This is a genomic window from Massilia sp. MP_M2, from assembly GCF_039123635.1.
GTDB lineage: Bacteria > Pseudomonadota > Gammaproteobacteria > Burkholderiales > Burkholderiaceae_D > Telluria.
The window spans coordinates 229,019-286,689 of sequence record NZ_JBCHJF010000007.1 but is presented as its reverse complement, the minus strand read 5'-3'; the positions used below and the strand labels follow the sequence as shown (position 1 = coordinate 286,689).

Annotated in this window: 45 protein-coding genes (2 of these 45 running past the window's edge); 19 read left to right on the top strand and 26 right to left on the bottom strand. The window is 65.4% G+C overall.

Annotation, left to right across the window (positions count from 1 at the left end; translation table 11 throughout):
* From RCH14_RS16595 to RCH14_RS16565, 7 genes are all read right to left on the bottom strand, one after another.
* Positions 1 to 375: the 5' portion of a hypothetical protein gene (locus RCH14_RS16595; protein WP_343027205.1), read on the bottom strand. It extends 33 nt beyond the left edge of the window; 375 of the gene's 408 nt are visible here — the first part of the coding sequence; it begins with the start codon at positions 373 to 375; the stop codon falls past the left edge of the window.
* A 265-nt stretch (positions 376 to 640) separates the two neighbouring features.
* Entirely contained in the window at positions 641 to 1,483 is an 843-nt protein-coding gene (locus RCH14_RS16590; RefSeq protein ID WP_343027204.1) for a universal stress protein, read from the bottom strand.
* Between the two features lie 62 nt (positions 1,484 to 1,545).
* Positions 1,546 to 2,601 carry an NAD(P)-dependent alcohol dehydrogenase gene (locus tag RCH14_RS16585; protein ID WP_343027203.1) on the bottom strand — a complete coding sequence of 352 codons (1,056 nt, stop codon included), beginning with the start codon at positions 2,599 to 2,601 and terminating at the stop codon, positions 1,546 to 1,548.
* A gap of 157 nt (positions 2,602 to 2,758) precedes the next feature.
* Entirely contained in the window at positions 2,759 to 3,523 is a 765-nt protein-coding gene (locus tag RCH14_RS16580) for a helix-turn-helix domain-containing protein (RefSeq protein WP_343027202.1), read from the bottom strand.
* Positions 3,520 to 4,488 (bottom strand): diguanylate cyclase domain-containing protein, encoded by a 969-nt coding sequence (locus tag RCH14_RS16575; RefSeq protein ID WP_343027201.1) that lies wholly within the window; start codon positions 4,486 to 4,488, stop codon positions 3,520 to 3,522. Before RCH14_RS16575 ends, RCH14_RS16580 begins: the two co-directional genes overlap by 4 nt.
* 170 nt (positions 4,489 to 4,658) lie before the next feature.
* Positions 4,659 to 7,133: a cation-translocating P-type ATPase gene (locus RCH14_RS16570; RefSeq protein ID WP_343027200.1), complete on the bottom strand. Its 2,475-nt coding sequence runs from the start codon at positions 7,131 to 7,133 to the stop codon at positions 4,659 to 4,661.
* Positions 7,133 to 7,948 (bottom strand): universal stress protein, encoded by an 816-nt coding sequence (locus tag RCH14_RS16565; protein WP_343027199.1) that lies wholly within the window; start codon positions 7,946 to 7,948, stop codon positions 7,133 to 7,135. The genes RCH14_RS16570 and RCH14_RS16565 overlap by 1 nt, the downstream gene beginning before the upstream one ends.
* A 372-nt stretch (positions 7,949 to 8,320) precedes the next feature.
* Between RCH14_RS16565 and RCH14_RS16560 the strand changes: the two genes are divergently transcribed.
* Positions 8,321 to 8,743, top strand: a complete 423-nt coding sequence (locus tag RCH14_RS16560; RefSeq protein WP_343027198.1) for a universal stress protein — start codon at positions 8,321 to 8,323, stop codon at positions 8,741 to 8,743.
* Positions 8,744 to 8,752: 9 nt separating this feature from the next.
* Positions 8,753 to 10,567 carry an alpha/beta fold hydrolase gene (locus tag RCH14_RS16555; RefSeq protein WP_343027197.1) on the top strand — a complete coding sequence of 605 codons (1,815 nt, stop codon included), beginning with the start codon at positions 8,753 to 8,755 and terminating at the stop codon, positions 10,565 to 10,567.
* A gap of 39 nt (positions 10,568 to 10,606) precedes the next feature.
* On the opposite strand, the gene RCH14_RS16550 is transcribed toward RCH14_RS16555, so the two are convergent.
* Complete coding sequence (locus RCH14_RS16550; RefSeq protein ID WP_343027196.1) at positions 10,607 to 12,256, bottom strand: L,D-transpeptidase family protein; 1,650 nt, start codon at positions 12,254 to 12,256, stop codon at positions 10,607 to 10,609.
* 315 nt (positions 12,257 to 12,571) lie between these two features.
* Between RCH14_RS16550 and RCH14_RS16545 the strand changes: the two genes are divergently transcribed.
* The 5 genes from RCH14_RS16545 (at position 12,572) to RCH14_RS16525 (ending at position 17,777) form a co-directional block, all read left to right on the top strand.
* A complete protein-coding gene (locus RCH14_RS16545) occupies positions 12,572 to 13,234 on the top strand; it encodes a LysR substrate-binding domain-containing protein (protein WP_343027195.1) in 663 nt (220 codons plus the stop codon).
* 90 nt (positions 13,235 to 13,324) lie between these two features.
* Positions 13,325 to 14,536 (top strand): CoA transferase, encoded by a 1,212-nt coding sequence (locus RCH14_RS16540; protein ID WP_343027194.1) that lies wholly within the window; start codon positions 13,325 to 13,327, stop codon positions 14,534 to 14,536.
* The gene (locus tag RCH14_RS16535) at positions 14,533 to 15,510 is read left to right on the top strand and encodes a hydroxymethylglutaryl-CoA lyase (RefSeq protein ID WP_343027193.1); all 978 of its coding nucleotides are present in this window, start codon (positions 14,533 to 14,535) and stop codon (positions 15,508 to 15,510) included. Before RCH14_RS16540 ends, RCH14_RS16535 begins: the two co-directional genes overlap by 4 nt.
* 53 nt (positions 15,511 to 15,563) lie before the next feature.
* A complete protein-coding gene (locus RCH14_RS16530) occupies positions 15,564 to 16,550 on the top strand; it encodes a tripartite tricarboxylate transporter substrate binding protein (protein ID WP_343027192.1) in 987 nt (328 codons plus the stop codon).
* 423 nt (positions 16,551 to 16,973) lie between these two features.
* Positions 16,974 to 17,777, top strand: a complete 804-nt coding sequence (locus tag RCH14_RS16525) for a hypothetical protein (protein WP_343027191.1) — start codon at positions 16,974 to 16,976, stop codon at positions 17,775 to 17,777.
* A gap of 173 nt (positions 17,778 to 17,950) precedes the next feature.
* On the opposite strand, the gene RCH14_RS16520 is transcribed toward RCH14_RS16525, so the two are convergent.
* Complete coding sequence (locus RCH14_RS16520) at positions 17,951 to 20,155, bottom strand: putative bifunctional diguanylate cyclase/phosphodiesterase (protein WP_407070087.1); 2,205 nt, start codon at positions 20,153 to 20,155, stop codon at positions 17,951 to 17,953.
* Between the two features lie 329 nt (positions 20,156 to 20,484).
* On the opposite strand from RCH14_RS16520, the gene RCH14_RS16515 reads away from it, so the two are divergent.
* Entirely contained in the window at positions 20,485 to 20,871 is a 387-nt protein-coding gene (locus tag RCH14_RS16515; RefSeq protein WP_343027189.1) for a hypothetical protein, read from the top strand.
* 32 nt (positions 20,872 to 20,903) lie between these two features.
* Here the strand turns inward: RCH14_RS16515 and RCH14_RS16510 are convergent, their stop codons facing one another.
* The 3 genes from RCH14_RS16510 to RCH14_RS16500 form a co-directional block, all read right to left on the bottom strand.
* Positions 20,904 to 21,500: a PEP-CTERM sorting domain-containing protein gene (locus RCH14_RS16510; RefSeq protein WP_343027188.1), complete on the bottom strand. Its 597-nt coding sequence runs from the start codon at positions 21,498 to 21,500 to the stop codon at positions 20,904 to 20,906.
* 157 nt (positions 21,501 to 21,657) lie between these two features.
* Entirely contained in the window at positions 21,658 to 24,399 is a 2,742-nt protein-coding gene (locus RCH14_RS16505; protein ID WP_343027187.1) for a TonB-dependent receptor, read from the bottom strand.
* A 169-nt stretch (positions 24,400 to 24,568) separates the two neighbouring features.
* Complete coding sequence (locus tag RCH14_RS16500) at positions 24,569 to 24,985, bottom strand: RcnB family protein (RefSeq protein ID WP_343027186.1); 417 nt, start codon at positions 24,983 to 24,985, stop codon at positions 24,569 to 24,571.
* A gap of 195 nt (positions 24,986 to 25,180) precedes the next feature.
* On the opposite strand from RCH14_RS16500, the gene RCH14_RS16495 reads away from it, so the two are divergent.
* Complete coding sequence (locus tag RCH14_RS16495) at positions 25,181 to 26,104, top strand: hypothetical protein (protein WP_343027185.1); 924 nt, start codon at positions 25,181 to 25,183, stop codon at positions 26,102 to 26,104.
* 19 nt (positions 26,105 to 26,123) lie between these two features.
* Here RCH14_RS16495 and RCH14_RS16490 read toward each other — a convergent pair whose 3' ends face one another.
* Positions 26,124 to 27,344 carry a sugar diacid recognition domain-containing protein gene (locus tag RCH14_RS16490; protein ID WP_343027184.1) on the bottom strand — a complete coding sequence of 407 codons (1,221 nt, stop codon included), beginning with the start codon at positions 27,342 to 27,344 and terminating at the stop codon, positions 26,124 to 26,126.
* 258 nt (positions 27,345 to 27,602) lie between these two features.
* Between RCH14_RS16490 and RCH14_RS16485 the strand changes: the two genes are divergently transcribed.
* The 5 genes from RCH14_RS16485 to RCH14_RS16465 all read left to right on the top strand — a co-directional run bounded on the left by RCH14_RS16485 (position 27,603) and on the right by RCH14_RS16465 (position 35,717).
* The gene (locus RCH14_RS16485; RefSeq protein ID WP_343027183.1) at positions 27,603 to 28,916 is read left to right on the top strand and encodes an MFS transporter; all 1,314 of its coding nucleotides are present in this window, start codon (positions 27,603 to 27,605) and stop codon (positions 28,914 to 28,916) included.
* A 12-nt stretch (positions 28,917 to 28,928) separates the two neighbouring features.
* The gene (locus tag RCH14_RS16480; protein ID WP_343027182.1) at positions 28,929 to 30,074 is read left to right on the top strand and encodes a glycerate kinase; all 1,146 of its coding nucleotides are present in this window, start codon (positions 28,929 to 28,931) and stop codon (positions 30,072 to 30,074) included.
* 298 nt (positions 30,075 to 30,372) lie between these two features.
* Positions 30,373 to 32,490: a TonB-dependent siderophore receptor gene (locus RCH14_RS16475; protein ID WP_343027181.1), complete on the top strand. Its 2,118-nt coding sequence runs from the start codon at positions 30,373 to 30,375 to the stop codon at positions 32,488 to 32,490.
* Positions 32,487 to 35,057, top strand: a complete 2,571-nt coding sequence (locus tag RCH14_RS16470) for a sulfite reductase flavoprotein subunit alpha (RefSeq protein WP_343027180.1) — start codon at positions 32,487 to 32,489, stop codon at positions 35,055 to 35,057. Before RCH14_RS16475 ends, RCH14_RS16470 begins: the two co-directional genes overlap by 4 nt.
* 72 nt (positions 35,058 to 35,129) lie before the next feature.
* Complete coding sequence (locus tag RCH14_RS16465; RefSeq protein WP_343027179.1) at positions 35,130 to 35,717, top strand: nitroreductase family protein; 588 nt, start codon at positions 35,130 to 35,132, stop codon at positions 35,715 to 35,717.
* 201 nt (positions 35,718 to 35,918) lie between these two features.
* Here RCH14_RS16465 and RCH14_RS16460 read toward each other — a convergent pair whose 3' ends face one another.
* Together RCH14_RS16460 and sugE are read right to left on the bottom strand one after the other, a co-directional pair.
* Positions 35,919 to 36,128 (bottom strand): cold-shock protein, encoded by a 210-nt coding sequence (locus RCH14_RS16460; protein WP_343027178.1) that lies wholly within the window; start codon positions 36,126 to 36,128, stop codon positions 35,919 to 35,921.
* A 215-nt stretch (positions 36,129 to 36,343) separates the two neighbouring features.
* On the bottom strand, positions 36,344 to 36,664 hold the full coding sequence (gene sugE, locus RCH14_RS16455; protein WP_343027177.1) for a quaternary ammonium compound efflux SMR transporter SugE: 321 nt from the start codon (positions 36,662 to 36,664) through the stop codon (positions 36,344 to 36,346).
* 81 nt (positions 36,665 to 36,745) lie between these two features.
* On the opposite strand from sugE, the gene RCH14_RS16450 reads away from it, so the two are divergent.
* Positions 36,746 to 37,639 (top strand): LysR family transcriptional regulator, encoded by an 894-nt coding sequence (locus tag RCH14_RS16450; protein ID WP_343027176.1) that lies wholly within the window; start codon positions 36,746 to 36,748, stop codon positions 37,637 to 37,639.
* A gap of 142 nt (positions 37,640 to 37,781) precedes the next feature.
* Complete coding sequence (locus tag RCH14_RS16445) at positions 37,782 to 39,983, top strand: NADP-dependent malic enzyme (RefSeq protein WP_343027175.1); 2,202 nt, start codon at positions 37,782 to 37,784, stop codon at positions 39,981 to 39,983.
* Positions 39,984 to 40,177: 194 nt separating this feature from the next.
* On the opposite strand, the gene RCH14_RS16440 is transcribed toward RCH14_RS16445, so the two are convergent.
* Positions 40,178 to 41,071 carry a LysR substrate-binding domain-containing protein gene (locus RCH14_RS16440; RefSeq protein ID WP_343027174.1) on the bottom strand — a complete coding sequence of 298 codons (894 nt, stop codon included), beginning with the start codon at positions 41,069 to 41,071 and terminating at the stop codon, positions 40,178 to 40,180.
* Between the two features lie 96 nt (positions 41,072 to 41,167).
* Between RCH14_RS16440 and RCH14_RS16435 the strand changes: the two genes are divergently transcribed.
* A complete protein-coding gene (locus tag RCH14_RS16435) occupies positions 41,168 to 42,334 on the top strand; it encodes a mandelate racemase/muconate lactonizing enzyme family protein (protein ID WP_343027173.1) in 1,167 nt (388 codons plus the stop codon).
* Here RCH14_RS16435 and RCH14_RS16430 read toward each other — a convergent pair whose 3' ends face one another.
* Together RCH14_RS16430 and RCH14_RS16425 are read right to left on the bottom strand one after the other, a co-directional pair.
* Complete coding sequence (locus RCH14_RS16430; RefSeq protein WP_343027172.1) at positions 42,335 to 42,817, bottom strand: RDD family protein; 483 nt, start codon at positions 42,815 to 42,817, stop codon at positions 42,335 to 42,337.
* A 63-nt stretch (positions 42,818 to 42,880) separates the two neighbouring features.
* Complete coding sequence (locus RCH14_RS16425) at positions 42,881 to 43,963, bottom strand: tartrate dehydrogenase (RefSeq protein ID WP_343027171.1); 1,083 nt, start codon at positions 43,961 to 43,963, stop codon at positions 42,881 to 42,883.
* Positions 43,964 to 44,057: 94 nt separating this feature from the next.
* Here RCH14_RS16425 and RCH14_RS16420 point away from each other — a divergent pair, with 94 nt between their 5' ends.
* Together RCH14_RS16420 and RCH14_RS16415 are read left to right on the top strand one after the other, a co-directional pair.
* Complete coding sequence (locus tag RCH14_RS16420; RefSeq protein ID WP_343027170.1) at positions 44,058 to 44,975, top strand: LysR substrate-binding domain-containing protein; 918 nt, start codon at positions 44,058 to 44,060, stop codon at positions 44,973 to 44,975.
* Between the two features lie 371 nt (positions 44,976 to 45,346).
* Positions 45,347 to 45,985, top strand: a complete 639-nt coding sequence (locus RCH14_RS16415; RefSeq protein ID WP_343027169.1) for a YitT family protein — start codon at positions 45,347 to 45,349, stop codon at positions 45,983 to 45,985.
* Between the two features lie 448 nt (positions 45,986 to 46,433).
* Here RCH14_RS16415 and tssA read toward each other — a convergent pair whose 3' ends face one another.
* The 8 genes from tssA to RCH14_RS16375 form a co-directional block, all read right to left on the bottom strand.
* Positions 46,434 to 47,516: a type VI secretion system protein TssA gene (tssA, locus tag RCH14_RS16410; protein WP_343027168.1), complete on the bottom strand. Its 1,083-nt coding sequence runs from the start codon at positions 47,514 to 47,516 to the stop codon at positions 46,434 to 46,436.
* A 110-nt stretch (positions 47,517 to 47,626) separates the two neighbouring features.
* Complete coding sequence (locus tag RCH14_RS16405) at positions 47,627 to 49,024, bottom strand: ATP-binding protein (protein ID WP_343027167.1); 1,398 nt, start codon at positions 49,022 to 49,024, stop codon at positions 47,627 to 47,629.
* Positions 49,021 to 49,701, bottom strand: a complete 681-nt coding sequence (locus RCH14_RS16400; protein WP_343027166.1) for a response regulator transcription factor — start codon at positions 49,699 to 49,701, stop codon at positions 49,021 to 49,023. The genes RCH14_RS16405 and RCH14_RS16400 overlap by 4 nt, the downstream gene beginning before the upstream one ends.
* A 7-nt stretch (positions 49,702 to 49,708) precedes the next feature.
* Entirely contained in the window at positions 49,709 to 52,876 is a 3,168-nt protein-coding gene (locus RCH14_RS16395) for an efflux RND transporter permease subunit (protein ID WP_343027165.1), read from the bottom strand.
* Between the two features lie 6 nt (positions 52,877 to 52,882).
* The gene (locus RCH14_RS16390) at positions 52,883 to 54,103 is read right to left on the bottom strand and encodes an efflux RND transporter periplasmic adaptor subunit (RefSeq protein WP_343027164.1); all 1,221 of its coding nucleotides are present in this window, start codon (positions 54,101 to 54,103) and stop codon (positions 52,883 to 52,885) included.
* Positions 54,104 to 54,304: 201 nt separating this feature from the next.
* Positions 54,305 to 55,894 (bottom strand): ATP-binding protein, encoded by a 1,590-nt coding sequence (locus tag RCH14_RS16385; RefSeq protein WP_343027163.1) that lies wholly within the window; start codon positions 55,892 to 55,894, stop codon positions 54,305 to 54,307.
* The gene (locus RCH14_RS16380) at positions 55,891 to 56,118 is read right to left on the bottom strand and encodes a hypothetical protein (RefSeq protein ID WP_343027162.1); all 228 of its coding nucleotides are present in this window, start codon (positions 56,116 to 56,118) and stop codon (positions 55,891 to 55,893) included. The genes RCH14_RS16385 and RCH14_RS16380 overlap by 4 nt, the downstream gene beginning before the upstream one ends.
* A gap of 217 nt (positions 56,119 to 56,335) precedes the next feature.
* Positions 56,336 to 57,671, bottom strand: the 3' portion of a protein-coding gene (locus RCH14_RS16375; RefSeq protein WP_343027161.1) for an ATP-binding protein. The gene runs 287 nt beyond the window's last position; only the last 1,336 of its 1,623 coding nucleotides appear in the window; the start codon falls outside the window, past its right edge; the stop codon is at positions 56,336 to 56,338.

The following is a 57,671-nucleotide window of genomic DNA, read 5'->3' as shown; positions in this document are numbered from 1 at the left end:
TTGCACGGCGGCGAGAGGGCGGATCCTGACCCCGCACCGGTGCGACGAGATGATGGCCGCCAGTGCCGACAAGACCTCGCGCCCGATACCGTGGTCGCCGTCATCGACGCGCGGCGACACATGATGCAGCGCGCTGAGGATGCAGGCGTTCTCGGCCCGGTGCTCTGCGAGCCCGGTGTACCGCACCTGCTCCATCACGCGCTCTTCATCCCTGAATGCCGTCTCGGCCCCGGCCACCAGATCCGTCCAGCCGGCTGCGAAGGACGCTTCCGGCTGCGCCGCCAGCGCATCGATCTGGCGGCACAATTGCGTGTGCGTGCGCCGCAGGGCAGTACCGAGGGCGTGCGCCGTGTCGTCGGCAGTGTGGCTGTACATGATGGCTCCTTGGCCGGGTGGGAACACGAAAAATTTCTGTGTGAGCGAGGATCAGAGCGTGCCTCGCCTGGCGCCGGCGCTGCGGCCGGATGCCCCGTGCGCCTAGAGAAGCACTGATTAATTCATGGAGGCGGACTTGGCGCGGAAAATAGCCGCCCTGCGGCGTTGCCAATTCTCGCAATAGCTCGCTATTGCTGCGATTTGCGCCTTGCATGGCGGCTTTTTCCGCAGCCAATTCCATCCACCAGAATAAATCAGTGCTTCCCTAGTGGCTCGTCAGCACCGGTACGACCGTACCGGCCAGCACGGTTTCGGTCACGCCGCCCAGCACCAGCTCGCGGAAGCGCGAATGCCCGAAATTGCCCATGACGATCAGGTCGTGCGCCCGCGTGGCTACCAGCGCGAGCAATGCATCACCGATGCTGCCGGTCGACGCCGGCGCCTGCGCCAGCACCTCGACGTCAATGCCGTGACTGGCCAGGTAGGTGGCAAGCCGGGTGCCCGCCTGGCCTTCATCGCCACTGTATTTCTGCGGATGAAAACACACCGCCGTCACGCTGCCCGCGCGGCGCAGCAGGGGCAGGGCGGCGCGCACGGCCCGGCTCGCTTCCATGCTGCCGTCCCAGGCGATCAGGGGCCGGCCGGGCACGTTGGTGACAGCCGTCGTGGACGGCACCACCATCACCGGGCAGGGCGCATGGATGAGGATATTGCGCGCCAGCGAGTAAGCGTCGGCCAGGATCGCATCCGGGTGCGTGATCTGGCCGATCAGCAGCAGATCGCAATAGCGCGCCTCCAGCGGCAACGCGTGGATGGCCGATTCATCGCTGAGCATGCTTTTGTACGGCACGACGCCCGCGGCGCGCACGGCGTTCTCGAAGTCCGTCAGATTGCGTTTTGCGTTGTCGGTCAGGAAGTTGTAGTCGTCCGGGCCGATGGGCGCCACGGCGGCGGCGGCGCTGCAACGCACGATGAATTCGATCGCGCCCGAGAGGGCGATGCCGGTCAGGCGGGTGTCTTCGGCCAGCGCGATGGCCGCTGCCAGCCGGTAGCGTGCTTGCGCCAGTTCGGGCTGGCAGGCGTGGACGAGAATGGATTGGTAGGACATGGATTTCCCCTCGGTTGGTAACGTGACGAACATGGGCGGTCAAGCGGCCGGACCCCTGGCTGTCAGGGCGTGATCGCCACCTTCAGCACGCCGTCGCGCTGATTCGCAAACAGGTCGTAGGCTTGTTCGATCTGTTCGAGCCGGAAGCGGTGCGTGATCATGGGTTGCAGGTCGAGGCGGCCGGAGGCGACGATGGCCATCAAGCGGCGCATGCGCTCCTTGCCGCCGGGGCACAGCGTGGTGACCAGCGACTGGTCGGCGAGTCCGGCCGCGAAGGCGTCGATCGGCAGCGACAGCTTGCCGGAATACACGCCCAGGCTCGACAGGGTGCCGCCCGGTTTGAGGGCGCGCAGGCAATGTTCGAACGTCTGCTGGGTGCCGAGCGCCTCGATCGCGACGTCGACGCCCTGGCCACCCGTCAGCCGCATGATCTCCTGGAGCGGATCGGTGGCCCGGTAATCGATGGTGTGATCGGCGCCCAGCTGCCGGGCCATTTTCAGGCGCTCCGGGACGGCGTCGACAGCGATGATGCAACTGGCGCCGCGCAGCCGTGCGCCAGCGGTGGCGCACAGACCGATGGGACCTTGGGCGAAAATGGCGACCGTATCGCCCAGCCGGATGCCGCCATGTTCGGCGCCACCAAAGCCGGTGCTCATGATGTCGGGGCACATCAAGACCTGCTCATCGGTCAGGCCGTCGGGAATCGGCGCCAGATTTGCCATCGCGAATGGCACCCTCAGGTAGTCGGCCTGGCAGCCGTCGATGGTGTTGCCGAAGCGCCAGCCGCCGATGGCGTGGCCGCCGCACTGGGACTGGCGACCGTCCAGGCAGGTATGGCACTGACCGCAGGGCGTAATGGCACCCACGACTACGCGCTGACCAACGTGGTAGCCGGTCACGCCGGCGCCCAGTTCGTGAATCGTTCCGACCGGCTCGTGCCCGATCGTCAGACCCGGCTTGACGGGATACTCGCCTTTCAGGATATGCACGTCGGTGCCACAGATCGTCGTCAGCGTGATCTTGATGACGGCGTCGCCGGGTCCGGCGACGGGAACGGGCTTGCGGTCCAGGATGATGCGGCCGGGGCCGGTGAAGACTGCTGCGTTCATCATGTGCATGAAAATCTCCGGTGTCTTCGTGTTCGCTGTCGCGCGGCCGGCAACGACGTGCCGTTCTGTCGTGTCGTGTCGTATCGTTCTCAAAGGATGACGGGGAGGGTCCGCAAAATCCATGACGTGCATCAAAACCGCCAGCTTGCCCTGGTGGCATGGCCAGTCAGACCATCGGGCTGCAGGGAGAGAAACCGTTTGCCATTGCGGCAATCCGTTGCGGATCGGTCAGCACCACGGCGCGCTTGTTGACCCTGATCAGCCCCAGCTTGGTAAAGCGGGCTAGCAGGCGGCTGATGCTCTCGATGGTCAGGCCGAGATAGCTGCCGATGTCTTCACGCGACATGCGCAGCTGGTATTGCACCGGAGAATAGCCGCGTACCGCATACGCCGCCCCCGTGTCGACCAGGAACGTGGCCATCCGCTGCTCCGCCCGCATGTGGCCAAGCAAGACCATCAGATGCTGCTGCCGGTTGATTTCGCAGCTCATCAAACGGTAGAAGCGGCGATGCAGGCCGGGAATGTCCTCGAACAGGCGTTCGAGCCCCGCGAAGGGCAGCTCGCACACGACGCTGTCTTCGAGCGCGATGGCGTCGGACTGGTGGGTGCCCGTGCCGACCGCTTCCAGGCCCAGCAATTGGCCGGCCATCGGGAAGCCGGTGATCTGGTCCCCCGCCGGACCCCGGCGGCGTGTCTTGAAGAAGCCGCAGCGCAGCGCGTACAGGCTGTGCAGCGGTTGACCCGTCCGGTACAGTGTGTCGCCGGCAGCGATGCGACGATGCTGGCCAGCCAGGCGCTCGAAGCGTGCCTTGCTGCCCGAGTCGAGGCCGGTGGACAGACACATGCCCCCGGTATTGCAGTCGCCGCACTGGCCTTTCACGACCGCCAGAAAACCGGCCGGATCGACGGGCATGTGTAGCGGAGCATTCATGGTGGTGGTACCTCATGGTGGTGACGCTGTCCGCTTGCCGGGCTGGCCGCGGAAATAGTAATGTGGGGTGCGCCGCCGCGCGTTGCGCGTTTGGCGGCATACATGGCGGCGTCGGCATGGGAAATCAGTTGCGCCGGGGTGGTGCCGTCCCGTGGAAACAGGGCGACGCCGATACTGGCTGACAGGCAGATCGCCCGGCCATCGATGACGATCGGCGCGCGGGCGGCATCGGCCACGCGTGCGAGTAGTGAGGCAAGCAGTGCGTCGTCGCACATGTCCGGCAGTACAGCGACGAACTCGTCGCCGCCAAAGCGCGCCAGCGTATCCGACCCGCGCAGTGCAGCGCGCAGGCTCTGGCCAATGCTCGCCAGCAGGCGGTCGCCGGCCGGATGGCCCATGCTGTCATTGACCTGCTTGAAACCATCGAGGTCGATGAAGGCGAGCGCGACGCCAAACGAGGTGTCGCGCGCACATGCCAGCAATTGTTCGAGCCGCTCGCCCAGCAGGACGCGGTTGGGCAGGCCGGTCAGCGCGTCGTAGTTGGCACGTTCTTCGAGACGGCGACGCTGCATGCTGGCGCCGGTGACATCGGCGAACATGGCGATGTAGTGGTGCGGCTTGCCATCGGCGCCCGGGACCCCAACGATCGTCAAGCGCTCGGCGAACAGGGTGCCATCCTTACGCCGGTTCCAGGCTTCGCCCTGCCAGTAGCCCTTGCTGGTAATGGCCTGCCACATGCTTGCATAGAATGCGCGGTCTTGCAGCCCCGACTTGAGGATGCGCGGATTCTTGCCCCGCACTTCGTCTTCGGTGTACCCGGTGATGGTGCAGAATGCGCGGTTGACGGCCAGGATCGCGCCATCGGGCGCCGTGATCATGATGGCGTCGCGGCTGTGATCAAACACGGACGCCGCCAGCTCCCCTGCAGTACTGGCGCAGACCGCTTGCGTGGGAGGCGTGGACATGGTGGCGTTCTGACGTGAAGAAGTGAATGTATTGACAATAGCCGCACCGGGTTGCCGCGTCGAGGTTTGGCGGCTAGGCAGCTCATGTTTTTGCTTGAGTTTTGATTTGCATCAAAAAGAAACTGACGAGCTATTGATACGAATCTGCACGTGCAGCGAACTGGTCGTTATCAACGCCGCCGCAGCAGCAGCGCCGGCAGCAGCGCGCCAGCCAGGCCAGCACTGCCCGCGCCCGCGACCAGTGCTGGCGCCAGCACCGCAAACTGGAACACCGCCGCCAGCCACGGCACGTAGAGCGTCAGGGCCAGCAGTCCCAGGGCCGCCGCCACGACCAGCCAGAGAATCCGGTTGGGCTGGCGTAGCGAACCGAACAGACTGGCGCCGGCTGCGCGGTTGACCAGGATCAGCGACAGGTTGGCAAACACCAGCGTGGTAAATCCAAAGGCGCGTGCCTGTGCCGGTGCCAGCGCGCCCAGTGCCCAGCCATACGCCAGGGCCACGGCCAGCAGCGGGCCGAGGCCCATCGCCAGCGTGCGTGCCAGCGCGCCGGGTGAAAACAGCGGCGCCTGCGCATCGCGGGGCGCTCGCTGCATCGCACCGGGCGCCGCCGGCTCGTTTTCGAACACCAGCGTGCAGGCGGGATCGATGATCAGTTCCATGAACACGATGTGCATCGGATACAGCAGCGGCGGCCAGCCGGCGAGGATCGGCAGGATGGCCATGCCGGCGATCGGTGCGTGCATTGAGATGACGTAGCGGATCGATTTGCGCAGGTTGTCGTGGATCCGGCGGCCAGCGCCGATGGCATCGACGATCGACGCGAAGCGGTCGTCCAGCAGCACCAGCGCCGCCGCCTCGCGCGCCACGTCGGTGCCGCGGCCGCCCATGGCGATGCCCACATGGGCGGCCTTGAGCGCCGGCGCATCGTTGACGCCGTCGCCCGTCATGGCGACCGTGGCGCCGCCCCGTGCGAACGCCTGCACCAGACGCAGTTTCTGCGTCGGCGTAATGCGCGCGCAAATGCCGACTTCACCCATGCGCGCGTCCAGCGCCGCATCGCCCAGCGCATCGAGCGCAGCGCCGGTGAGCACTGGCGTGTCGGCCAGCCCCGCCTGCCGCGCAATGGCGCGCGCCGTGTCCGGATGGTCGCCCGTGATCATCACCACCCGGATGCCGGCTCCGGCGCAGCGGGCGACGCAGGCGGGGATCTCGGGCCGCAGCGGGTCGGCCAGGGCCAGCAGACCCGAAGGCGTGAACGGGATATCGGCCGGCCGGTCCGGCCAGCTGGGGCCGGGCAGGACGGCCTGCGCCACTGCCAGCATGCGCAGGCCGTCCTGCGCCATGGATGACGCCGCAGCCAGCAGTCCGGCGCTCGTCCCGCCAGCGGCATTGTCATCATGATTGCACCACCCCAGCACGGTTTCCGGCGCACCCTTGGCGGCAGCGAGCAGGGTGCCGTCCGCTCGTCGCCATACCTGCACCAGTGCACGCTGCTGCGCGCTGACGCCGTATTCGTGCACCAGCGACCATGCCGCGTGGCACTGCGCCGGCGCCAGGCAGGCGGCGCCAAGACGCTGAACGGCCCGGTCGATCGGGTCCGGCCCCGTCGCGGTGCTGGCCAGCACGGCTGTTTCAATCAGCGGCGCCAGGTCGGCCGGCATGGGCTGCGCCGTCACCGGGTGCCGCGCGCCGTGCGCGTACAGCGCCACGACGTCCATCCGGTTGGCCGTCAGCGTGCCGGTCTTGTCGACGCACAGGACCGAGATGGCGCCCAGCGTTTCGATTGCCGGCAGGCGCCGCACCAGGACCTGCTGCCGTGACAGGCGCCAGGCGCCGATCGCGGGAAACACGGTCATCACGATCGCGAGTTCCTCCGGCAGCATCGACATGGCCAGCGCAATGCCGGCCAGTGTGGCTTGCAGCCAGTCGCCGCGGATCAGGCCGTACGCCAGCACCAGCACGATGCTGCACGCCATCCCCAGCACGGCAAAGGCGCGCGCCAGCGCAGCGCTCTGGCGCTGCAGGGGGGACGGCGCGGGCCGCAGTGACTGCAGTGAGGCCGCAATCCGGCCCAGCTCACTGCGCGCGCCGGTAGCCACCACGCGGGCGATCGCGTGCCCCTGCAGCACCAGGGATCCGGCAAACAGCATCGCCGTTGCATCCTTGTCGACCGGCATCGATTCCCCCGTCAGCAGCGACTCGTCGGCCTGCAGTCCGGCGCTGCTGAGCACGTGGGCATCGGCCGGCACCCGGTCGCCTTCGTTGACGGCGACGAGATCGCCGGCCACGATGCCGGTGCTGTCGATGACGTGCCAGCAGCCGTCACGCAGAACGTGCGCGCGCGGGCTGGCCAGATCGCGCAGCGCGGCCAGCGCGCGCTCGGTCTTGCCTTCCTGGTACAGGGCCAGACCGAGGCTGACACCGACCATCAGGCACAGCAGCAGCCCTTCATCGAGCTGACCCAGCGCCAGGTACAGCAGGGCCGCGCCCACGAGCAGCAGGAACATTGGCTCGCGGGCACTGTCGGCCACGATGCGGCGCCAGGTGCGGCGTTCGGTTTCGGCCAGCGTGTTCGGTCCGTCCGTGGCGATGCGGTGTGCGGCCTCGGCTGCGCTCAAGCCATCGGCGGTCGTGTCGGTGGCCATCAGTGCGCCATCAGCACCGGCACGGTCATCCGGGCGAGAAGGGTTTCCGTGACGCCTCCCAGGACCAGCTCGCGCAGGCGTGGGCGCCCGTAGGCGCCCATTACGATCAGGTCGGCATCCAGGCAATCCGCGCAGGTCAGCAAGGCAGCGCCGTCGCCGATCGCCGACGGTTCGACGTGCACCTCGCAGAGCACATCCTGACGTGCCAGGTACAGTGCGAGATCGGTGCCCGGCTCGCGCCCGGCTGCGTCGAACGGCTGGAACACGACGATCGCCACCAGGCCAGCATCGCGCAGCAGCGGCAGCGCGCCGGCGACGGCGCGCGTGGCTGGCGCGCTGCCGTCCCATGCCAGCATGATGCGTCCGCCGATCGTCTCGTGCCGGCGTGCGTGCGGCAGCACCAGCACCGGGCGCGCGCTGTCCTGGACCACCTGCGCCGGCACTGGCCCGGCCAGGTGCGCCGCCGCCGGATCGTCGAGGTCGGTCTGGCTGACGATGACGAGGTCGGCATAACGGCCTTGCAGCGCCAGTCCACCGGCCGGATCGTCGTCGGCATGGCGCCGTTCATGGCTGACCACGCCCTCGGCAGCGGCGATCGCGTCGAAGCGCGCCAGCGCGGTGTCGCGCTCGCCCCGGCGTTCATGCTGCTGCGCCAGCAGCATGGTGCTGCCTGCCTCGGCATAGCGCGAGATGCCGGAAAAGGCGCTGCCGATGAGGTGCGCGCCGCAGCGCGCGGCCAGTTGCGCCGCGTAGCGCATGCGCGCCTCGGCGTGCAGCGAGTGGTCGACGTGGACGACGATGGTCTTGTAGCACATGATGTACCTCCGGATGGCCGTGACAGCCAGCGTACGGCGCGTCGATGCAGTCAGTCCAGCGCCATGTTTGGGCCTGGCGCAACCCGTTTCACCGAATTTGACTTGCATCAAACTTGGCGGGCGAGACAGGGGACAACGGCCCGTCACGCCTTGCTTCCCCGTGATTTTTGATGCATGTCATATCGGTTTTTGTGTCGGCACGATTAGGATCAACACGATGCCCGATGCCCGATGCCTGACGAACGGTCGACGGCAGGCGCTGACATCCTTTTTTCGGAGAATGACCATGACCCGTTCCGATCCCGTCGCACGCCCCCGGGTGCCAGGCGCATGACGACGTTGCCGACCCGTGCGGCCCCCGGGCACGAACCCATGTTCCAGCGCATTCTGTTGCCGGTGGACGGGTCGTTGTCGATGACGCCGCTGGTGCGCACCTGCCTGACGTTTGCCGCCGGCATTGGTGCGGCCGTGGTCGCCGTGCATGTCGTCCCGTTTCCCGACACCGCTGACGCAGCGTCGGCACTGGGCACGCCGGCGCACGCCGGACGTATCCACGGCGGCCGTATCCTTCAGCAGGTGGCGGATACGGCGCGCATGCTGGGCGTGCCGTGCGAGTGCAAGATCTTGACCGGCGCCGAACCGTGGCAGGAAATCGTGCGCGCCGCGCTCGAGCATCACGCTGACCTGATCTGCATGAGCTCGCATGGCCGCCACGGTGCCAGCGAGCACATTCTGGCGAGCCAGACGGCGCGGGTCATTGAGCATGCGCATTTGCCTGTGCTGCTGTTTCGCTGAGAGGAACCCGTGCATCCCGAACCTGCGATACCTGCGATACCTGCGATACCTGCATGCGCCGCCCCCGCTGACGGACATCCGCACGACATCGACGCTGGCGCCCCCGACCTGGCGCCGGTGCGCGAGCTCGACCGAGCGCTGTATGCCCGGCTCGCCTGGTGGACCGAGGGCCTGTCTCCGGCATCCCTGACGGCCGCCGCCACCGACTGGCTGGTGCATTTGGCGGCTTCCCCCGACAAACAGCGTGAACTGGTCATCAAGGCGCAGCGCAAGATGCTGCGCCTGGCCGCCAGCGCCGCGCCAGGCGCTGGCCAGAACGACGCCCCCTGCATCGCCCCGCTGCCGCAAGACCGCCGCTTCGCCGCGCCCGAGTGGCAGACGTGGCCGTTCAACCTGATCCACCAGGCATTCCTGCTTGAGCAGCAGTGGTGGTACAACGCCACCACCGGCGTGCCCGGCGTGACCCGGCATCACGAGCAACTGTGGACCTTTGCCGTGCGCCAGGTGCTGGACATGTTTTCGCCGTCAAATTTTCTGCTCACGAATCCGGCCGTGCTCAAGGAAACCTGGCGTTCCGGCGGCATGAATCTGGTGAAGGGCTTGCACAATGCCATCGAGGACGCCAGCGGCGCTGCCGCGACGGTGCCAACGGGCTTCGAGCCCGGCCGGGGTGTGGCCCTGACACCGGGCAAGGTGGTGTACCGCAACCGCCTGATCGAGCTGATTGAGTACGAGCCGGCCAGCGCCACCGTCTGCGCCGAGCCAATCCTGATGGTGCCACCGTGGATCATGAAGTACTACATTCTCGATTTGTCTCCGGCCAATTCCCTGGTGCGTTACCTGGTCGGCCAGGGGCACACCGTCTTCATGATCTCCTGGAAAAATCCGGACGCGGCCGATCGCGATCTGGGGATGACTGATTATCTGCAGCTGGGCGTGATGGCGGCCATCGACCAGGTTGCCGCGCGGCGCCCCGGGTACGCGATCCAGGCACTCGGCTATTGCCTGGGCGGCACGCTGCTGGCGATTGCTGCAGCAGCCATGGCGCGCGATGGCGACGAGCGCCTGGCCAGCCTGACGCTGCTGGCGGCGCAGGTTGACTTTACCGAGCCGGGCGAACTTGGCCTGTTCATCGACGAAAGCCAGCTGAATTTCCTCGACAACGTCATGGCCGGCAAAGGCTATCTCGACGGCACGCAGATGGAAGGTGCATTTGCGCTGCTCAATTCGAAGGACATGGTCTGGTCGCGCATGGTGCAGAACTATTTGATGGGCAAGGGCCGGCGCGTGACCAGCGATCTGGCCGCCTGGAACGCCGACGCCACCCGGATGCCGTATCGCCAGCAAAGCGAGTACCTGCGCAGCCTGTATCTCGACAACGATCTGGCGCAGGGCCGCTACCGGGTCGGCGGCAGTCCGGTCGCCTTGTCCGACCTGCAACTGCCGATGTTCGTGCTTGGCACCCGGCGCGACACGGTCGCGCCATGGCTGTCCGTGTACAAGCTGCACCTGTTGGCCGACGCCGAGCTGACGTTCTGCCTGACGGGCGGCGGGCACAATGCCGGTATCGTCAATCCACCGCTGGCAAGCGGCGGGCACGGCTACCAGATCGCCACGCGCGTCCACGACGGCCGTTATCTGGATCCAGAGGCCTGGTGCGCCGCGGCGCCGCTGCAATCGGGCTCGTGGTGGCCGGCCTGGGAGCACTGGCTGCGCAGCCACGCAACCGCGCAGATCGCTGCCACGCCCGTGACGCCGGTCGATCCGGCCAATCCGGACGCTGTGCTGGACGATGCGCCGGGCCGCTACGTGCTGGTGCGGTAGCGCGCGGCACCAGCGCAACAGGCTTTTTCAATCGCTTGTTCATTCCAGCTGCAGCGCGGCGATCAGCGCATCGTCGCGCCGGTAGATGTCGGGTGCGAACAACGCCCGGCCGTCGCGATCGACCAGGGCAGTTGCATAGAACAGCACGACGGGCACTGGTGCAGCCAGCTTGACGAAACGGTTCTTTCCCGCACTCATGGCGGCGGCCACCTGCGCACCGCTCCACTGCTGCGAATCGGCCAGCACGAATTGCGCGAGCTCGGCCGGTTGTTCGACGCGGATGCAGCCATGGCTCAGGTCACGGTGCGTGCGCTTGAACAGTTCTCTGGCCGACGTCGAGTGCAAATAGATATTCATCGGGTTGGGCAGCGCGAACTTGACGTCGCCCAGCACATTGCGTGGGCCAGGACGCTGCCTGACCCTGGCGCTGCCGGTCCGAAGCTGACTTAACGCATCGCCGCCCCCGGCCTGCAGCAGGCGCCCGTCCGGCGCGACCAGTTCCATGTCGTTCTGCTGCAGATAGGCAGGATTGCGCGCCAGCTTCGGGAGAATTTCATTTTTCTGGATGCTCGCAGGAACATTCCAGTAAGGCGCGAATTCCAGGTAGCGCATTTCTCCGATGAACAGCGGCGTGGGCGTGCGGCCGCGCGCGCCGACGATCACGCGCATTTCCAGCGCGGGCGCCGCAAAGTTGTCCCTGGCATCGAAGGCCCACAAGCGGTAGGTGGGCACGTTCACGACGACCACGCGCCCGTGCGCCGGGGGCGGGGGCAACCAGCGCAGGCGTTCGAGCGTCAGCGCCAGCTGGGCGATGCGGTGCGCGGGCGGCACCGACAGGGCCGTGACCGTCGCGGTGCCGAGTACGCCGTCTTCGTCCAGCCCGTGACGCGCCTGGAAACGTCGCACGGCGCCAGCCAGTGCCGGCGTATAGATGCCGTCGCTGCCCATGGGCGCCCGAGCGTCCAGATCACCCAGCAACTGCAGCCGGGCCTGCAGCAGGGCCGCGCCCGCGTAGGGCTTGCCTGGGCGGATGGCGGCCTGCGCGACTGGCGGCAGCGCGGGCCAGGCCGGTGTTGCCAGGGACAGCGCGCGGTACTGTGCCAGCGCCGCCTTGACCCTGCCATACAGTGGAATGGCAGGGACGGCTGCGTCGATGGCCCGTGCCAGCCCTTGCGCGTCGTGCACAGTGGCCAGGCGCTGGCGCGGGTCGAAGCCGGTGTCGGGGGCCGCAGAAACCCGGTTGGCCCAGGCTGCGCGGCCCCCGTGCAGATCACACAGATACTGCACCATCGCGCGCTCCAGATCGCGCGCGAATACCGCCGATGCGCCCTCCGGGCCAGCCAGCCGCCGGCTCAGCTCGTCCACCCCGTAGCGACGGACGTCGAGGCCGTGCTCGGGCGCCGCGCGCAGCAGTTGCAGCGCCTGCGGCGCCAACCCCTGCGCGCCGGATAGCCAGGATGCAGCGGGTGCTGCGGCAGGAAGCACATGCACCGCGGCCGGAGCGCACGAATTGACCGTGGGCGCCGGCGCTGTAACCTCGGCGCCCGCGACTGCATCGCGGGCGAGTGCGCCGGAACCCGTGGCAACATGCAGCAGCAATAGCAATAGCAATAGCAAGAGCGAGTGCAGGAGGCGATGCGCGGCGCCGCCATGTGCTTTGGCGGGCCAGGTCAGGCGGGGAACTACCATGGGGTGTGGTGCATGCGCTGTGATGGAGGGGTAACGTGACAGGCATCAAAATTACACCCTGCGGCGCCTGGTAGTCGTTGATCTGCATCAATCCAGTGGGGCGCCGGTGCAACGACGTCGCCACAGTGGACGCGGTCCCTCCACGATCAGAAGTAGTAACACAGCGACGCCTCTGCCGAGAGGGTGAATGATGTTTCCTGGTTGGGAGGGTAAGCCCCCGACGCTGCAGGCGCTGGCAGAAGGTTCACTCACCCGCGCCGCATCCTGCTCAGTGTCGACAAGATTGGCCAGGAACTGGCCGAGCATGCCCAGGGCTTGCGCGGCTACGTGCGCATGGTGGCGAACCTGTTGGCCATCGTGGAATTCTTGCCGGAGGATCTGCGCGCATTCCTGAACCTGCATGAGCAGATCCGACTCGACCTCGAAGAGCGCCCCAGCGGCGACGTCGTCAAGGGTGTCGAAGATGGCTTCGCCGATATCGGCATCTGCTCGGACGACACCGATCCCCGCGACCTGCACAGCCACCTGTACGGGCGCGACCGCATCGTGCTCGTCATGCGTCATGACCACCCGCTGGCCAGGCGCGGGCGCGTGCCGTTTGCCGACACCCTCGAGTTCGATCATGTCAGGCTGCATGCGGACAGCTCGATCAACAAGCGCACCCACCTGGCCTCACGCGCGTCCGGGCGGCCGTTGAAAACCCGCATCCACGTGCCCGGCTTCGACGCCGTGTGCCGCATGGCGCAGGTGGGCATGGGCCTGGGCATGATTCCCCACCAAGTCTTTACCGCCATCGGCCAGCCGCTGGTCTTGGTCGCCGTCGAGATCGACGAGCCGTGGGCCAAGCGCGCGCTGCGCATCGTCGTGCGCGAAGAGAAGGGGTTGTCGCCGGTGACGCGGGCGCTGCTCGCGCATCTGGGTGCTGCCGAAGAACGCGCCGGCGCCAGTATCAACGTCAACACGAGCGTTCGCGGTTGACGAAGGCTCGTTGAAAAGAAACGGTTGGACGGGCAGGGCCCGTTGTCTTTATGCTGGGTCGACAGATCACAACACTCGACGAGATCCCGCATGAACCTCAACAACAGCATCCCCGACGGCGCCCTGCGCGGCGTACGCGTCATCGAAATGGGCCAACTCATTGCCGGCCCGTTCGCCGGCAAGACCCTGGGCGAATTCGGCGCCGACGTCATCAAGATCGAGGCCCCCGGCAGTGGCGACCCGCTGCGCAACTGGCGCATGATCAAGGAAGGCACGTCGGTCTGGTGGCAGGTGCAGTCGCGTAACAAGCGCTCGATCGCGCTCGACCTGCGCAGCGCCGAAGGCCAGGACATCGCCCGCAAGCTGATCGCCGAAGCCGATGTGCTGATCGAGAACTTCCGCCCCGGCACCCTCGAAGGCTGGGGCCTGGGTTGGGAGGCGTTATCCGCCATCAATCCCGGCCTCGTCATGCTGCGCATCTCGGGTTATGGCCAGACCGGCCCTTACCGCGACCTGCCGGGCTTTGGCGCCATCGGCGAAGCGATGGGTGGCCTGCGCCACCTGACGGGCGAACCGGACTGCGTGCCGGTGCGCTGCGGCGTGTCGATCGGCGATACGCTGGCCGCACTGCATGGCACCATCGGCGTACTCACCGCGCTGTACCATCGCAAGGTCAATGGTGGCAAAGGGCAGGTGATCGACGTCGCCCTGCATGAAGCGGTGTTCAACGTCATGGAAAGCCTGCTGCCCGAATACAGCGCCTTTGGCGCCGTGCGCGAGGCTGCTGGCAGCGCGCTGCCCGGCATCGCGCCATCGAACGCCTACCGCTGCAACGATGGCTACGTGCTCATCGCGGGCAACGGCGACAGCATCTTCAAGCGCCTGATGGTCGTGATCGGGCGCGACGACCTGGCGCACGACCCGGCGCTGGCCGACAATGCCGGCCGCGTCGTGCGCGTGGCCGAGATCGACGCGGCCATCAGCGTCTGGACCGCGACGCGCCCGATCACCGAGGTTCTCGACTTGCTGGGTGGGGCACGCGTCCCGGCCGGCAAGGTCTACACGGCGAAAGACATCGCGGAAGATCCCCATTACCGGGCGCGCGACATGATCCTGGCCCAGTCCACGCGCGACGGTTACGACCTCGAGGTGCCGGGCATCGTGCCCAAATTGCTTGGCACCCCGGGCAGCGTGCGCACCTCCGCCCCGGGCCTCGGCGACGATACCGATGGCGTGCTGCGCGAACTGGGATTGAGCGAACCGGACATCGCCGCCTTGCGCGACAAGGGAGTGGTCGCATGAACCTGTGGCGCGGCGCTGGCCGCCGCATCCACATGCAAGAAGTCGGCACGCGCGACGGCTTGCAGGCCGAATCGGTGTTCGTGCCAACCGCTGACAAGATCGCCCTGGTCAACAGCCTGTCGCAGGCCGGCATGGCCAAGATCGAAGTGACCGCGTTCGTCTCGCCCAAGGCGATTCCGGCGCTGGCCGATGCCCAGCAAGTCATGCTCGGCATCGCGCGCATGCCGGGCGTGATCTACAGCGCGCTGGTGCCGAACGTGCGCGGCGCCGAGCGCGCGATCGAGAGCCGCCTTGATGAACTGAACCTGGTGATGTCGGCCAGCGAAACGCACAACCTTTCCAATCTGCGCATGACGCAGGCGCAATCGTTCCAGGGCTTGTGCGAGGTGGCGGCCCTGGCGCGGCATGCGGCGCTGGCCGTCAATATCTCGTTGTCGTGTTCGTTCGGCTGCCCGATGGAAGGCGACGTGCCGGAGAACACGGTGCTGGCCTGGTGCGCGCGCTTCATCGACGAGGCGGGTGCCGGCGGCATCACCCTGTGCGACACGACCGGCATGGCGTACCCGAGCCAGGTGGCGTCGCTCACGGCGCGTTTTCGTGCAGCCTGGCCGAATACCGAACTGAGCCTGCATTTTCACAATACCCGCGGCATGGGCCTGGCCAATGTGCTGGCCGGTATCGATGCGGGCGCCGACCGCTTCGACGCGTCGCTCGGCGGCATCGGCGGCTGTCCGTATGCGCCCGGCGCCTCGGGCAATGTCTGCACCGAAGAGGTGGTACACGCGCTGCAATTGATGGGTTACGACACGGGCGTGGATCTGGACCGCCTGCTGGACGCATCGGCACGGCTGCCGGCGCTGATCGGGCACGAGACGCCGAGCCAGATCGTCAAGGCCGGCCGGCGACTCGATCTGCATCGGCCGCCCGGTGATTTTGAGGCGATCAGGGAGCGCGCAGAAGCGCGGTCGGCTTGAACCCATGCCATCGCCGGTATGCCAAAAACTATTTTAATAATGCAGGAGACACCATGAACTCGATCCACTCGCTGCGCATGCGCGCCAGTATGCTCGCCGTCGGCGCAGCACTTGTCAGCATCGGCGCGCACGCGCAGGAGAACTATCCTGCGCGCGCCATCACGCTGATGGTCTCGGCGACGCCCGGCGGCACGACCGACCTGGCCACGCGCATGCTTTCCGATCCGCTGTCCAAGGCACTGGGCAAACCGGTGGTTGTCGAGAACCGGCCGGGCGGGGCGGGCGCGATCGCGGCCTCGGCCGTCAAGCGGGCCAGGCCGGACGGCTATACCCTGCTGGTGCAATATTCGGGCTTTCACGTCATCACGCCGCACGTGGTCAAGGCAGGCTTTGACCCGATCAAGGATTTCACACCGGTCGCCAACCTGATCGTGGCGCCGCAAGTGTTCTTCGTGCGGCCCGATCTGCCAATCAAAGTTTTGCCCGAGCTGGTCAGCTATGCCAAAGCACACCCCGGCAAACTCAATTATGCGTCGTCCGGCAATGGCTCCCTGCAGCACGTGACGGGTGAAATGCTGAACCAGATGAGCGGCACCAACATCGCTCACGTGCCGTACAAAGGCACGGGCCCGGCCATCACCGATCTGCTCGGTGACAACGTCGAGATGACCTTCACGACAGCACCGCCGCTACTGGCCCACATCAAGTCCGGCAAGCTGCGCGCGATTGCCGTCACCGGCAACGTCGCGCTGCCGAGCCTGCCAAACGTGCCGACGACCGCGACGATCAAAGGGTACGAGAAGCTGGACGTGAGTTCATGGTTTGCCGTGTACGCCCCCGCCAACACGCCCAAGCCGATCATCGACAAGCTGACCGGCGAAATCAGGAAAATCATGGCGACCGACGCATTCAAGCGCAAGGCGCAGGAGCAGGGTGCGTACGCGGTCTACATGACGCCGCAGGAACTGGCGGCGCATACGAACAAGGAATTTCAGACGTGGGGCAAGTTCGTGAAGGATGCGAAGATCACGGGGGAGTGAGTGCTCGTGTCGTCCAAGGATTGCGTGGTACGGGCTTTGTTGCATGAGTCAGCCCAGTTCGTATTTCCCCACACCGCAGGCGAAATGATGGCATGGTCCCTGCATGGATGCCAGCACATGCTCTTGTCCAACCAGATCAGCAGGGAACCCCGTGCCCCCTATGCGACGAGAAAAACGATGGTAAGAACTGAAAATTTATAACTTGCCTTGCGAAAATTGGTGAGGAATCGTCAGAAATTCTCCGTTAGGATATATCGGTGTCTTTACTCATCTACTTCGGACCGGGTTTGTCCTGGCCAAGAATTGGTCTGGATACGCTTGGGTCGAGCACATGCTCGTGCGCCAAGCGACTGCTGAGCGATTCAGATACTGGTAGGTGCGTAGGTGGAGTCGACAACTAAGAATTCAGGAGGTCTCGTCACGATGAAGAAAAAAAATATGTTGGTACCGACCCAAATTATTGTTGCACTGATTCTATCGAGCATAACGCAGCATGTTTTTGCAAAACCCAACGATAGTGCCGTGGCGCGAACTCTGTTCCAGCAGCGTTGCAATACAGCCGGAGAGAAAATCACGAGGACCGTCGAGGATGTGGATGGTCTAATGCTACTGAAGATCCGTTCTCGCAACATCAACTACGGCCAACAGTTCGTCCTTGATGATCCGTATGGGAAAGACCTTACCGGAGATGGCTATATCGAGAGTTTTCTTGGGGCGCACCATGACTTGCCTGGCCATATTGAGCGCGCAGAAGGGCGGATCGCTCCGCCTCAGAGGCAAGTTGGCTATATGTACGTGGACGCCAGTGACCCTAAGGATGGGAAACGATATCGCTACACAGGTTTCATCGAGCAACCAGGTTTGACAGACCCACGCTATTTGAAGGGTTATTTCAGAGTGGTACTGGTGTCCAGCCCTACCAGTGAGCCAGCACCACGCTATGGCGTTACTTATGAGGATATTTCGACAGCCGATGATCGTCGTTACTGGATTGCGGGTAGCTCGCTCAAAGTCATCGACCTACTCCGCAACGAAGTCATTGCCGAGAGTATCGGATACATGATGGATCCCGGCCAAGGGGCCGACGGGGGCGGCAGGTCGCCTTGGCTGATGGCCGCTGCCCATGCGTGCCCTGCCTTCAAGGGCCGGCGCGCCTTTTCTAGACAGGCAGGTCAAACGGCCCGCTTCGTTGAGAAAGTATTGCGGCCACGGCCTAAAAACCAATAACCAAGCCCGTGAGCCAGTAATAGCTCAAGATTATTTTCGACTGGCTTGCGATGCGCGAACCCATTTCAGCGCCATGCTGTTTGAGACATTTTCTGAAGATCCGGCCGCCGGCGCGAAAGCCGGAGAGCGTGTAATGCTATTTTCGCAGCACCGAATTCATCGACGATGCAGTGCTACGAATTGAGCACGTTGACAAAGCCTCCCAACGGCATCGGCCGGTGGAACAAAAAGCCCTGCATGGTCGAACACCCATGCGCACGCAGATAGCGCGCCTGTGCTTCCGTCTCGACGCCCTCGGCCACCAGATCCAGATTCAGGCCGCGTGAAATCGAGATAATCGCCAGCACCACCGGGTAATGGCCATACTCGTCGCTGATCTGCTGCACGAACGACTGGTCGATCTTGATGGTCTGGATCGGAAACCGGTGCAGATACGCGAGCGACGAATAGCCGGTGCCGAAATCGTCGATGGCCACCGAGACACCCAGCTGCCCGAGTTTCCTGAGTTGCTCGATCGCATACTGCGGATTGCGGATGCAGATGTTTTCGGTGATCTCGACGGCAATCCGCCCGGGCCCGATGTCGTAGCGCTGCAAGGCACTACGCATGGTGTCGAAGAATTTGCTGTGGTCGAGATAATGCGGCGACAGATTCAGTGACAGCGTCAACTGGTCCGCGCCATCCACGCCCCAGTGCGCCATGTCGCGGCACAGCGTGTCGATCATCCACTCCGAGATCGGGACGATCAGGCCGCTTTCTTCGGCAAATGGGAGGAAATCACCGGGCATGATCAGGCCACGCACCGGATGGTTCCAGCGCATCAGCGCCTCGGCGCCGATGATGCGGCCACTGGCGGCGTCGATCTGCGGCTGGTAATACATTTCGAGTTCGTTGCGCTCGAGCGCGCGGCGTAGATGATGTTCCAGCGCGACGTTCTGGTGCAGCGCGTCGTGCATCGACGGCTCGTAGAAAGTGTGGCCATTCTTGCCCAGGTCCTTCACGCGGTACATCGCGATGTCGGCATTGCGCAGCAGCTCGTCGATCGATTCGCCGTGCTCGGGGTAGATGGCCACGCCGATCGACGCCGAGATATGCACCTCGTTGCCCTCGAGATCGAACGGTTGTTGCAGCCGCTCGATGAACTTGTCGGCGACCACGCGCGCATCGTCGCGCGCGCGCAGGTCGGGCAGCACGATCGTGAACTCGTCGCCGCCCTGGCGCGCCAGCGTGTCGCCCTTGCGCAGGCAATCCTTCAGGCGCAACGCCACCTGCTGCAGCAATTTGTCGCCATGGCCGTGGCCAAGCGTGTCGTTGACGAGCTTGAAGCGGTCCAGGTCGATGAACATCACCGCCAGTTCGGCGCGCTTGCGGCGCGCCTGCAGCATCGCCAGTCCGAGCCGGTCCCTGAACAGGACGCGGTTGGGCAGGTCGGTCAGGATGTCGTGATAAGCCTGGTGATGGATGACCGCTTCGGCGCGCTTGCGCGCGCTGACATCGCGTGCGATGCCGTAGGTGCCGACATAGGTCGGCGTTTGCAGATCGCGTTTTTCGCGGTGCATGCCGATCGCGTTGAGCGAGATCGTCATCACGGACGTGTCGGTGACGGTAGCGTACGCGTGTGCCGGACCCGCCCGGCGCGTCACGCGAAGCTCGACGTCGCGCGAGGCCCGCTCGCCGACGCGCCGCTCGTTGAACACGTAGCGGGCGCGTTCGTGATCCTCGGCATGCAGCAGCGCCGTGTAATGCTGGCCCAGCAGTTCGTCCCGTTCGTAGCCCAGCATCTGGCAGGCGCGGTCATTCACGTAGGTGAAGCGGCCTTCATGACCCAGCATGTAGATCATGTCGGGTGAGGCATCGACCAGGTAACGGTATTTTTTTTCGGACAGCGCGAGCGCTGCCACCATGCGACGGTTGGTCTGCTGCAGCTCGCGCTGTTTGAGCGCGTTGTCCACCGTGCGCAGCAATTCTTCGCGGCTGAACGGTTTGCGCAGGTAATCGTGGGCGCCGCGCTTCAGGGCCCCGATGGCCGAATCGATGCCGACGGTGCCGCTGACAACGATGACATCGGCCTTGATATCGTGCAGGTTGATGAAGTCCATGACCTGATGGCCGTCGACATCCATCATCAAGAGGTCGAGCAGCACCAGGTCGTAGCGCTGCTCTGCCAGGCACGCCAGCGCGGCGGTACCGCTGGCAGCGGTACTGATGGCATAAGCGCCACCGTTGAGCATTTCCTGCAATGAGGCCAGTACACGCGGCTCGTCGTCGACCAGCAGCAGGCGGGGGCGGTGGGGAGGGGTGGTGGCGGAAGCGTCAAGATGAGTGGGCAACGTGTCCCGGATGCTGGCCGGAAGTCCAGTAGTTCGAAATCGATTCATCGTCATTCTGTCAGAGCCGTGCGATTTACTTTGCCTGACGCCCGTGAGCGCTGCAGACGTTCATGTCTAATCTTTCACATAATGCCAGCTTATTCGTTGCATTTGAGGCACGACAATGCAATCGTGCGCAGAAATGTCGGGTGTCAGAGGATTTTCGTTCCTGTGTGGCGACAGAACAGCGGACGCACGTTCCAGTTTCGTGATGACGACCTGTCAAGCCAGCAGGCTGACCGTGTTCAGGGCGCTGTGGCTCTTCTGGTAGACTCGGGCACAGGCTGCGCTTTGATCGCGGCGTGCCATTTCTGAGGGAATCGATCCGGGAGGTCAATATGGGTGGTTTGGACAAGCTATTCTTCGCGCTGCTGCTGACGTCAGCAGGCTCTTGCCAGGCGGCTCAGTTGAACACCCAGTCGGATGCACCCACGAACACGTCGCTGTCCGTTTGTCCGGCCCAGGACATTTCGTTTTTTATCCAGCGATTTTCCAGTGACGAGACGGTGCAACGCAGCTATACGACGGTCCAGCCGGTTGAATTTCCCGTGATGCCCTTGGTGCAGGAGCGCAAGGACAATGCGCTGGTCCTGCAACTGGAAGATGTGACGGCAGCGACGGCGCGGGTCAATCTGGCCAAGGCCGACACCGATTACCTGGTGTCGTATTACTTCAAGATGGACGATTGCTGGAGACTGGTCCGTATCGAGAACCAGTCTCTCTGACGCATCCGGCAAGCGACTGCGCCAAGTGTTGCTTACGCCGCCTTGCTGCCTGAGCGGCGGCGCCGTGCCGTAAAGCCCATCAACGCCAGACCGGCGCCCAGCAGCATGCCGGTTGCTGGCTCCGGAATGTCCGTGCCCGGATCGACAGGCACGTTATCTCCCGTCACACCAAAGGTGATCGTGCCGAAGTTCCAGATGCCATCTGGCGACACTAAGCCGTCATCAAAATCCTCGAAGAATTCCAGACGCAGGATGCCGTCGGCGCCGACCATGAAATCCAGCCCGAGGTCGATCAGGTTGGCCGAGTCGGCGTAGGTTCCAGTCCCAGGGCTTGAATTCGCAAAGCCTGGCGTGAAGTAGACGCCAGTCGACTGCGCTGAATCGCTGAAATACAAGCCGATCTCGGACAGATAGCTCGGCGTAAAAGCGGTAATGTTGACATTGTAGGCAATACTGGTGATCTGGGAGCCTGCGCCGACATTGAACGTGAGTACCGTATTGCCTGCCTCTCCCACTGCGCCAAAGCTCTGGGCGCCAGCAATATTGACCACCAGCGGTGCAGCGAATGCAGAAGTGCAGGCCAGCAAGGACAACCCGACAAGCAGCTGTTTCAGGGTACGCAGGGACATGGTATTCTCCGGTTAGTGTGAGTCCTGTAACTAGCAGTAACCATGCCGCCCATCATATTGGTTTCAAGTGTTTGATTCCAATAAGAATTTTAATCAGCGCCGGCCGCGTGTATTTACGCCTGTAAGCTTTCCCGACAGGGCGGTAGCTCGCCAGGCTTTATCTGAACGAATAATTTGCACTCGCATAGAAACGGCGTCCGCGCGGATCCGTATAGCTTGGGTCATATCCCGACAAAAAGTAATACGCCTGGTTTGAATACGGCGGGCTCTTGTCGAACAGATTCTGCACGCCCACCCGCAGCTTCAGGTGCGCATCGACTGCATACGCGCCCGACAAGTCCCACAGTGAATAACGCTTGACCCGGTTGGCCGCCACGACGCTGCCGTCGTCAATATTGATCGCCGTATTCTGGTCTTCGTAGCCGCTCGAGAACGTATTTTGCAGGCTGGCCGACAGCGGCCCGCGATCCCAGTCAAAGCTCACCGTGTGACGCCAGCGCTGGACCACGCCGTCGGTCACGAAGCGGTTCAGATTGCTCACGAACGCATCCCCGGGCGCATTCTGGATGTTCGACGTCAGCACATAGGTGCCGTTCAGGCGTCCACCGAAGCGGCCGATGGCCGTGTCGATGCCGCGTACCGTCAACGCCAGGTCGATGCCGCGCGCCAGTTGCGCGCCGCGGTTGTCCTTGCGTAGTTCGATATAGTCGATCAGTCCATCTTCGTCGCGATACACGAGATCGCCGTACTTGGCCAGGTTGCCAAGGATGATGTCGTCGCCGATTTCGCTGATGAGGTTCGTGCGCTTGATGTTCCAGTAGTCGAGCGACGCGCTGACATGCTTGCCGGCGGCGAACACGGCGCCCAGCGAGAACTGGCGGCTGCGCTCGGGTTTCAGGTTCTCGTTGCTGTAGCGGCGCGTGTCCCAGTTGTCGGCGCAGTCCGAATAATTGTTGTCGACCGTGGCGCAATAGACCGGATCGGGCAGGGTGGCCGTGCTGCTGTAGACGGTTGGGCGATACAGCTCCGTCATCGACGGCGCGCGGAAGCCCCGGCCGGCCGAGCCGCGCAGCAGCAGCGCCTCGCTTGGCCGGTAGGTCAGGCCGATCTTCGGACTGGCCGCGCCGCCCACGTTTTCGTAATGGTCGTAGCGTGCCGACAATTGCGCTTCCCACTGTTTCGCGAACGGCACCAGCACTTCGCCGTACACCGCCGCTACATCGCGGCTGTCGCTGGTGGCGCGGCCACCTTCTGGCGCCGCGTCATTGTTGATGTTGTCGCTCAGAAGCAAGGCCGATGGGGTGAAGCGGTTCTTCTCGCGCCGCGCTTCGCCGCCAATCGCCACCGCCAGGTCGCCGCCGGCCATCGGCATCAGGGCGCGCGAGAACTTGACATCCAGCGCGTCGAGCGTACCGCGTGCGCGGCGCACGACATCGTCGACCTGGATGCTGTCGATCAGCGCCTTGCCTTCCGGGCTTGAAGGACCGAATGGATTGATGCGGCCGTCGGCGATTCCCTCGAGCAGCTCGTTATAGAGCACGTAGCCGTGGGTATCGCGGTCCTTGACCGTGTTGACGCTGTGGTTGTACGCGGTGTCGTAATCCCAGCCGCCCACGGTGCCCGTCACGCCCACGACGAAGCGCACGCCTTCGCTGGTGAGCGTGCTGGTGCGCTGGCCCGCTTCGTTCAGGCGCATCCGCAATTCGAGTTCGCCCGGGATGTCGTCGTCCAATTGGTCCAGGCCGGTGCCGGCCAGTTGCGGCACCCGCGAATAATCGACGTAGCCGGTCACGCGCGCCGATGAGCCGGTGTAGTCGGTCTTGGCGCGGCTCAGCGCCACTTCGGCATACGCCTGGTGCGAGCCGCCCAGTTTGATGACGGCGCGGCTGAGCAGGCTGGCTTTTTCGGACTTTGGATACAGCTCGGTGTCGCGCATGTAGTTATAGGTGCAGGCATCGACGCCGCCCGTGCCGTTCGGCAGGTACACATTGGCCGGCGGCGCGCAGCCCGGGACCGACAGGTTGATCAGGCGGTTCGTGATCGGCCGCCCATTGAGTGTGAACCCGATGTCCTGCAGATGGTCGCGCTGGGCCGAGGTCAAGCGGATATTGGCCGGACTGGTGTAGCTCGAGAGCAGGTGGCCGAGGCGCTGCTCGACCTGCAGGCCAGGGATGAAGCTGCGCTGCGACGTATTCAGGGGATTGGTGCGCTGGAAGTCGGCCACGGCGAAGACGTTATAGCCGTCGCGCTCGAGCACGCCCTTGCCTGCGCTGAGGCTGGCGGTGCGCTTGCCGGCGCCGCCCTCGTCGGTCGTGCCGACGTACACGTTCGCTTCCAGCCCCTGGAAATCCTTGCGGGTGATGAAGTTGATGACGCCACCGATCGCATCGGTGCCATACAGCGCCGAGGCGCCGTCGAGCAGCACTTCGACGCGTTCGAGGGCGGCGGCCGGGATGTTGTTCAGGTCGACGCCGCTGTCGTCGCCGGGTGAGGCGAAGTTGGCCATGCGCCGGCCATTGAGCAGCACGAGCGTGGACGAGGTGCCGATCCCGCGCAGATTGGCGCTGTTGAAGCCGCGCTGGTCGCCGCCGACGTTGATGCTGGCGCCGTCGGTCAGGCCATTGCTGTTGGCGGAAACCCGCCCCATCAGTTCGGCCGCCGTGGTGACGCCCGTTTTCTCGATTTCGGCACGTGAAATCGTTTGCACCGGCAGCGCAGTTTCAGACTGCACGCGGCGGATCGCCGAGCCCGTGACTTCGACGCGCGGCAATTCGGTTGCCGACGTCGCTGGCAGCGTTTGCGCGGCGAGAGGCAGGCTGGCCAGGGCAATGGTCGTCCCGGCGCAGGCCAGGACGACGCCGCGCACGGCGCGTGCGCCTGGTTTCAATGTCATATTCATCAATTCTCCGTTATTACATCAAGCATATTGATTGATATTAAACGGGCGCCGGGTTGAATGGATGCAACTATCGGCGAGGTAGGAATGGATGTTGTAAATATGGTACGCACACGCGTAAAAAAACCGCCACGTCTTTCGACGGGCGGTTTATCGGTGCATGAATCAAGGTTTAATTCGCGAACAATACCTGGGCAATAATGCCGCTGGCGATCGCCGCCAGCACATAATCGTTACCTGTTTGCACCCAGTGATAACCACGCGGTGGCGCGTTCAGGTGGCGACCACGCCAGTCATTGACCACGTAGCGCTTGTTCCGGTATTCCTTGTGCAGCTTGCCGCCACGGCGCAGGTCGTGGCGTGGACCGCCACCGCGCGTATCGTCACGGCGATAATACTGGGCGCTGTCGTTACGATGCTTGTTGCCGTGGGCACGGGAGCCGCCATTGTTGCGGCGATCGTCGTGCTGCTGCGAATAGCCGTTGCGGTCGTGATCACGATCGTTTCCGTGATCACCGCGTTGTGCAAAAGCGCTGCCACTCACGGTAAAGGTCAATGCAATCAACCCTGCGATGAACTTGGTTTTCATTTTTATTTCTCCTGGTGGCCGATCCGTAGAATCGATGAGTTCATTAGACTACGGGCACCTCCTAACATGTTAAGAATTCCAGTAAGCAATGCTACAAAGTGTATCTGCGGCGGCGATCGTCATAATGTGTGAGAAATGCCGTGCGGGCTCTCGATATACTCGATGCGATCGACGCATTCGCACGGGGGCGCTGTGATGGAAAAGCGTTGGCAAGGATGGCTGGCAGGCGCGCTCGTGGTGGCCTGCATTGCGGTGGCAGGGTTCATGTGGCGCGGTTCTGCGAGTGAAACGACGGGCCAGGTGGCGCGCGTGCCGCTGCAGGACGTGCCACGTCCCGCAGCGCCCACGTTACGCCCGCCGATGCAGGGTGTATCTGCTGCGTCGGTGCCTGCATCGGTACTGGCTGCCGCCGCCAACCAGAGCCTGAGCGCGCATGTGGCCAACCTCCTGGCCTCGCACGACCCGCACGATGCCTACGCGGCGTACATGCTCGTCTCGCGCTGCGCGGCGTTCAACCGGCAGCACGATCTCGAGGTCGAGGACAGCACACCGGGCGCCGGGCGTGGCCTGAACGCGGATGAGCGACGCACTATGACGCGCATGTGCGGCGCGATGACGGAGCGTGAGCGGCTGGCCCGGCTCGATTACCTGGCCACCGCCGTCAAGGCCGGCGTGCCCGGCGCGGCGTGGATGTACGCCGCCGAAGGCCCGTTCGGCGACCCGAGTGCATTGACGACCCGGCCAGACGATCCTCTGGTGCGCGAATGGAAGGCGCAGGCGGCCAGCCAGCTCGACGCGGCGGCCGAGACGGGTGACACGACCGCACTCATGCTGTGGGGGATGCAGAAGCTGGGCGGCTCGGCGCTGACGGACAGGCGTCCGGAACAAGGGTATGGTTACCTGGCTGCGGTTGGCCTGATCGGGGCGGAGCTTGCGCCGCCTGGCGATACCTCGCCGCAGATGTTTGCCGAAGGCAGGGGTTTGCTGGCGGCGCTGGCCACGCAGCTGACGCCGGCGCAGCGCGCGGCCGCCATGACCGAAGCGCGTCGCATCGCTGCGGCCGCAAAAGCCCGGCGCGAGCGTGATCACAACAAGTCGGGCGTCATGCCGGCAGCGTAGCCAAGCGGCGCGTTGCCGGCTACGCCGGTGGGTCGGCCGGGCTGACCGTCGGGCTCAGAGCCGGGCTGACCGTCGGGCTGAGCGTCGGGCTCAACGTCGGGCTTAACAACGACGACACATACAGCAACAGCTTGTCTTCGCTCGATCCGAGATCCAGACCCGTAAGTTCGCCGATGCGGCGCAGCCGGTAGTCGAGCGTGTTGCGGTGGATGCCCAGCGCCTTTGCGGTGGCGGCAGAATTCTCGTTCTGCGCGAACCAGGCGGACAGCGTCGCACGCAGCATGGCGCGGCTCTTGTCGTGCGCCAGCCGCGCGATCGGCATGCGCAGCTGGTGCGCCTGCCAGCCGCTGTCCAGGCCCGACAGCAGTACCGGCAAGGCCATTTCGTAATAACTGAATACCTGCTGCTGCGGATCGCGCGCACGCCCCAGCCGGCTGGCCGTGCGCGCGCTGCCATACGAGATTGCTGCGCCATCGATGCCGGGCAGCGCAATCCCCATCGACAACGTATGCGGCAGCGTGCATTCTTCGCGCACCAGCTGGGCCAGGGCGTCGAGGCGACGCTGCGGCGGCGTCTCGAGCCCCTTGCGTGACGGCTCCCACGCCTCGAGCAGCACCAGTTCGGACGGCCCGACGGTGGCGGTGAGGGCGTCCTCGCGGCGCGCCAGGATCCGCATCTGCAGCAGTTGCACGGCGCTCGGGGAATGGTCCACCGCCGCCGGAACACCCTGCAATTCGACCAGGAACACGAGCTGCATGCGCTCGACGTCGATCCCGAGCCGCTGCGCCCAGACCTCGAGTTCGGCACGTGCGCCGGGCTCGTAGCGGATCAGGTTGAGCACGAAGGCTTCGCGGTAGCGTGAATGGCTTTGCAGCGTCTGGGTCAGGGCAGCCTGCTCGAGGATCATCTCGGCGCCCAGGCGCACCAGCTCGCCGAACTGGCGCACGGCGTCGGGCGCGCCGGACAAGCCAACCGCCCCGCAGATCTGGCCGCCCACGCACAGCGGCAGGTTGATGCCCGGCTGGGCGCCATGGAGCTTCTGCGCGGCCGCCGCATCGATTTCCGTCGTGAGCTTCTTGGCCAGCGCCAGCAGGGCGCCGGCATGCAGCTCGCCGACCCGCGCCGGGTTGCCGCTGGCAAGGATCACGCCGTGCGCGTCCATCACGTTGACGTTGAACGGGATGATGCGCATGGTGCGTGCGACGATTTCCTGCGCGAGGCCGGTGTCGAGGATGTGCATGGCGATAGCTGGAGAGAAGGGGAGCGTTTGTGATTATGCACAATTTTAAAGGGGGCAGTGGCCTGCCTGCGCGGGCGCGCCGGCCTGCGCAGGCACGGATGCACCAGGTGCATCAACGCTGGTTTGCTACCCAAATTGTGCGTATGCCTGAAAAAAGGCGGGAATCCGATGCCCTGAGTTGTGCGTGTCGCCGACGCTTCGTGGCCCTTGTTTCGTTGATAATCTCGATGATTACATAACCATACATTCGGAGACAGCATGAGTACCATCGCTAGCACCCCCGGCGCGAGCCTGCTCGACGGCGCCTACCGCAAGGCCACGTGGCGCCTGATCCCGTTCATCTTCGTCTGCTACTTCTTCAATTACCTCGACCGCGTCAACGTCGGTTTCGCCAAGCTTGAGATGCTCGACGCGCTGCAACTGAGCGAGACCGTGTATGGCCTGGGCGCCGGCATCTTCTTCATCGGCTACGTGACCTTCGGCGTGCCCAGTAACCTCATCCTGCACAAGCTGGGCGCGCGGCGCTGGATCGCGGTGATGATGATGACCTGGGGCACGCTGTCGGCCTGCATGCTGTTCGTGAGCACCCCGGTGGAATTCTATGTGCTGCGCTTCTTTACCGGCGTGGCCGAAGCGGGCTTCTTCCCGGGCATGGTCCTGTACTTCACCAAGTGGTTCCCGGCGCACAAGCGCGGCCAGGTGATGGCGCTGTTCATGTCGGCCATTCCCGTCTCGGGCCTGATCGGCGGCCCGCTCTCTGGCTGGATGCTCAGTCACTTCTCGGCCGGCCAGGGCGGCATGGATGGCTGGCAGTGGCTGTTCCTGCTGCAGGGGATTCCAACCGTGCTGCTGGGCGTGGCGGTACTGTTCTACCTGAACGACAGCCTGGCGCAGGCGCCCTGGCTGACTGCCGAGGAAAAAGCGGCGATGCAGACCGCGCTCGACGAGGACGAAGCGCAGCGCTCGAGCGGCACGCACGCGGTGCACTCGTTCGGCGCCGTGCTGCGCGACTGGCATGTGTGGATGCTCGGCTTCGTTTACTTCAGCATCCAGATGGGCGTGTATGCGATTAATTTCTGGCTGCCATCGATCATCAAGTCGCTCGGCTTCGAGAGCGCCACGACGGTCGGCTGGCTTAGCGCCATCCCGTACCTGTTCGCCGGTGTCTTCATGGTGCTGGTGGGCCGCTCGGCCGACCGCCGGCGCGAACGTCGCTGGCACTTGTCGGCGCCGCTCCTGATGGCGCTGGTCGGCCTGCTGCTGGCCGCGAACTTCTCGGATAACGTGGTGCTGGTGATGATTGGGCTGAGCCTGGCGACGATGGGCGCACTGACCGGCCTGCCGATGTTCTGGCCATTGCCGGCGGCGTTCCTGGGCAGCGCCGCCGCGGCCGCGGGCCTGGCGCTGATCAACTCGATGGGCCAGGTGGCTGGTTTCGTCAGCCCCTTCCTGGTCGGCTGGATCAAGGACGCCACTGGCAGCACGGACATGGCGCTGTATATCCTGTCGACCGTGCTGTTCATCGGCGCGATGCTGGTGCTGGTGGTGCCTGCGCGCCTCGTCAATCGTTGATCGGAGTCCGGCATGCATATCGTGATCGCACCCGATTCATTCAAGGAAAGCCTGTCGGCGCTGGAGGCAGCCAGCGCCATCGAGGCGGGCTTCCGCGAAATTTTCCCTGACGCCTGCTACGTCAAGATCCCCGTCGCCGATGGCGGCGAAGGTACGGTCGACGCGATGATCGCTGCGACAGCCGGGCGCCGCATCGACCTGCGCGCCACCGGTCCGCTGGGTACACCGGTCGACGCCTTCTACGGCCTGACGGGCGGCGACGTCATCGCCGTGATCGAGATGGCCGCCGCCAGCGGCCTGGAACTTGTCCCGCCCGCACAGCGCGATCCACTGCGCGCGACCAGCCGGGGCACGGGCGAATTGATCCTCGCCGCGCTCGACGCCGGCGCGCGCCGCTTCATCCTCGGGGTGGGTGGCAGCGCCACCAACGACGGCGGCGCGGGCATGCTGCAAGCATTGGGCGTGCGGCTGCTCGATGCGCAGGACGCGCCACTGGCACCGGGCGGCGCAGCGCTGGCCAACCTCGCGCGGATCGACATCACGCAGCTGGACACGCGCGTGTTTGAATCGGTGTTCGAGGTGGCGTGCGACGTCAGCAACCCACTGGTCGGCCCCACCGGCGCCTCGGCCATCTTCGGCCCGCAAAAGGGCGCCACACCGGCGATGGTCGCCCAGCTCGACGCCAACCTGCGCCACTACGCCGCCGTCATCGCGCGCGACCTGGGCCAGGACGTGGCCGACGTCCCGGGCGCCGGCGCCGGGGGCGGCATCGCCGCCGCGATGCTGGTCTTCCTCAAGGGCCGTCTGCGCCCGGGCAGCGAAATCGTGGCCGACGCGGTCGGGCTGGACGCCGCCGTCGCAGTGGCCGACCTGGTCATCACCGGCGAGGGCCGCATCGACAGCCAGACCGTCAACGGCAAGACCCCGATCGGCGTGGCCCGCGTCGCTGCACGCCACGGCAAACCGGTAATCGCCATTGGTGGCTGCCTGGGCCAGGACGCCAGCGCCGTCCACGCCCACGGCATCGACGCCACCTTCAGCACGATCATGAAAGCCGGCACGGTCGCCGAAGCCCTCGCCAGCGCCGACTTCAACCTGCGCACCACCGCCCGCAACGTCGCCGCCACGCTCAAACTCGGCCAATCACTGGCCGCCTGAACTGCCAATCAGGGTCAATAGAATTGTTGGGCATTTGCCCTGATCGGCCGGTTTGCGTGTTGTTGTCCAAGAGCGAAGTGAGCAGGTAATGCCCGAAGCGACCCAGGCAAGTCATCATGGCATTGAATGCGATGTGCACGTACATCGCGTTTTCTGATGCATCCATCAGAAAAGGCGGCAGGACCAACGCGCGCAGCGTGTGCATCTGCAGCAAATGTCGGTGCGCCTCTGTCAGTTATTGAAAATGATTCTCATTCGCGATAGAATCCGGGATTGCTCTTGATGAATGCCCGTTGCCATGTCCTTACCCATTTCCCTGCGCCCGTCCCGCCTCGTCCTGGCCCTGTCCCTGGTGTTTCCCTGCGCGTTTCCAGCGGCAGCCTTGGCGCAGGAACGCGATGTTGGCGCGATGCCGGCAGTGCGCGTGACGGCCGTGAAGGCGCAGGGGTTCATGCCCAATACAGTGGAAGCCGGGAGCTTTCGCGGCAGCGACGTGATGGACGTGCCGTCGACCGTGAACGTCATCACGCGCGATGTGCTCGAGCTGCAGGGGGCCGCTGGCCTGTATGACGCAGTGCGCAATACGGCCGGCGTGACGCGCCAGCAGAACGGCGGCGACACCTGGGACCAGCTGGTCATCCGCGGCATCGCCGTCGAAAACCGCACCAACTACCGCCTCAACGGCTCGCTGCCGATCATGAACTTCGGCCAGGTGTCGATGGAGAACAAGGAGCGCGTCGAGGTGCTCAAGGGCGCGACCGCACTGTATTACGGCTTCACGTCGCCGGCCGGCGTCGTCAACTTCGTCACCAAGCGCGCCGGCAGCGCGCCGCTGACCACCGTTGGCGCGCAGGTCGACAGCCACGGGACGCTCGTCGCCACGCTCGACGCTGCGCGCCGCTTCGGCGTCGACGACGCATTCGGCGTACGCATCAATGCGGCCGGCGGCACGCTCGGCTCGCACCTCGATGGCGTCGGCAACGGCAACCGCGGCTTCGCTTCCGGCGCATTCGACTGGCGCGTGAACGCGCGCGTGCGCCTGCGCGCCGACCTCGAATACGACAAGCGCCGCGTGACCGAGCAGGCCGGCATCAACCTGCCGCCGGCCGTGGGCGGCGTGATCACGCTGCCGCGCGCTGTCGATCCGCGCCGTCTCGTCGGCCCCGACTGGGCCAGGTTCGAAACGCATGCACGCAACGCGCAGCTGCGCGCAGACATCGCTTTGAACGACGCATGGGCACTGACGCTCGAAGCGGGCCACGCCGAAACGAAGCGCGACCGTTCGCTGCCGATCTTCCGTTTCAATAATGCGGCGAGCGTCGCGACCGGGGCGGGCCGTATCACCGGCAATCTGCAGCATGCCGACGTCGATTCGCGCATGCTGCGCGCCGAACTGGCAGGCCAGTTGCGCACCGGCCCCCTGACGCACGAGGTGACGCTCGGCGCGAGCGATACCGACAAGGGCCAGGCCCCGATCTACCAGGCAAACTACACGATCCCTGCGCAGAACCTGTATGCGCCGCTGCCGGTGACGAACTTCTCCATCGGCGCGCGGCCAACGACGCCCACGACTGCGGCCCTCGATTCGCGCGACCAGGGCCTGTATCTGGTCGATCGCATCAGCGTAGGCAGCTGGCAATTCATCGGCGGCGTGCGCCGCGTCGATTACCGCAGCACGCAGGGCGTGAATGACTACGACGTGAGCGAGACGACGCCGATGGCGGCCGTCGTCTACCGCCTGCGTGACGATCTCTCCGTGTACGCATCGGCGGCCGAAGGCCTGGAGGAGGGCGAGGCCGCGCCGGCCGGCAGTGCGAATGAAGGCACGCGCATGGCGCCGGGCGTGAGCAAGCAACGCGAAGTCGGGGCGCGCTGGCGCACGGCCGGCGGCCTGCTGACGCAGGCGGCGCTGTTCGAGATCGAGCGGCCCGGTTACTACACCAACGCTGCCAATGTCTTCACGGCCGACGGCGAGCAACGCTATCGCGGGCTGGAGCTGTCGTCGCAGGGCCGCATCCTGCCGGCCGTGGCCTGGCAGGCATCGGCCCAGTGGCTCGATCCGGCATTCCGCAATATCAACGCGACGTATGACGGCAAGCTGCCGGAAAACGCGGCGCGCCGCACCGCCAGCACGTTCGTGGCCTGGGAGCTCGATGCGGTGCCTGGGCTGGCGCTGACGGGCGGTGCGTACTACACCGGCCGGCGGCCCGTGAATGACCTGAACCAGGCCTGGCTGGGCGGCACCACGCTGTTTAGCGTTGGCGCGCGCTACGTCGGCCAGTTCGCCGGCAAGCGCACCACGTGGCAACTCAATGTCGACAATGCCGCCGACAAGCAATACTGGGCCGGCGCCGGCACGCGCCTGAGCGCAGGCTTGCCCCGCCTGATCAAGCTGTCGATGAAGGTCGCGCTGTGAGCCGCTGGCGCCTGCCGTCGCTGCGCGCGGTCTGGTTTCAGCTGCACTGGTTCGTCGGCATCACGGCCGGCACGCTGCTGGCCGTGATCGGCCTCACCGGTGCCATCATGGCGTTCGAGGACGAACTTCTGGACGTGCTCAATCCGGGCGTCATGACGGTCGATGTCGAAGCGCGTCCGCGCCTAGCGCCCGAACAACTGCTGCAGGCCGCGCAGCGCACACGCCCAGGGGAGCGCGTGGTGAGCATCGTGCTGGAATCCGATCCGGGCAGCACGGCGCTGGTGCGCTTTGCCGCGCCGCCGGGTGAGCGGCGGGGTCCGGACGTGCGCGTGCATCCGTATAGCGGCGCCGTGTTGCCGGCGCTGCGTTTCGAGGCCGCGTTCAACTGGGTCGAGGAGTTGCATCGCTGGCTGCTGCTGCCGCGCGCCCCGGGCCGCCTCGTGCTGGGCATCCTGGCGCTGTGCCTCGTGGGGCTCGCGCTGAGCGGCCTGTACCTGCGCTGGCCGCGCAAGCCCGCCAGCTGGCGCACCTGGCTCACCTTCAATACCAAACTGCGGGGCCGCTCGTTCCTGTGGGCGCTGCACGCGATTGCCGGCACCTGGGCACTGGTGGCTTACCTGATCGTGGGGGGCACCGGCATCTACTGGAGCTTCGACGTCGTGCGCGACACGGTGCAGGGCTGGGCCGGCAACGAGCGCCGCGCCGCGAGCGAGACGATGGCGCCGCCGCGCGAGCGCAAGCGCGCAGTCATCCCGGATGGCCCGGCCGCACTCGATCCCGCCTGGAACACCTTCCTCGCGCATGCCCCGAACTGGGCCAGCGCGACGATCCGCTTGCCCGAACGCGGCAAAGGCACCTTTCAGCTGACGTGGATTGCGCAGGACGGCCCGCACGAGCGCGCCCGCAACCGCATGTCGCTGCGCGCCAGCGACGGCGCGCTGCTCAAGAACGAGACCTACGGCGCCCAAACCCTTGGCCAGCGCGCCTTGACCACGATCCGGCCGCTGCACACGGGCAGCTACTTTGGCCTGCCGGGGCGGGTCATCATGATGCTCGCCAGCCTGGCCTTGCCCGGCTTTGCCATCACCGGCTGGCTGCTGTACCTGGGCCGGCGGCGCCAGAAGCGTGCGCTGGCGCGCGAACGGGCGCTCGCACTAGCCGACCAACCCGCCACGCCAACTGCCGGCGTGCCGATCCTGCTCGCATTCGCGACCCAGGGCGGTCAGGCCGAACGGATCGCGCTGCATAGCGCCGCGGCGCTGCGCGCTGGTGGCCGTGCGGTCGATCTGCGTGCGGTGTCCTCGCTCAGCCCGGGCGAGCTGACCGGCTACGACCACGCACTGTTCGTGGCCGCGACCTTCGGCGACGGCGAGGCGCCCGATGCGGCGCGCCGCTTCACGCGCGAGCTGCATGCAGGGCCAGTGGTCCTGGCCGGCTGCAAGTATGCGGTGCTGGCGCTGGGCGACCGCAATTACGCCCGCTACTGCGGCTATGGCATCGCCCTCGAACAGCGCCTGGGCGCGCTCGGCGCCACGGCGCTGTTCCCGCGCATCGACGTTGACCAGGGCGACGCCGCGGCGCTGGGCCGCTGGATGCATGCGCTGGGCACACTGGGTGCGGCCGCTGGCACGCCCCCCGTCGCCGCCAATGACCCCGCGCCGATGACCGACTGGCGGCTCGTCAGGCGCACGCACCTGAATCCCGGCAGCCTGGGCGCGCCCTTGTACGAAATCGTGCTGCAGACGGCGGCGCATCAGCAGTGGCAGGCCGGCGACCTGCTCGATGTCGCGGCGCGCCACACAGGGGCGAGTGTCGACGCATGGCTGGCAGCTAGTCGCCTGGATGGCGCGGCGCCCGTTACCTGGCAGGGCGAGCCCCAGGCGCTGAGGGACGCGCTGGCCTGGAGCGAGCTGCCCGGCGCCGGGCATCCGTTCGCATCGACCCAGGACTGCGCCGATGCACTCAAGCCGCTGGCGCCGCGCCGCTATTCCATCGCCGGCATCCCGCAGGACGGCGTGCTGACGCTGCTCGTGCGCCAGCAGCGCCACGAGCAGGGCATGGGTCTGGCGTCCGGCTGGTTGACGGCGCATCTCGACGTCGGCGGGATGGTCCGTGCACGGCTGGCAACCAACCCGGGCTTCCACGGTCCGCAGGATGCGCGGCCCTGCATCTACATCGGTAACGGCTCTGGCATGGCCGGCTTGCGCGCGCACCTGCGCAGCCGCGTGCTGGCCGGGCAGCACCGCAACTGGCTGCTGTTTGGCGAGCGCCAGCGCGAATTCGACAGCCTGTGCGCGGGCGAGATCGCCGCCTGGCGCGACGCCGGCGCGCTGCCGGAATGCGATCTGGTGTTCTCGCGCGACGATGCGCCCGAGTATGTGCAGGACCGGCTGCGCGCACGCGCCGACATGCTGCGCGAATGGGTCGAACGCGACGCGGTCATCCATGTCTGCGGCAGCCTGCAGGGCATGGCAGGGGAGGTCGATGCGGCGCTGGCATCGATTCTCGGCGAGGCCGAACGCGATCGGCTGCTCGACGCTGGCCGTTACCGGCGCGACGTGTACTAAGCAAGTATTGATTGTGCACCGCCAGTTCGCCCCGTCCCGGCGAACTGGCGGCGCTGTCGCTATACTGGCACCATGCATACCGAGTATCCGGCTGGCGCCGACGACTTCCTGACCATCCTGGCCGCGCGGCGCAATTACACGCTGCGCCGCCTCGTCGCGCCCGGCCCCGACGATGTGGCTTTGCTGCGCATCGTCGAAGCCGGCGCGCAGGCGCCCGACCATGGCCTGCTGCGGCCGTGGCGCTTCATCCTGATCCCGCAGCACAAGCGGCATCTGCTGGGCGACGTGTTCGCTGCTGCCGTGCTGGCGCGCGATCCGGCCTGCGGCGACGAGGCGCTCGCCACGGCGCACGACAAGGCGCTGCGCGCGCCATGCCTGCTGGTGGCGGTGCTGCGCGACGAGCCGGGCACCATCATCCCGGCGCACGAAAAACTCGTGTCGCTCGGCTGCGCCATCCAGAACATGCTGGTAGCGGGCCAGTTGCTTGGCTTTGCCAGTGGCCTGGCCAGTGGCGCAGCGATGGATTTCGCCGGCATGCGCACCTTGCTGGGGCTGGGCGCGCACGAGCGGGCCATTTGCTTCATCGGGCTGGGCACGGCGTCGGCGGCGAAACCGCCGCGCGCACAGCCGGATGCGACCCAGTTCCTCAGCAGTTTGTGAGCGTGATTGGACGCGTGGACGGCGGAGCCGACCACCCTACCGGTGTTTGCTAGTAGGGTGGACGGGTTTCCCGTCCACGCGTTCAACGAACCCGAACCCCCAGACAGCAAAAAGCCCGCCGATTGGCGGGCTTTTCAGTGTGCGCTGCGGCTGCGCCCACGCTATCTGCGTGGTGCGCGCTGCGGCGTCACGACAGCAGCATCAGATTGCGCAGATATTGCCGGCTTTTTCGCCTTTAGGGCCGGTCGAGCGCTCGAACGACACGCGCTGATTTTCGGCCAGGCTCTTGAAGCCTTCCGACTGGATGTCCTGGAAGTGCGCGAACAGATCTTCGCCGCCGCCATCAGGCGTGATAAAGCCGAAGCCTTTTGCGTCGTTGAACCATTTTACGGTGCCGGTTTGGGTAGTCATGTTGAATTCCTTTGCAGTGACATGGGCAAAATCGCCCAATACGCACGTTCAACCAAGAGAAGATAAAAGCGGGGGAATCAAACTGGACTGCCGAGAAGGGCGAGGCGGGAGAGAAAAGCCAACAATAACAACAACTTGATGTAGTGCATCAGCTAAGATACACGGCTTTTCAACAATGTCCTAACGATTTGTTGATTCATTTCCCCGAATTCACTTCAGTGCGGGGACGCGAGCTTGAGTCCGATGATGCCCGCCGCGATCATCGCAATGCATGCCAGCCGCGCCGGTGACGCCGATTCACCGAGCACGACGATGCCCACCAGCGCCGTGCCGACCGCGCCGATCCCGGTCCAGATGGCGTAGGCGGTGCCGACCGGCAGCGTTTTCAATACCTGGGCCAGCAGGCCGAAGCTGATGATCATGCCGCCCAGCGTGCCGATCGTCGGCCACAGGCGCGTGAAGCCTTCGGTATATTTCAGGCCGATGGCCCAGCCAATTTCGAACAGTCCTGCAAGCACCAGCAGTATCCAGACCATATTGCCTCCGATTGAGTGAAGCCCGATACTATGTCGAATCCGATGACGAAAAAAGTCAGAATCTATCAATGGAGTTGACAGGTGGCGTTTGACCTCGACAATGTAAAAGCCTTTCTGGCGGCGGTGGACCATGGCTCGTTTTCTGCCGCCGCGCGCGCGCTCGGCCGCGTGCCATCGGCCGTCAGCATGGCGATCGGGAATCTGGAAGCGCAACTCGGTGTGCCGCTGTTCGAGCGTAGCGGCCGCAATCCGACACCGACCGCGCAGGCACTGGCGCTGATGCCGCAGGCGCGCCTGCTGGCCGAGGGCTTGCAGCGCCTGAACGTGCATGCGCTGTCGCTGAGCCGGGGCCTGGAAGCGTCGCTGACGCTGGCGCTAGTGCCCGAACTGCTTGATACCGTGCCATGGAGCGCGGCGCTGCATGCGCTGGCCCTCGAGCATCCGCTGCTGCAGGTCGAGGTGCTGACTGCGCCGCAGGCCGATGCGCTGGCCATGGTGCGTAGCGGGCGCGCCGACCTGGCACTGGTGTTCGAGCGCTATGGCGCGGCGCCGTACCAGGCGTTTCAGGAAGTGGCCGAAGAGCGCCTGGTGGCGGTAGCTGCGAGCGGGCATGCGATGTTTGAGGGCGGCCGGCAGGCGCAGGTGCGCGATACCGATCTGCTGCTGCAACGACAGGTCGTCGTGGCGGGCCGCGACACCGACGGGGTCGACCAGCGCATCGCGATGTCGTCGCTGCAGTGGAAGACCGATAGCCCGATCGCCGCGCTGGCGCTGGTCAAGGCGGGCCTGGGCTGGGCGTGGTTGCCAGCGAGCCTGGTGCGCGAGGCTGTGCGCGAAGGCGACCTGGTCGAGATCCCGACCGCCAATCTGACCAACGTGCTGCGCTTCTTCGTCGATATCGTGTGGACCGAAGAGCGACCACTGGGCATGGCGGCCGAGCGCTTCATCGAACTGCTGAACACGCAGAAAATGTGAACGATCGTGCGGGAACTGGTCGCGTACGCGATGGTGTCGGTTCGGCTAGAATGTTTGCCCAACAATGGGAGGAACGTTGTGCGCACGCCTTCTGGCTGCCCCGCCTCCCATGCCGCATCACCCAATAAGCGATAGGAAGACCATGAGCACCGACAGCACGCTGAACGAATCCCAGAACACCCAGTTGCGGATCGACGCGCTGGAATACCACCGCAGCCCGACCCGCGGCAAGATCGAAGTGATCGCCACCAAACCGCTGTCGAACCAGCGCGACCTGTCGCTGGCCTATTCGCCGGGCGTGGCGTTCGCCTGCGAAGAAATCGCCGCCGATCCGGCCACCGCGTTCGACTACACGTCGCGCGGCAACCTGGTGGCCGTGATCACCAACGGCACCGCGGTGCTGGGTCTGGGGAATATCGGTCCGCTGGCCGCCAAGCCAGTCATGGAAGGCAAGGGCTGCCTGTTCAAGAAATTTGCCGGTGTCGACGTGTTCGACCTGGAACTGGACGAACTCGATCCGGACAAGCTGATCGACGCCATCGCGATGCTCGAGCCGACCGTCGGCGGCATCAACCTCGAAGACATCAAGGCGCCGGAATGCTTCTACATCGAGAAGAAGCTGCGCGAGCGCATGAACATCCCGGTCTTCCACGACGACCAGCACGGCACAGCGATCATCTCGACCGCCGCGCTGCTCAATGCGATGAAAGTCGTCGGCAAGGACATCGGTCAGATCAAGCTGGTCGCCTCCGGCGCCGGCGCGGCGGCGATTGCCTGCCTGGACATGATGGTGCTGCTGGGCGTCAAGCAAGAGAACATCTACGTCGTCGACTCGCGCGGCGTGATCTGGCAGGGCCGTGACGCCAATATGGAAGAAAACAAGGCGCGCTATGCGCAGGCGACCGATGCGCGCGTGCTGGCCGATGTGATCAAGGGCGCCGACGTGTTCCTGGGCTGCTCGACCGCCGGCGTGCTGACGGGCGAGATGGTCAAGACGATGGCCGATCAGCCGGTCATCCTGGCGTTGGCCAACCCTGAACCGGAGATCCGTCCAGAAGTGGCCAAGGCCGCGCGCCCGGACGTCATCATCGCCACCGGCCGTTCGGACTACCCGAACCAGGTCAACAACGTGCTGTGCTTCCCGTACATCTTCCGTGGCGCGCTCGATTGCGGCGCGACGCGCATCACCGACGAAATGAAGCTCGCCTGCGTGACGGCCATCGCCGAACTGGCCGAAGCCGAGGCGAGCGACGTCGTGGCGCTGGCCTACGAAGGCCAGGACCTGACCTTCGGGCCCGAGTACATCATCCCGAAACCGTTCGATCCACGCCTGCTCGGCGCGATCGCGCCGCGCGTGGCCGAAGCGGCCGCCGCATCGGGCGTGGCGACGCGCCCGATCACCGACATGGATGCCTACCGCGACAAGCTGGGCCAGATGATCTATCACACGGGTTTCTTCATGAAGCCGGTGTTCCACAAAGCGCGCGCGCAAGTGCGCAAGGTGGCGTACGCCGAAGCGACCGAGCCACGCGTGCTGCGCGCCGTGCAGGCCGTGGTCGACGAGGGCATCGCCCATCCGGTGCTGATCGGCGACACGTCGGTCCTGCAGCGCGCCATCAAGGATGCGGGCCTGCGCCTGCGCGAAGGCGCCGACTACACCGTCATTGCCGCCGAAGCCGATACGACGCTGCAGGCCACGCGCCTGCTGGCCGCCGGCACCGTCGACGCGCTGATCTGCGGTATGACCGGCAGCTACGACACGCACCTGGAGCACGTGCGCAACGAGATCGGCGTGGCGCCGGGCGCCGAAGTGCTGGCCGCGATGAATGCGCTGGTGCTCGACAAATTCACGCTGTTCATCACCGACACGTACGTCAACGAGCAGCCAAGCGCCCAGGAACTGGCCGCCATCACGCGCCTTGCAGCCGAGACGCTGCAGCACTTCGGCCTCGAGCCAAAGGCCGCGCTGCTGTCGCATTCGTCGCAGGGTTCGTCCGAGCGGCCGTCGGCCAAGCGCATGCGCGAAGCGCGCGCGCTGCTGGCCGAGCAGTCGCCCGAGCTGGCGGTGGTCGGCGAGATCCACGGCGACGCCGCGCTGTCGGAAGAAATCCGTGACCTGTACAAGATCGACGCAGGTTATTCGGGCAGCGCGAACCTGCTGGTGATGCCGTCGCTGGACGCGGCCAACATTCTGTTCAACGTGCTCAAGGTCGCAGCAGGCAAGGGCGTGACCGTGGGCCCGATCCTGCTGGGCGCGGCCAAGCCGGTGCACATCCTGAGCCCGAGCGCTACGGTGCGCCGCATTGTCAACATGACGGCGCTGGCGGCGGCGGGCGTGAAGTAATACCACTGGCGGAGGCCGCCGGTCGTAGGGTGGACGGCTATGCCGTCCACGCGGTGATAGTGACTGGCGCCGGTTTCCCGTCGGATGATCTCGCCGTCAACCATCACCGCGTGGACGGGGGAACCCGTCCACCCTACGTTATCCACGCGGCGATCGTCACCCTTGCCATTGTCGTGCCGGATGATCGCACTGCATTACGTCCCGAACTGCTCCACTAAAAAATCAACAAACGCACGCGCCCGCGCCGATTGCCACCGCTTGTTCGGATAGACGACGAACAGGTCGGCCTCGGGCTGCACATACCCGGGCAGCACGATGCGCAGCCGGCCGCTGTCGACATACTTGGCCAGATCCCATTCCGAGCGCACCAGGATGCCGTGGCCATCGAGCGCCCAGCCCAGCACGATGTCGCCGTCGTTGCTCGACAACGCACCGTGGACCTTGACCGACACGGCGCGCCCTTCATGTTCCAGGCGCCAGACGCCATGCGCCTCGTCGTTTTGCCGGTGCACGATGCAGCGGTGGTTGGCCAGCTCCGCCAGGTTGGCCGGCGTGCCGTGCCGCTCGAGGTAGCGCCGCGACGCGCACAGCAGGCGCCGGTTCGACATGATGCGGCGCGCGACCAGGCGCTGGTCGGGCAGCTCGCCAAAGCGAATCGCCAGGTCGATGCCGCTGGCGACAAGGTCCACCGGCCGGTCGGTGACGTCGAGCTGCACCTCCACCTGGGGGTAGCGCTGCGCGAAGGTGGACACCAGCGGCGCGATTGCGGTGCGCCCGAAGCCGAGCGACGCATTCACCCGCAGCAGGCCGCGTGGCACGGCGCGCGTGCTCGATACCGCTTCCTCCATCTCGTGCAGGTCGGCCAGGATGCGGGTCGCGTAGTGCAGATAGGTTTCGCCCTCGGGCGTGAGGCTGCTGGTGCGCGTGGTGCGGTTCACGAGCCGCACGCCAAGGCGCTCTTCGAGCTGCGCCAGGCGCTTGGTCGCGGCCGGCGGGGTCAGGTCGAGCGCGCGCGCGGCGGCGCTCAGGCTGCCGTGGCGGGCCAGCAGCACAAAAAATTCGAGATGCGAGGCGAGGTCATTGTTCACTTTGGGTAAAGAATCCTGTGAAAGAAATTCAATCATAACCGCCTTCACAGCGAATAATCTGGTGTCTCGTTCAACCAGCACACGAGAGGCAGCGCCATGAGAATCGTCGACATCCGCGAGCAGACCGTTCCGATCAGCTCCCCGATCCGCAATGCCTACATTGATTTCAGCAAGATGACGCTGAGCGTGGTCGCCGTGGTGACCGACGTGATCCGCGATGGCAAGCCGGTCATCGGCTACGGCTTCAACTCCAACGGCCGCTATGGCCAGGGCACCTTGATGCGCGAACGCTTCATCCCGCGCATCCTCGAGGCAGATCCGGCCGCGCTGCAGGACGACACGGGCGCGAACCTCGACCCGCACAAGATCTGGCAGACGATGTTTACCAACGAAAAGCCGGGTGGGCATGGCGAGCGCTCGGTGGCCATCGGCACGATCGACATGGCCGTGTGGGATGCGACGGCCAAGATCGCGGGCGTGCCGCTGTTTCAGCTGCTGGCCGACCGCTATGGCGATGGCCAGCCCGAGCGGCGCGTGTTCGTGTATGCGGCCGGTGGTTACTATTATCCGGGGCAGGATCACGGCAAGCTGAAAGACGAGATGCGCAGCTATCTCGATCGCGGCTACACGGTGGTCAAGAAGAAGATCGGCGGCGACTCGCTCGACGAAGACCTGCGCCGCATCGATGCGATCCTGGGTGTGCTGGGCGACGGGCAGAAGCTGGCGGTCGATGCCAACGGCCGCTTCGACCTGGACACGGCGATCCGCTACGCCAAGGCGCTGTCACAGTACGACCTGTTCTGGTATGAAGAAGCGGGCGACCCGCTGGACTACGAGCTGCAGGCGACGTTACGCAACCACTACGCCAATCCAATGGCCACCGGCGAGAACCTGTTTTCGATGCAGGATGCGCGCAACCTGATCCGCCACGGCGGCATGCGCGCCGATCGCGACTGGCTGCAATTCGATTGCGCGCTCAGTTATGGCCTGGTGGAGTATCTGCGCACGCTCGAGATGCTGAAGGAGCACGGCTGGTCGGCCAAGCGCTGCATCCCGCATGGCGGGCACCAGATGTCACTGAATATCGCGGCCGGCCTGGGGCTGGGCGGGAACGAATCGTATCCCGACCTGTTCCAGCCGTACGGTGGCTTCCCGGATGGCGTGAAGGTCGAGAATGGCCATATCACGATGCCCGATCTGCCGGGGATCGGCTTTGAAGGCAAGGCCGATCTGATTGCGCAGATGCGGCGCTTGACCGAATGATCAGGCGCGGTCCTTGGCGTCGAATCTGACCGCTTGCGTCACGCCGCCCTTGCGGCGCACGACGACCGTGCCCGCCATCTTGTCGTGCCAGCCCTGCTTGCGCGCGTCGAAGCCGACCCAGAGAATGCCCAGGAACAGCGGGATCATCGAGACGTAGTAGCCCAGGTAGCGGATGATGAACTGGCGCGTGCTTGGCTTGCCGCCGGTACGCGCATCGACAATGATCGCGCCGACGGCCATCTTGCCCGGGGTGGCCGAGAGCTTGATCCATAGCGCGAGTACGAAGGCGGCCGGCAGGAGCCAGTTGATGATGAAGTCGGCCGGGCCCATGATCATCTCTGTGCTGTCCCAATACGCGGCGCCGTAGATCGCGTAGAGCAGTGGCAGCGCGACGATCATCACCAGGATGCTGTCGATGAGCGCCGCGCCGGTGCGCGCCCAGAAGCCAACGTATTCCAGTTCGGTCGATTCGTGCGGCTGCATGGTGGCCCCGGTTGGTTGTGCTGTAAGGACCCACACAATAGCACTGGCCAACCGCGGCGTGGCTTAAGTCGCGAGGTAGCGCGTGACGGCCTGGCCCACTTCAGTGGTGTTGGCGGTGCCACCCATGTCGGGCGTGCGCGGGCCCTCGACCAGGCAGCGCTCGATCGCGCCCAGCATGGCGTCATGCGCGGCCGTGTAGTTGGCGTCGCCCTGGCCCAGGAACTCGAGCATCATCGCGCCCGACCAGATCATCGCGATCGGGTTGGCGATGTTCTTGCCGTAGATGTCCGGGGCCGAACCGTGCACCGGTTCGAACAGCGACGGGAAGGTGCGGTCCGGGTTCAGGTTGGCCGACGGCGCGATGCCGATCGTGCCGGTGCAGGCCGGGCCAAGGTCCGACAGGATGTCACCGAACAGGTTCGACGCCACGACGACGTCGAAGCGTTCGGGCGAGATCACGAAGCGCGCGCACAGGATGTCGATGTGGTACTTGTCCCATTTGACGTCGGCGTATTGTTCGCCCATCGCGGCCACGCGCTCGTCCCAGTAGGGCATCGAGATGGAGATGCCATTCGATTTGGTGGCAGCGGTCAGGTGCTTCTTGGGGCGGCTCTGGGCCAGGTAGAACGCGTATTTGAGAATGCGATCGGTGCCGTGGCGCGTGAAGACCGATTCCTGCAGCACGAACTCGCGCTCGGTGCCTTCGAACATCTTGCCGCCGACCGACGAGTATTCGCCCTCGGTGTTTTCGCGCACCACGTAGAAGTCGATGTCGCCCGGCTTCTTGTTGGCGAGCGGGCAGGGCACGCCCGGCATCAGGCGCACCGGGCGCAGGTTGACGTACTGGTCGAACTCGCGCCGGAACTTGAGCAGGGAGCCCCACAGCGAGATATGGTCGGGGACGATGTCGGGCATACCGACGGCGCCGAAGAAAATGGCCTCGAAGCCCGAGAGCTGCGCGCGCCAGTCGTCCGGCATCATCTTGCCATGCTTGACGTAGTAGTCGCAGTCGGCCCATTCGAACGTGGTGAATTCGAGGTCGATGCCGAAGCGTTTGGCGGTGGCGTCCAGCGCGCGCAGGCCTTCGGGCATGACTTCCTTGCCGATGCCGTCGCCGGCAATCACGGCGATCTTGTGGGTTTTCATGGGTGTCTCCTCTGAGCTGAACTGAATGCTGCAAGAATAATGCAAAACGGTGTGTTTATAATGCTGCTTCTTGTGGTGTTAAGGAACACGCAGCGTGAATAATCTGCCGGAGAATACCGACTTGCGCGTGTTCGTGACCGTGGCGCGTCAAGGGTCGTTTGCGGGTGCGGCGCAGGTGCTTGGCATGTCGGCGGCGTATGTCAGCAAGCGGATCGGGGTGCTCGAGGCCGCGCTGGGCGTGCGGCTGTTCCAGCGCACGACGCGGCGCATCGTCATCACCGAGGATGGCGCGCAGGCGTTTGTACGCGCGCAGGCCATTCTCGATAGCCTGGATGATCTGATCGAAGAGTCAGCCGAGCGGCGTCGGGCGCCCAGCGGCCAGCTGCGTGTCTGCAGCAGCTTCGGGTTCGGCCGCAATGTCGTCGCACCGGCGATTGCCCGGCTGGCGCGCGCTTATCCGGCGCTGCAGATCCGCTTCGAGGTGTTCGACCGGCTGGTCGATCCGGTGGCCGAAGGGTTCGATCTCGATGTGCGGATCGGTGACGAGATCGCGCCCCAGTTGATCGCGCGGCGGCTGATGGTCAATCAGCGCATCCTGTGCGCCGCGCCCGCGTATCTGGCGCAGCACGGGATCCCGCGCACGCTGCAGGATCTGGCGGCGCACCAGTGCCTGGTGATCAAGGAACGCGATCATCCGTTCGGCGTGTGGCGGCTGCGCGCGAAAGGCTTTGAGGAGACGGTGAAGGTGTCGGGCGCGCTGTCGACCAACCATGGCGAAATCGCGCTGCGCTGGGCGCTGGACGGCGCCGGGGTCGTGCTGCGTTCGCGCTGGCATGCGCAGCCGTTGCTGGCATCCGGGCAGCTGGTGCAAATCCTGCCCGAGTATGCTCAAGAGGCCAATGTGTGGGCCGTGTATCCACAGCGCCTGGGGAATTCGGCGAAGGTGCGGGTGTGCGTTGAATTCCTCGAGCGTGAGCTGGCGGCGGGCGAAGCACCGGATGCGGGACTGTAGCGCGCCGTGGGCGCGCAATTGGCGCAATTGGTGCGATTCGTGCACCGTCGCGGTGCAGCGCACAACCGGTTCGCCCATTCGCGACAGACTGCATTCGCGCGGCTCGACACTGCGCCGCAACATGGGCGATAATGGCGGGCTTTAGCGCACCGTAACTTGCTTGTTTGCGTCTTTTGACCAGACCTGCGCCGCCTGCAGCTTCCCCCAACATCCGATCATTCGAAGACCATGAACTCCTGCCATACGCTCGCCGATTCCATGTGCGCGGCCACCCGCCACTTGCCCGCTCGCGCGGTGACACCGCGCGCACCGACGTGCGCAGCGCGGCATGCGCCTGCTTGCGTGATGGTGCGCGCGTGAGTCAGTCGGTCATGTACCCAGGCTCCCCAAGCAAGCCATCGCGCCCCATCATCGAGGTCAAGCCGCATTCGACGCTCGACGACGTCTACGGCATCCTCGTCGGCGTGCTGTTCGTCGTGATCGGCATCGTGCTGCTGCATGCGGCGGGGCTGCTGACCGGCGGTGTCGCCGGCATCGCGTTGTTGACGTCGTACTCGACCGGCTTGTCGGTCGGTACGCTGTTCATGATGATCAACGTGCCGTTCTTCCTGTTCGGCTACTTCTTCATGGGCGCGCGCTTCACGATCAAGTCGCTCGCCGGCAGCGCAATGATCATGGGCCTGCTCAAGATCATGCCGTTCGTGCTGGTGATCGACCGGGTCCACCCGGCCGTGGCAGCCCTGGGCGGCGGCACCTTCTGCGGCATGGGCATCCTGGCGCTCGCGCGCCACGGCGCCGGCGTCGGCGGTACGGGCATCGTCACGCTGTGGCTGCAAAAGCAATACAACATCAACGCCGGCCGCACCCAGATCATGATCGACAGCGTGATTCTTGCGCTGGCACTGTTGCTGGTTGCCCCGCACCTGGTCGCCTGGTCCGCCCTGAGCGCCGTCGCCATGAGCGGCATGGTCATGGCCTGGCACCGCGCCGGCCGCTACTTCGGCAGCTAACCCCCCACAATTAGGGTCAGAGTAGAATTGCTGGGTAATAGCCTTTAGTAAATGCTGATATTCGCGCTCGTGTGGATGAGCTCGTAAAAAATTGCATAAAAATTAGGGTCAGAGTCGAATTGTTTTTCAATTGATTTATAAAAATTGACAAACAATTCGACTCTGACCCTCATTATTTTGTGCCATTGTTAGCGCTATCTGTCTATTGGCAAATTCTCCCAAGTAATCAATACCGTGAGGGCATTTGCAGGCTTCTGCAAATCCGCTTGGAGAATTAGGGTCAGAGTCGAATTAATGGGCAATTACCCAAAGTTGTCAAACAAATCGACTCCGACCCTAATCTCAGCAGTTGATCTTGCAAATCAATTGGGGTCAGAGTCGAATTAATAAGCAATTGATTTTCTGAAGTTGTCAAACAAATCGACTCTGACCCTGATTTTGATTGGGCTTATTGGGGTGGGGTGGTTTTTTCGGGGGTGGGGAGCATATTGCTGCCGACCATGTCGAAAATGCTCAGTTGGCCGCCCAGGCGGATGAAGAGTTCCTGGTAGAGGGCGCCGGTGTTCATATTGCCCCATTCGACGGCGCGCTGGACGAGGTATGGCGTGGGGCTGTGCGGTTCGACGTGGGCGAGGTAGGCTGCGGCGGCGGCCAGGCAGGCGTAGGCGTCGGCGCGGTCGCGGAACTGGGGCGCTTCGGTGCCGTTTGTGGGGGCTTGCGCTGGTGGCGGTTCGACCGGCGTATCCGCGGGCGGCGGGATTCGTGCTTGTTGTTCGGCGCGCAGGCGCGTGAGGATCGCGTGTATCTGCTCTGCCAACGCACCCAGGCGCAGGGTGCTCGCGCCTGGGTGCTCGTCGAAGATGCGGTGTATCAGGTCGATCGTCTCGTGCGCGTCTTCCAGTGCCGTGATGCGCTCGTTCAGCATGGCTGTGGGCATCGCCATCAGTGTGGGGTCAGCGTGATCCTGGCCGGCATGGTCCTGCGCGCTGTGCTCCAGGTCGGCCCAGGTATGGGAACGGCCATCTTCCGTCGTCAACAGCGGTGCCTGGCGCAGCGTCGGGGCCAGCTTCTGGTCCAGCCAGCGCAGGATGTTTGCGCGCTCTTCGGTGTCGTCGTTTTCAAGCTGTGGATGCAGGGCAGTCCAGTAACGCTCGCACAGCGTGTGCGCCAGCAGCAGGCAGGGTGCCAGCGCGGCCAGGCCATGTTCGTGGACCTGCGATTCACACAGCCATGCCGCAAGTTGCAGGTCCTTTCCCTGGCTGCGCAAGGCGCCGGCGGCCAGGTTGCTGACGTGCGGCCAGTCCGAGCGCTTCGGTTGCCGCTGCCAGACGCCGCGCGGCTGGACGTCTTCATCGCCCTGGCGCGCTTCGATGATGGCGCGGTAGACGCTCGTTGCGCGTGCTGGCAAGCCCGCCGGGTTGGCCGGATCCACCGGCGCTGCCAGCGCCTCGAACGTGACGCCGAGGTGGCGCAGGAAGTGGTCGTCGGCGCGCCTTGTCAGGTCGCCGTTTGGTGGAACTGGTTCAGGCATGAGGCTCTCCCGGTGAGGCAGTCCGACGGATGGGACGCCAATAAAGGCCACACTGTAGCGTAAATGCGGCCGCCAGGTCAGGCGCCACAGGGCGAAGCCGAAACCGAAGCCTAAACTGATGCCGCCGACGTCATGTCACCGATGCGCAGCGTGGCACGCAGGCCGGGTTGGTTGTCGGCCAGTGTCAGCGTACCGCCATGCAGCCGCGCCACCGCCGATACCACGCTCAGGCCAAGCCCCACCCCCGGTGTGCCGCGGCTGGCATCCACCCGGTAGAAGCGCTCGATGACGCGCGTGCGTTCGTGCACGGGGATGCCGGGACCATTGTCGGCCACGACGATCTGCACGGTGTCGGGATCGACGCGGCGCGCGGAGATCGCGATCGCGCCGCGCACCGGGGCATACTTGAGCGCATTGTCAACCATATTGCCCAGCGCCTGCGCCAGCAGCACAGGGTCGCCCACCACATGCAGGTCGTCCGGGGCGTCAAATCCCAGCGCGATGTCCTTCAATTCGGCGACCGGCGCGTAGAACTCGGTCACCTCGGCGCCCAGCGCCGCCAGGTCGACGTCGACGAAACCGCCACGCCGGCTGCCACTGTCGATTTCGGCCAGCCGCAGCAAGGCATTGAAGATGCCCATCACGCGATCGACGTCATCGATCGCAGCGTCGATCTCGACGAAGGTCTCGTCCGGCGCTGGCCGTGCCACCGACAGTTCTTCGAGCCGCGCGCGCAATTCGGACAGCGGCGTGCGCAGGTCGTGCGCGATCGCATTCGACACATCCTGCACGCCAGTCACCAGATGCTCGATCTGGTCGAGCATGCGATTCACGGTGCGCGTGAGCTGCTGCAGCTCGTCGCCATCGCCCGGTTCGACCAGGCGGTGCGACAGCTTGCCTTCGATGATCGAGGCAGTGGTGTCGCTGATGCCCTGCATGCGGCGCAGCAGCGCGCGGCGGATCATGAGCCCACCCAGTGCGGCGCTGAGCAGCACCGTGATCGCGCACGCAAGCAAGCCATATGTGAACAGGCGTTCGAGCTTCTGGAAGCGATTCAGGTTGCTGGCCACGAGCAGCCGGTAGCCATCTTCCAGCGACACCCGCACCAGCTCCACATTGCGCGGCACATCGTCGACCACGATCGTCACACGGCACAGGCCATCGCGGTTTGGCACGCCCTCGGGCCAGGCCTGCAGGTTACCCGCCAGCTTGGCGCCGTCGGGCGCGACGAACAGCATGATCTTGCGGACGCCGTCGTTGACGCCGTGGACCTGGCTGTCGATCGCGGCGGCCAGTGCGGGCGGGCCCTGGCGGATGAACAGATTGCTCAGGTGCTGCGCGTCGGATTTGAGCAGCTGGCTGCGCACCTCGCCGATATTGGTATGCCACGCGTACCACAGCGGCCCGGCGAACATCGCCAGGACCAGCAGCGTCACCATGCCATACCCGATGGCGATCGTGCGGGCGGAAAAGCTGGGGAGCCTGAGCATCGTGTGCGCTTCGCTCAAGGCTGGTCGGTCAGCATGTAGCCGGCATTGCGCACCGTGCGCAGCAGGGCCGTGGGAAAGCCGGCATCGATCTTCTGGCGCAGCTTGCTGATATGGACATCGATGACATTGGTCTGCGGGTCGAAGTGGTAATCCCACACGTTCTCGAGCAGCATCGTGCGCGTGACGACCTGGTTCGCATGGCGCAGCAGATAGGCCAGCAGCTTGAATTCGCGCGGCTGCAACGTCAGCGGCTTGCCGGCACGGGTGACGCGGTGCGCCAGCATGTCGACACTCAGGTCGCCCAGCGTCATGACGGTTTCCACGGCCTGGCTTTGCGAACGGCGCAGCAGCGCGTCCAGGCGCGCGAGCAGTTCGCCGAACGCGAACGGCTTGGTCAGATAGTCGTCGCCGCCGGCGCGCAGGCCCCGGATGCGGTCGTCCACGCCATCGAGGGCGCTCAGGATCAGGATCGGCACCCGGTTGCCTTGCTGGCGCAACGTTTCGATAAGCGCCAGGCCGTCGATCCCGCCAGGCAGCATGCGGTCCATGACGATCGCGTCATAGGGTTCCGTGACGGCGTAGACCATGCCGTCGCGGCCATTGTCGGCATGATCGACCGTGTGCCCGGCTTCGCTCAGGCCTTTGTTGACGAAGCGCGCGACGCGCTCATTGTCTTCGATAAGAAGCAGTTTCACGGCGACCTCAATGCGCTTGCGGCTGCGAAGGCGCGGTCGGCGCCTGACCATCGTCCGGCGTGTCATCGGCATGAGGCGGCGTTTTCGAGCGCGACGCGATGATCACATAGAACAGCGGAATCAGGAACGGTGCCAGGAACGTCGCCGTCAGCATGCCGCCGATGACGCCGATGCCCAGTGCATTCTGGCTGCCCGAACCGGCGCCGCTCGACAATGCCAGCGGCAGCACGCCCAGGATGAACGCCATCGACGTCATGATGATCGGGCGCAGCCGCACCTTGGACGATTCCAGCGCCGCTTCGACGATTCCCATCCCCTGCATCTGCAGTTCGCGCGCGAATTCGACGATCAGGATCGCGTTCTTGGCCGACAGGCCAATGGTGGTCAAGAGGCCCACCTGGAAGAACACGTCGTTCTCCATGCCGAAGGCCGTAGCCGCGCTCAGGGCCCCGAGGATACCGACCGGCACCACCATGATGACCGAGATCGGGATCGCCCAGCTTTCATACAGCGCGGCCAGGCACAGGAACACGACCAGGATCGACAGCGCGTACAGCAGCGGCGCCTGCGAGCCGGCCTGCGATTCCTGCAGCGAGATGCCGCTCCATTCGAAGCCGATGCCGTCCGGGAGTTCGCCCACCAGGCGCTCCATGATCGCCATCGCCTCGCCACTACTGAAGCCAGGCGCCGGCTGGCCCAGGATCTCGGCCGACTCGATGCCGTTGTAGCGCGCCATCGCCGGCGAACCCCAGGCCCAGCGCGCGCTGGCGAAGCTCGAAAACGGCACCATCTCGCCGGCGCCGTTGCGCGCGTAGAGCAGCTTGATGTCGTCCGGGTTCATGCGGAACTGGGCATCGGCCTGCACGTACACGCGCTTGATGCGGTTGTCCGTGTCGAGGAAGTTGTTGATGTAGCGCGAGCCCCAGGCCGTCGAGAAGGTCTGATCGACTTCGGTCAGGTTAACGCCCAGCGCGGCCGCCTTTTCGCGGTCGATGTCGATCTTGTAGGTGGCGTTATCGGCCTGGCCCGTGAAGCGCACGCGCTGCAGGTTGGGCTCCTTGCGCGCCAGTTCGAGCAGCTGGTCGCGCGCCTTGGCGAGTGCGTCGTGCCCCAGGCCGCCGCGGTCCTGCAACTGCAGCGAGAACCCATTGGCCGACCCCAGGCCGCGGATCGATGGCGGCTCGACCGTGTTGATGGTCGCGCCCTGGTAGTTGGCATAGCGCGCCGTGATGCGGTTGGCCAGCGCGGACACGCCCAGCGCCTCGTCCTTGCGCTCGTCCCAGGTTTTCAGGCGCACAAACAGGCGGCCCTGGTTCTGGCCGCGCTGTGGCTGGCTTGCGCCATTGGTCATGAAGGTGGCTTCGACCACCTTTGACTCTTCTTTCAGAAGGTACTGGCTGATTTCTTCCAGCACGCGCCCCGTCGTTTCCTGCGTGCTGCCGGCCGGCGTCTGCACCTGGACGAACATATAGCCCTGGTCTTCCTTCGGCAGGAAGCCCCCCGGCAGACGCAGGAAGAGGGCGATGACGGCGCCAACCAGCAGCAGGTAGACCACCATCCAAAGCGCGCGCCGGCCAAGGATGCGCGTCACGCCGCCCAGATAGCGGTCGCGCGTTGCATCGAACGAGCGATTGAACCAGCCAAAGAAACCCTTCTTTTCATGGTGCTCCGGGTCGACCGGCTTGAGCATCGTCGCGCACAGCGCCGGCGTGAGCGTCAGCGCGATGAACGCCGACAGCAGCATCGAGGACACGACCGTCAGCGAGAATTCGCGGTAGATGGCGCCAACCGTGCCGCTCGAAAAGGCCACCGGCACGAACACGGCCGACAGCACGAGGGCCACGCCGATCAGCGCGCTGGTGATCTGGCCCATGGCCTTGATCGTCGCTTCTTTCGGCGGCAAGCCGTCTTCGTGCATCACGCGTTCGACGTTTTCCACCACCACGATCGCATCGTCGACCAAGAGGCCAATGGACAGCACGAGGCCGAACATCGACAAGGTATTGATGGTAAAGCCCAGCGCCGACATGATGCCGAAGGTCCCCAGCAGCACCACCGGCACAGTGATCGACGGGATCAGGGTGGCGCGGAAGTTTTGCAGGAACAGGTACATCACCAGGAACACCAGCACAATGCCTTCGATCAGCGTGTGGGTCACGCCCTCGATCGACGTCTCGATGAATGGTGTGACGTCATTCGGATACACGGTGCGGAGGCCCGGCGGGAAGAATTCGCCCAGCTCCGTCAAGCGTGCACGCACGGCGGCCGCAGTATCGAGCGCGTTGGCGTTCGGCGCGAGCTGGATGCCCAGGCCCGAAGCCGACTTGCCGTTGTAGCGCACGTCGACGTTGTAGTTTTCGGGACCCAGCGCGACGCGGGCGACGTCGCCGATGCGCACCGACGAGCCGTCCGGCTGGACCTTGACCAGGATGCGCTTGAATTCCTCGGGCGTGCGCAGCATGGTCGCCTGGTTGATGGTGGCGCTCAGGGTCTGGCCCTCGACCGCCGGCGTGCCGCCCAGCTGGCCGCCCGCGATCTGCACGTTCTGTGCACGGATCGCGTCGGTGACGTCGAGCGGCGTCAGTGCATAACTCGTCAGCTTGACCGGGTCGAGCCAGATGCGCATCGCGTACTGGGTGCCGAACAGGTTCATGCTGCCCACGCCCGGCATGCGCGAGAGCGGATCCTGGATGTTCGAGGCGACGTAGTTGGCGATGTCGAACTTGGTCATGCTGTCGTCGTCCGAAACGAACGCCGCCACCATCAGGAAGTCGGACGTCGACTTGGTCACGCGCAGGCCCGATTGCTGGACCTCGCTCGGCAGGCGCGGGACCGCCGCCTGCAGCTTGTTCTGCACCTGGACCTGGGCGATGTCGGGATCAGTGCCGGCGGCGAACGTCAGCGACGTCGTCGACTGGCCCGTGTCGTCGCTGGTGGACTGCATGTACAGCAGGTTGTCGATCGCCGTCAGCTGCTGCTCGATCACCTGGATGACGGTGTTCTGCATGGTCTCGGCCGACGCGCCGGGGAAGCTCGCCTGAATCTGCACTGATGGCGGCGAGACTGGCGGATACTGCTCGATTGGCATCTTGAGCAGCGCGATGCCGCCCATCAGCATGATCAGCAGCGAAATGACGATCGCAAAGATCGGACGGTTGATGAAATACTTTGGCATCTTGGATTATTCCTGGCGCGCGGCGGTGGCTGCAGCAGGCGCCGCTGCCGCTGCTGGTGCAGGTGCAGGTGCGGGTGCCGCCGCAGCTGCCGGTGCAGCGGCGACCTTGACCACGGTGCCCGGCCGCAGCTTCTGCACGCCACTGACGATCACGCGTTCGCCGGCCTTCAGGCCGTCGTCGACGAGCCAGAAACCATCGACCAGCGTACCAGTGCGCACGGTGCGTAGCGCAGCCTTGTTGTCCTGGCCCACGATCATGACGGTGGCCGTGCCCTGCGGCGTGCGCGTCACGGCGGTCGCGGGCACGCGCATGACCCCCTGCCGCACGCCCTGGCTGACGTTCGCGCGCACGAACATGCCGGGCAACAGCAGCTTGTCGGGATTCGGGAAGCGCGCGCGCAGCGTGACCGAGCCGGTGGCCTGGTCGACCGTCACGCCCGAAAACGCAAGCGTGCCGCTGCTGCTGTAGGTGCTGCCGTCTTCCAGTTGCAGACTGACCTTGGCGGCATCAATGCCTTCCATGCGCACGCGGCCAGCGGCGATCTCGCGCCGCAGCGCCAGGCCCTCGCTGCTCGACTGTTGCAGGTCGACGTACATCGGATCGATTAGCTGGATCGTCGTCATCAAGGTGGCGGCGCTGCCTTGCACATACGCGCCCTGGGTCACGGCCGACACGCTGCTGCGGCCCGCGATCGGCGCGGTCACGGTGGTGTAGCCAAGATTGATGCGGGCCACGTCCAGTGCGGCCTTGGCCGCAGCGACGTCGGCCGCCGCTTCCAGTTGCGCCGCCTCGGCGGTTTCGAATTCCTGCTTGCTGACGGCATTTTCCTTCACCAGCACCCGGTTGCGATTCAGCTGTGACACATTGCTGGCCAGCGTCGCCTGCGCCCGTTGCAGCTCGGCTTCGGCGCTTTTGACGGCGGCGCGGTAGGGCGCCGGATCGATCAGGTACAGCGGCTCGCCCTTGCGCACGTCGGCACCTTCGGTGAAGCGGCGTTCCTGCACGATGCCATCAACCCGGGCCCGGACCTCGGCCAGCAGGTACGGCGCCGTACGGCCGGGCAGGGCGATGTTCAGCGCCACGTTCGTGGTCGCCATTGTTAATACGGCCACTTCGGGCACTGCTGGCGCGGCAGGCTTGGGGTCGTTGCCGCAGGCGGCGAGCAGCGCGGCGGCCGTTATGGCGGTCGCCAGCGCACGGCGGCGCGGAAGGGTCATCGAGGGCATGGGTGTCGGATCCGTTGCAAGGTGGAGAGCGTATTGTTCCCTACCTTCGACTATGCACGGCGCAGGCTTAAGTACGGGTGGATAATTCGTTAAATATCGTTAATGTTGGCGCAGGCAACGGTAAGTCGCAGGCAACGGTAAGTCGCAGGCAACATTAAGGCGCACATCGGTCTGGTCGCCCACCACCAGACTACGGGGGTATCAGATGGCCGCTTCGCTCCCGGTATCGGCGCGCGCTGGCAGCCACAGCGCGACTTCGGTGCCGTCGCCCGGCGACGACACGATCTCGATCACGCCGCCATGCGCCGTGACGATTTCGCGCACGATGGTCATGCCCAGGCCGTTCCCGGGCACATCGGGCAGGGCGTTGGCGCGCCAGAAGGCGTCATAGATTTGCTTGCGCTGCTCCGGCGTCATGCCCACGCCCTGGTCGCGCACCCGCACCGCGGCGCCCGTCTGGCCGGCGCGTTCCTGCTGCGCGATGTGCACGTCGACGACGCTGTCCGGCGCCGAGTAGGCCAGTGCATTGCTGACGATATTGGTCAGCGCCTGCTGTACGCGCGCTGCATCGGCCGTCACGGGCGGCAAGCCGGGCGCCACTTCCAGCGCGATCCGTGCGGCGTGTGCCTCGTCGGCCAGCGCGCCCTTGATCCTGGCCATCAGGTCGGCCAGGTCCAGCAAGGTTGGCCGCAGCTGGGCCGCGCCGCCCGCATCGATGCGGGCCAGGTCAAGCATCTGGTTCACCAGGCCGATCAGGCGCGTGGCCTGGCGGTGAATGATGTCGATCAGCTCGCGCCCGGTCGCAGCGTCAAATTCACGCTTGAGCAGCAATTCGGAAAACCCGAGAATGCTCGCCATCGGCGTGCGCAGTTCGTGGCTGGCGGTGCGAAAATAATCGTGGCGCCGCTGGTTCGCGCTGCGTACCCGTTCGCGCTCGGCGCGCAGGCTGTCCACGTCGCGCACTGTCGCCACCAGGTGCGCATGGCCGTCCAGTGGCATTTCGGCGATCGATATCTCGGCGGCGAAGGGGCTGCCATCGGCGCGGTGGGCAGTTCCCTCGTGGCGCGAAACCACCTGCGGCGCCATGCCGATCAGGGTGGTCGACGCATGGCCCACCAGTGCGGGGCCGGGCACCCCGAACAGTTTCTCGGCCGCCGGATTGCACGACAGGACCCGGCCCCCGGCGTCCAGCAGCAGCACGGCGTCGGGCAGGTGTTCCAGCAGCGCGCGCAGTGCACGCGCGCCGTCGCGCTCACGCTCGCAGGCGGCGCGCAGTTCGATGGTGGCGATTTCGCCGGCCACCATGCCGGCCAGGTCGCGCAGCATCGCCCGGTCGGCGTCGGAAAATTCGCGTGGCACGCTGTCGATGATGCACAGCGTGCCGATCCGCACGCCGTCGCCGACGTCGATTGGCGAGCCGGCATAGAAACGCGCCGCCGTCTCGCCGCGCACCAGCGGATTGTCGGCGAAGCGCGCATCCGCGCGGGCGTCGCGCACGACCATCACGTCGTCCTGCAGGATGGCGTGGGCGCAGAACGACGCCGAGCGCGGCGTCTCGGTCAGCGCCAGGCCGACGCGCGACTTGAACCACTGGCGGTCGGTGTCGATCAGGCTCACCAGCGCGATCGGTACCTTGAACAGGTGCGTCGCCATGCGCGTGATGCGGTCGAGTGCGGCTTGCGGCGGCGTGTCGAGCAGGTTCAGCTCGAGCAGCACCTCATGGCGCCGGGCTTCGTCCGGCGGCAGGGAGGCGGAAATCGGGCGGTGCGCGGTCGGCGTCTCGTTGATCATGGGTGTGCAGGATTGGTCTCAGTGAGCCGGGAGAGCGCCGCTGTGACTGCGGCGCGCAGCGCCGCGAGCGGGGCGAGCTTGGTCAGGTAGGGTACGTCGTCGGGCAGGTCGAGCGCAAGCACGGCCGGCTTGTCCGTGCCGCTGATGACGAGCATCGGCATCGACGCGGTGGCCGGGTTGCCGCGCAGGCCGCGAATCATCCCGAAACCGTCCATGCCCGGCATGCGCCGTTCTCCACCCACATCTGCAGCGTACGGTGCAAGAGGCCGATCCGTGCGGCCGCTTGCCGGGTGGTGCAGAAGGCCGACCGGGCGCAGGCGGGTTCGTTATTTCCTTGATTGTCGGCAATTTCCATATTTGCTGAGTTTAGCGTTTCAAATCGGACTGTCAAGGCAAACCGCGCGCTCTTGGCATGACTGACGGCCGCGTGCGACACCGCCGTCATGCCCGTGCGGATGTCGCCCCGTCATCAGCCCTGGCCACCGGCAGATACAGCGTGACTTCGGTGCCGACGCCAGCCTTGGATTCGAGTGCGATACGCCCGCCATGCAGATCGACGATCTCCTTCAGGATTGTCAGCCCCAGGCCGCTGCCCGGCGCCGCCGAATCACTGTGGACGCGATAAAAGGCGTCGAAAACCTGTGCCTGCTGCTGGGGCGTCATCCCGATGCCGCTGTCGCGCACGCGGATCGCCACCATCGGCCGCTCACCCCAGTGTTCGGGCGCGGCGCTCAGTGAAATCGGCGTGCCGGGTGCGGAGTACTTGATGCTGTTGCTGACGATATTGGTCAGCGCCTGCTGCATCTTTTGCGCATCGGCCGCCAGCGGCGGCAGGCCGGGCATGATGTCGGTGCTGACACGGTGCGCCTGGCCGAGGCCTTCGAGGCACGCCAGGGTCCGGGTCACCAGATCGGCCACCGGGACGGCGTCGATCCGCAGCTCATCGATCCCGCCCGCTTCGATCCGCGCCAGGTCGAGCAGCTGGTTCACGAGGCTGACCAGGCGGGCGGATTCGCGGTGGATGATCTCGACCAGTTCGCGGCTGACGGCCGGGTCGAATTCGCGTTTGAGCAGCAATTCCGAAAAGCCCAGCACGCTCGACATCGGCGTGCGCAGCTCGTGGGTAGCGGTGGCGAAGTGGCGCCGGCGCCGTTCGTCGGTCGCGCGGTTGCGCTCTTCGGCTGCGCGCCGGTGCGAAATGTCGCGCACCGTCACGGCGAACTTCGGCCGCGCCGCCCACGTCATGCGGCAGTACGAAAACTCGATCGGGAAGCGGCTGCCATCCAGGCGCCGCGCCAGCGCTTCGTAGCGCGCGCCTTCGCGCAACTGGCCCGTGCGGCGCCGGCGCAACAGGTCTTCGTCCATCAATTCGCGCAGTGGCCGGCCAACCAGCATCGGACCGGTCGCGCCGAACAGTGTTTCGGCCGCCGGGTTGGCGGCCACGATATTGCCTTGCGCGTTGAGCATCATGATGCCGTCGGGCAGATGGGCCACCAGCGCCTTTTCCCAGCCTTCCGGAGCGGGGCGACCTGCAGGCCGCGCACGTAATTCGTCGCCGGCGATGGCGGCCAGGTCGCGCAGCGTGGCCATCTGGTCGTCATCGAAATGGCGTACCTGGGTGTCGATGACGCACAGCGCGCCGACCCGGCTGCCGTCCGGCGCGGCCAGTGGCATACCGGCATAGAAGCGCACATCCGGCGCACCGGTGACGAACGGGTTGTGGGCAAAGCGCGGATCGAGGCGCGCATCGCCGATCACCAGGCCGTCCTCATGCTCG

Bases quoted from the DNA above. Each gene is read 5' to 3' on its own strand.
- RCH14_RS16520 (WP_407070087.1), bottom strand. From the start codon at position 20,155: ATGAATCGATTTCGAACTACTGGACTTCCGGCCAGCATCCGGGACACG.
- RCH14_RS16515 (WP_343027189.1), top strand. From the start codon at position 20,485: ATGGGTGGTTTGGACAAGCTATTCTTCGCGCTGCTGCTGACGTCAGCA.
- RCH14_RS16550 (WP_343027196.1), bottom strand. From the start codon at position 12,256: ATGGTAGTTCCCCGCCTGACCTGGCCCGCCAAAGCACATGGCGGCGCC.
- RCH14_RS16460 (WP_343027178.1), bottom strand. From the start codon at position 36,128: ATGACTACCCAAACCGGCACCGTAAAATGGTTCAACGACGCAAAAGGC.
- RCH14_RS16490 (WP_343027184.1), bottom strand. From the start codon at position 27,344: ATGCACATCCTCGACACCGGCCTCGCGCAGGAAATCGTCGCACGCACC.
- RCH14_RS16510 (WP_343027188.1), bottom strand. From the start codon at position 21,500: ATGTCCCTGCGTACCCTGAAACAGCTGCTTGTCGGGTTGTCCTTGCTG.
- RCH14_RS16485 (WP_343027183.1), top strand. From the start codon at position 27,603: ATGAGTACCATCGCTAGCACCCCCGGCGCGAGCCTGCTCGACGGCGCC.
- RCH14_RS16465 (WP_343027179.1), top strand. From the start codon at position 35,130: ATGCATACCGAGTATCCGGCTGGCGCCGACGACTTCCTGACCATCCTG.
- RCH14_RS16505 (WP_343027187.1), bottom strand. From the start codon at position 24,399: ATGAATATGACATTGAAACCAGGCGCACGCGCCGTGCGCGGCGTCGTC.
- RCH14_RS16475 (WP_343027181.1), top strand. From the start codon at position 30,373: ATGTCCTTACCCATTTCCCTGCGCCCGTCCCGCCTCGTCCTGGCCCTG.
- RCH14_RS16560 (WP_343027198.1), top strand. From the start codon at position 8,321: ATGTTCCAGCGCATTCTGTTGCCGGTGGACGGGTCGTTGTCGATGACG.
- RCH14_RS16570 (WP_343027200.1), bottom strand. From the start codon at position 7,133: ATGGCCACCGACACGACCGCCGATGGCTTGAGCGCAGCCGAGGCCGCA.
- sugE (WP_343027177.1), bottom strand. From the start codon at position 36,664: ATGGTCTGGATACTGCTGGTGCTTGCAGGACTGTTCGAAATTGGCTGG.
- RCH14_RS16445 (WP_343027175.1), top strand. From the start codon at position 37,782: ATGAGCACCGACAGCACGCTGAACGAATCCCAGAACACCCAGTTGCGG.
- RCH14_RS16565 (WP_343027199.1), bottom strand. From the start codon at position 7,948: ATGTGCTACAAGACCATCGTCGTCCACGTCGACCACTCGCTGCACGCC.
- RCH14_RS16540 (WP_343027194.1), top strand. From the start codon at position 13,325: ATGAACCTCAACAACAGCATCCCCGACGGCGCCCTGCGCGGCGTACGC.
- RCH14_RS16425 (WP_343027171.1), bottom strand. From the start codon at position 43,963: ATGAAAACCCACAAGATCGCCGTGATTGCCGGCGACGGCATCGGCAAG.
- RCH14_RS16500 (WP_343027186.1), bottom strand. From the start codon at position 24,985: ATGAAAACCAAGTTCATCGCAGGGTTGATTGCATTGACCTTTACCGTG.
- RCH14_RS16530 (WP_343027192.1), top strand. From the start codon at position 15,564: ATGAACTCGATCCACTCGCTGCGCATGCGCGCCAGTATGCTCGCCGTC.
- RCH14_RS16580 (WP_343027202.1), bottom strand. From the start codon at position 3,523: ATGAATGCTCCGCTACACATGCCCGTCGATCCGGCCGGTTTTCTGGCG.
- RCH14_RS16390 (WP_343027164.1), bottom strand. From the start codon at position 54,103: ATGCCCTCGATGACCCTTCCGCGCCGCCGTGCGCTGGCGACCGCCATA.
- RCH14_RS16435 (WP_343027173.1), top strand. From the start codon at position 41,168: ATGAGAATCGTCGACATCCGCGAGCAGACCGTTCCGATCAGCTCCCCG.
- RCH14_RS16535 (WP_343027193.1), top strand. From the start codon at position 14,533: ATGAACCTGTGGCGCGGCGCTGGCCGCCGCATCCACATGCAAGAAGTC.
- RCH14_RS16415 (WP_343027169.1), top strand. From the start codon at position 45,347: ATGTACCCAGGCTCCCCAAGCAAGCCATCGCGCCCCATCATCGAGGTC.
- RCH14_RS16585 (WP_343027203.1), bottom strand. From the start codon at position 2,601: ATGCACATGATGAACGCAGCAGTCTTCACCGGCCCCGGCCGCATCATC.
- RCH14_RS16495 (WP_343027185.1), top strand. From the start codon at position 25,181: ATGGAAAAGCGTTGGCAAGGATGGCTGGCAGGCGCGCTCGTGGTGGCC.
- tssA (WP_343027168.1), bottom strand. From the start codon at position 47,516: ATGCCTGAACCAGTTCCACCAAACGGCGACCTGACAAGGCGCGCCGAC.
- RCH14_RS16395 (WP_343027165.1), bottom strand. From the start codon at position 52,876: ATGCCAAAGTATTTCATCAACCGTCCGATCTTTGCGATCGTCATTTCG.
- RCH14_RS16575 (WP_343027201.1), bottom strand. From the start codon at position 4,488: ATGTCCACGCCTCCCACGCAAGCGGTCTGCGCCAGTACTGCAGGGGAG.
- RCH14_RS16385 (WP_343027163.1), bottom strand. From the start codon at position 55,894: ATGATCAACGAGACGCCGACCGCGCACCGCCCGATTTCCGCCTCCCTG.
- RCH14_RS16480 (WP_343027182.1), top strand. From the start codon at position 28,929: ATGCATATCGTGATCGCACCCGATTCATTCAAGGAAAGCCTGTCGGCG.
- RCH14_RS16430 (WP_343027172.1), bottom strand. From the start codon at position 42,817: ATGCAGCCGCACGAATCGACCGAACTGGAATACGTTGGCTTCTGGGCG.
- RCH14_RS16590 (WP_343027204.1), bottom strand. From the start codon at position 1,483: ATGTCCTACCAATCCATTCTCGTCCACGCCTGCCAGCCCGAACTGGCG.
- RCH14_RS16525 (WP_343027191.1), top strand. From the start codon at position 16,974: ATGAAGAAAAAAAATATGTTGGTACCGACCCAAATTATTGTTGCACTG.
- RCH14_RS16380 (WP_343027162.1), bottom strand. From the start codon at position 56,118: ATGCCGGGCATGGACGGTTTCGGGATGATTCGCGGCCTGCGCGGCAAC.